This is a genomic window from Micromonospora sp. NPDC004551, assembly GCF_040609975.1.
Lineage (GTDB): Bacteria > Actinomycetota > Actinomycetes > Mycobacteriales > Micromonosporaceae > Micromonospora.
This window is the reverse complement of the sequence record NZ_JBEXLM010000009.1, coordinates 1-55508: the sequence shown is the minus strand read 5'-3', so window position 1 is coordinate 55508 and position 55508 is coordinate 1. Positions and strand designations below refer to the sequence as shown.

Genomic DNA, 55508 nt, shown 5'->3' with positions numbered 1-55508 from the left:
CTCCAGCAGTTCGTCTCCGGGCTCTCCGCCGACCGCACCGCCATCGGCGAGGCGCTGGTCAGCCTCGGCGAGCTGACCGACACCACCGCCGGGCTGCTGCGCGAGACCCGGCCGCCGCTCGCCGCCGACGTCCGCGCCCTCGACGACCTGGCCGGCACGCTGAACCGCAACTCCGCCGTCATCGACGCCACCCTGGGCCGGCTGCCGCAACGCTACGAGTCGCTGACCCGGGTCGCCTCGTACGGCTCCTGGTTCAACTTCTACCTCTGCGACTTCGACGGCCGGCTCGCCGTCGACGGCCACGCGCCGCTCACCGTGCCCGGCGTCGACGCCACGGCCGCCCGCTGCGCCACCGGAGGTGCCCGGTGAGACCGTTCCGCGAACGCAATCCCGTGGTCGTCGGCGCGGTCGGGCTGACCGTGCTCGTGGCCGCCCTGCTCGGCGCGTTCCAGCTCGACCGGATCGCCGCGCTGACCGGCCGCTCGTACGCCGCCGCGTTCCACGACGCCAGCGGCCTGGCCACCGGCAACGAGGTGCGGGTGGCCGGGGTGCGGGTCGGAGTGGTCACCGCCGTGGAACTGGCCCGCGAGCCCCGGCCGTACGTGCGGGTGCGGTTCCGGGTCGACGACGACGGCGTACGCCTCGGCCGGGACACCGGCGCCACCATCCGGATCAAGACGGTGCTCGGGCAGAAGTATCTGGCGCTCGCCCCGGCCGGCCCGGGGAAGCTGCCCGAGCGCGGGCAGATCCCGCTGGACCGCACGGCCGCACCGTTCGACGTGGTGCAGGCCGTCACCGGCCTCGCCGACACCCTCGACAAGGTGGACACCGACCAGCTCGCCCGGGCGTTCACCACCCTGTCGGAGACGTTCGCCGACACCCCGCCCAGCGTGAACACCTCACTCACCGGGCTGTCCCGGCTGTCCCGCACCGTCTCCTCCCGGGACGCCGAGCTGCGCACCCTGCTGTCCCGGGCCCGGGGCGTCACGGGCGTGCTCGCCGAACGGGACGAGGAGTTCCGCAAGCTGGTCACCGACGGGGAGAAGCTCCTCGCCGAGGTCAGCCGGCGGCGGGACGCCATCCACCAGCTCCTGGTCGGCACCGACCAGCTCGCCACCCAGCTCTCCGGGCTGGTCGCCGACAACCGCACCCGGCTCGAACCGGCGCTGCGCAAGCTGCGCGACGTCGTCGCCGTGCTGCAACGCAACCGCGACGACCTGGAGCAGACCATCCGCAGGATGGGCCCGTTCGTCACCACGTTCGCCAACGTCGTCGGCAACGGGCGCTGGTTCGACTCGTACGTGGACGGACTGCTCCAGCCGTACCTGCCCGCCGCCACCGGAGGTCGCTGATGCCCGGTCGGATCCAGCGCTGGCGGCGGCCGCTCGCCGCGGCCACCGTGCTGCTCACCGCCGTCGCCGTCGGGGCGGCCGTGTGGCGCCACCAACCCCCGGACCGGCGGGTCGTCGCCTACTTCACCCGCGCGGTCGGCGTCTACGCCGGCTCCGACGTCCGCATCCTGGGCGTCCGCGTCGGCGAGGTCGAGAAGGTGGTCCCGCAGGGGCGGGTGGTCCGCGTCGAGATGCGCTACGACCCGGACCTGCGGCTGCCGGCCGGCGCGCAGGCGCTGATCGTCCCGCCCAGCGTGGTCAGCGACCGGTACGTGCAGCTCACCCCGGCGTACACCGGCGGCGCCGAGCTCGGCGACGGCGCGCGGATCCCGGTCGACCGGACCGCCGCGCCCATGGAGATCGACGACATCTACGCGGCGCTCGACGAGTTCAACCGGACCCTCGGCCCGGAGGGCGCCAACGCCGACGGGGCCCTGTCCGGCCTGGTCGCGACCGGCCGGGCGAACCTCGAGGGCAACGGCGCCGAGCTGCACGACACCCTCGACGGGGTGTCCCGCGCGCTGACCACCCTGTCCAGCGGGCGCGGCGACCTGTTCGGCACGGTGGCCAACCTGCAACGCTTCACCACCACGCTGGCCCGCAGCGACCAGCAGGTACGCCGCTTCCAGCAGCAGCTCGCCGACGTCGCCGAGCAGCTCGCCGGGGAGAAGGAGGAGCTGGCCCGGGCGATGCGCAACCTGGCCGGCGCGCTCGGCGACGTGACGACCTTCGTGCGGCAGAACCGGACCGCGCTGACCTCGAACGTCACCGCGCTGGCCGACATCACCCGGGTGCTGGTCCGCCAGCAGCAGGCGGTCATCCAGATCCTCGACGTGGCGCCGCTCGCGATCGGCAACCTCAACCTCGCCTACAACCCCCGCTCCGGCACCCTGGACACCCGCGACAACCCGCTCGGGCCGTACGACCCGGCCACCTTCGCCTGCTCGCTCATGGCCGACCAGCTTCCCGTCGCCCAGGTGCCGGCGATCTGCACCAAACTCGCGCAGACCCTGCGCCAGCGCGGGCTGCCCCTCACCGACCAGCTGCGCAAGCTGCTCAAGCTGCCGCCCGGCGCCCCGGCGGGAGGCGGGTCCTCACCGGGATCCATCAGCTCCCCCGGTGCGCCGACCGCCGACGAGGCGCCGGGCGGCTCCTCCATCCCGAGCGATCCCACGCTCGGCGGCATCCTGCGGGGCCCGGCGTGAGCGCCCGGCCGGCCCGGTGGACCGGCGTGCGGCTGCTGGCCGGCGCGCTGGCCGTGGCCCTGCTGCCGGCCGGCTGCGGCCTGCCCGAGGTGGCCGACCTGCCACTGCCCGGCGGCCGGCCCGCCGGACCCGGCTACACGGTCACCGCCGAGTTCACCGACGTGCTGGACCTGGTCCCCCGGGCCGCCGTCAAGGTCGACGACGTCACCGTCGGCAGCGTCGAGAAGATCTCGCTGGACGGCTGGCACGCCCGGGTCCGGCTGCGCATCGACCGGGCGGTGCGGCTGCCGGCGAACGCCACCGCCGCCGTCCGCCAGAGCAGCCTGCTCGGCGAGAAGTACGTGGCGGTGGCCCCGCCGCCGGCCGAGCCGGCCCGCGGCGACCTGGCCGACGGCGACCTCATTCCGCTGTCCCGCACCACCCGTGGCGCCGAGGTGGAGGAGGTCCTGGCGGCCCTGGGCCTGCTGCTCAACGGCGGTGGGCTGGCCCAGCTCCGCACCATCAACGCCGAGCTGAACCGGGCCCTGGCCGGCCGCGAACCGGCGCTGCGGGACACCCTCACCCAGCTCGACACGTTCCTCGGCGGGCTCGACCGGCAGAAGGCCGACATCGTCCGGGCCATCGACGCGCTCGACCGGCTCAGCGGCCGGCTGGCCCGGCAGCGCCAGGTCGTCGGCGACGCGCTGGACGCCCTCGCCCCGGGCCTCACCGTGCTGGCCCGGCAACGCGCCCAGCTCACCAAGGCCCTGACCGCGCTGGGCCGGCTCGGCACCGTGGGCACCCGGGTGGTGGAGCGCAGCCGGGCCGACACGGTGGCCTCCGTGACCGCCCTGCAACCGATCCTGGAACAGCTCGCCCGCGCCGGCGACGACCTGCCGAAGTCGCTGGACTTCATGCTCACGTTCCCGTTCCCGCCGAACGTCACCGGCGCGATCGTCGGCGACTTCGTGAACCTGTCCATCACGGCCGACCTGGACGCCGCCAGCATCCTGGCCAACCTGGTGGCCGCCGCGCCCGGCCCGGCGCCGCGGACGTCCCGGCCGGCCACCTCGACGGGACCCCGGCCGCCCGCCACCGGCAGCCCGGCGCGCCCCGGCGCCAAGCCCGGCGGCGTCCTGCCCGGCCTGCCCGGCCTGCCGGACCTGCCGCTGCTCAAGTGCCTGCCGGACCTGAAGGACTTCCCGGCCGTCTTCACCCCGCCGAAGGAGTGCGGCCTGCCGGCCGGCTGCAAGCTGCTCAAGCCCGGCTCCACCGTGCCGCTGGGCGGGCTGCTGCTGCCCAAGGGACTCGTGCCGCAGGGCACGGCGCTCCCCGCGGGCACCGAACTGCCCGACGGCACCGTGCTCACCGCCGAGTGCGTGCTGCCGGTGACCGGCGCCGTCCTCGGCCAGGTCGGCGGCCTGACCGACGTGCTCGGGGGAGGGCTGATCCCGTGATCGGACGCACCGTGAAGCTCCAGGTGCTCGCCTTCGTGCTGGTGAGCATCCTGGGCGTCGGCTACGTCGGTGTCCGCTACGTCGGCCTCGGCGACCGGTTGTTCCACACCGGTTACGTCGTCCACGTCGACCTGGCCCGCGCCGGAGGGCTGTTCGCCAACGCCCCGGTCACCTACCGCGGCGTGCCCGTCGGCCGGGTCACCGCGGTCACCCTGCGCGGTGAGGCGGTCCGCGCCGACCTGCGCCTCGACCGGGGCGTCCGGGTCCCCGACGCGCTGCGCGCCGTGGTCGCCCAGCGCTCCGCCGTCGGCGAGCAGTACCTCGACCTGCGCCCCGAGCGCGACGGCGGACCGTACCTGGCCGACGGGTCGGTGATCCCGGCCGACCGGACGGGCCTCCCCCTGGCCCCCGAGACCCTGCTGTCCAACCTGGACGCGCTGGTCCGCTCGGTCGACCCGGACGACCTGGCCGTCCTCGTCACCGAGCTGGGCACCGCGTTCGAGGGCAACGAGCAGGCCCTCGCCCGGCTCCTCGACGCCGGGGACGCCCTGCTCGCCGAGGCGGACCGGCGGCTGCCCGAGACGCTCGCGCTGATCCGCGACGCGCGGACGGTGCTGACCACCCAGGCCGAGTCCTCCGAGGCGCTGCGCCGCTGGTCGGCCGGGCTCGCGCAGCTCGCCGCGACGCTCCGCTCCGCCGACCCCGACCTGCGCCGGCTGCTGGCCGGCGGACCGCCGGCCGGTGCCGAGCTGCGGGCGCTGCTGCGCGGCCTGGAACCCGACGTCGGCGTGCTGCTCGGCAACCTGGTCACCGTCAACGGCATCGCCGCGCGGCGGCTGCCCGGCATCGAGCAGCTCCTGGTGGTCTACCCGATCGCGGTGGCCGGCGGGTACACCGTCACCCCCGGCGACGGCACCGCCCACCTCGGCCTGGTGGTCAACCTGGGCAACCCGCCGTCCTGTGTCTACTCCGGCGGCGCCACCCGGTGCGACGCGGCCGAGCGGGCCGGCGGGGCGAGCGTGCGCGGCGCCGGGAACGCGCCCCGGCCCTCCGGCGCCGACCCCGCGCCCCCGCCCGCGGCCGACCGGGGCGGTGATCCCGGGTACGACCCGGCCACCGGCCTGGTGCTCGGCGCCGACGGCCGCCCGTTGCAGTTCGGCGGCACCGGCGGCCAGTACCGCACCGCCGGGGCCCAGTCCTGGAAACAGCTGTTGCTCGCCGGGGTGACCCCGTGACCGGCGTACCCGAGGAGGTGGCGGTGCCCAGCCGCAGGAACACCACGTTGAAGGTCATCAAGGGCGCGAAGGCCGGCCCGGCCACACCGCGCCGCCGCCTGGTCAACCGCGCGGTCCCGGCATCCGCCGAGCCGATCGAACGGGTGCTGGAACGGCTCGACCGGGAACCGGTCGAGGATCCGATCGAGGCCGGGGACCTCACCGTCGTCGGCGACCCGGCCGCGGTCGAGGACCTGCCCGAGCCGGAACCCGAGCCGCAGCCCGCCGACCCGGACGCCGCCGCCGGCCCGGCCGGCACCGCCCCGACCCGGCGCGGCCGGGTGCTCGTGGCGCTGCTCGTGGTGCTGCTCGCCGCGGCCCTGGCCGGCGCCGGCGTGCAGGGCCACCGCTGGTACGTCGACCGGGCCACCGACCAGGCCCGCCGGGAGGCCGTGGCCGCCGCCCGGCAGGCCGCCGTCAACTTCGTCTCGGTCAGCGCGGCCAGCGTCGACCGGGACCTGAGCCGGATCACCGCCGGCGCCACCGGGGACTTCAAGGACGAGTTCACCCGCGGGCAGGCCCAGGTCCGCTCCGCGGTGGTGGAGAACAAGGTCCAGTCACAGGGGACCGTGCTGCGGGCCGGTCTCGTCTCCGGCGACCGGCGGCGCGCCGTGGTGCTGGTGGCGGTCGACGCCACCGTCCGCAACGTGAAGGCCCCCGACGGGCGGCCGTCGCACTACCGGATCCAGCTCGACCTGATCCGGGACCGGGACTCGGGGGACTGGCTCGTGACCAGGCTCCAGTTCGTCGGATGACCGACAGGAGGAGACCGATGCGCCTACCGACCGTCCTGCGCCGACCCCGGCCGCGGCCCGTGCCGCTGCTGGTCGTCGCGCTGCTGCTGGCCGCCGCCGTGACGGTGGCCGGCTGGATCGCCGACCACCGCGCCGGCCAGCGCGACCAGGCCGTCCGCCAGGCCCTGGCCACCGCGCCGGCCGCCGCCAAGGCCCTCTTCTCGTACGACTACCGCACCTTCGACGACAGCGTCGCCAACGGCCGCACGTTCGCCACCGGCGCGTTCGCCGACGAGTACGCGCAGACCACCTCGGCGCTCAAGGCGACCGCCACGAAACAGCAGGCCGTGGTGCTCGCCGAAGTGTCCGCCACGGGCGTGGTCGACGCCGAGCCGGACCGGGTGGAGCTGCTGCTCTACCTCAACCAGTACCGGCGCAACGTGACCACGGCGGGGGAGAAGGTGGACCAGAACCGGGTGGTGCTGACCCTGGTCCCGGTGCACGGCGAGTGGAAGGTCGTTCAGGCCACCGCCATCTGACCCGCGGGCTTGCCGGGGTCTGCTAGCAGTGGCGGTGTGTCCGTTCCCGACCATCCGCCCGCACAGGCGGAAGCATCCGTTGCGCCGATGGACGCCGCCGTCGGCGCGACCAGAATGACCAGCGAGGCGGAGGCCGACACCCGCCCCTGGAACGGTGTGGAGGCCGTCGCATGAGCGGCTGGCAGCTGTCCGGCTACACGCCGGTCCGTCGGCTCGGCGCCGGTGCGTCGGGCAGCGTCGTGCTCGCCACCCACGACGCCACCGGCACCCCGGTCGCCATCAAGTACCTGGTCCGCGACATCGGCGCCGACTCGTCCTTCCGGACGGCCTTCCGCGAGGAGGCCCGGCTGCTCGGCGAGATCGACGACCGGCACGTCAGCCGCCTCTACGAGTACGTCGAGTCGCCGCACGGCGCGGCCATCGTCATGGAGCTGGTCAACGGGGTCTCGCTGCGCCAGATGCTGCGCGCGCACGGCCCCACCACCCCCGAGGCGGCGCTCTGCGTGCTGAAGGGCTCGCTCGCCGGCCTCGCCGCCGCGCACGCCCGTGGCGTGGTGCACCGCGACTACAAGCCGGAGAACGTGCTGGTCACCGGCGAGGGGCTGAGCAAGCTCGCGGACTTCGGCATCGCCGTGCCGGTCGGCCAGGGCTCCGACACCACCGTGTCCGGCACCCCCCGCTACATGGCGCCGGAGCAGTGGACCGGCGCCCCGGCCAGCCCGGCCTGCGACATCTACGCGGCCACCGCCACCTTCTTCGAGTGCCTCACCGGCCGGCCCCCGTACGAGGGGCGGGACCTGCTCACCCTGCGCGAGCAGCACGCGTCCGCGCCCATCCCGACCGACCCGGCGCCCGCGCCGGTGCACGAGCTGCTCCGCCACGGCATGGCCAAGAGCCCCGGCGAGCGGCCCCAGCCCGCCCAGGTGTTCCTGGAACTCCTCGACCGGGTGGCCGGCGCCGGCTACGGCGGCCAGTGGGAGGAGCGCGGGGTGCGCGAGCTGGCCCGCCGCGCCGCCCTGCTCGCCGCGCTGTGGCCGTTCCCCGACGGCGCGGGCGGCGCCACGAGCCTGGCGAGCACCACGCTCGGCGCGACGACGGGCCGCGGCCGGTTCCGCCGGGGCCGCGCGCGGGCCGCGCTGACCGGCGGCGCCCTGGTGGCCGCCCTGCTGGCCGGCGGCGCCGGCTACAGCTACGCCGCCAACGAGGAGCCCGCCGCCGAGGGCCCGACCGGCCCGGCCGTCGCCGGCACCACCACCGGACCGGGCGGCGCCACCCCGACCGGCACCCCGGCGCCGACCGCGACCGCCACCCCGTCGGCGACGCCGAGCGCCGCCCCCAGCGCCACGCCGAGCGGCTCCCGGTCCGCGACGCCCAGCCCCTCGCCGGTACGCACCAGCGCGCCCGCACCGACCCCGCCGGCCAGCACCGCGCCACCACCCCCGCCCGACGTCACCGCCCCCACCGTCGGTGGCGTCGCCGCCGACCCGGGCCAGCTCGAACCGCAGGGCTGCCCGTACGGCGACAAGACCAGCACGGTCACCGCCACGGTCACCGACGACCGCAGCGGCCCGGCGGCCCTGACGGTCACCTTCCGCTACACCCTCGGCGGCGCCACCGGCACGGGTTCGATGGCCTCCGCCGGGCGCGGCGTGTTCCGGGGCACGCTCGGCCCGCTGCCGGCGCCGAGGCGGAGCACCCGCATCCCGATCGAGGTCACCGCCGTCGACGCCGCCGGCAACGCGACCACCTCGGCGTCCCCGGTGTACGTGACGCTCTACAACTACTGCACCCCCGGCTAGGAGTGGAGACCGTGCCCGCTGCCCACACCCCCACCGCGACCCGGGGACGGCCGGCGTGACCCGGCCGGAGGAGCCGACCGAGGCGCTGCCCACCCGGGCGCTGCCCGCCGACCCCAGCGCGACCGTCGACCTCGGCCACGACGGCCGTCCGGACGTCTCCCGGTCCGGTGCGACCGTCCACCTCGGCCCGGACGCGACCGTGCACCTCGGCGCACCCGACCGGACCGCTTCGGCCCTCGGCCCCGACACGACCGTGCACTTCACCGCGCCGACCGGCGGGGCCGAGCCGACCGTGCACTTCGGCGCCGTGCCCCGGCCGACCGTGCATCTCGCCGACGCGTCGGAGCCGACCACGCCGCTTGGCGCCCCGGCGGGCCACGCACCGCGGCCCGCCCAGCCGACCTTCACCGCGTCGCCCCGGCAGCACCCGGCCGCCGTGGCCGGGGACGCGCCGACCGCCGGGGCGTACCGGGAGGCGACGGTGGGTGCGCGGGCGGTGACCGGTGCCGCGGCGCCGGCGCCCGGCGGGGAACTGCGCTTCGGGCCGGGCGTGCCGGCCACGCCGCCGCCCGCTCCGGCCTGGCCGTCGCTGCCTCCGGCGCGGCCGTCCCGCCCGGTCTGGCGCCGGGTCGTCTCGGTGCTGTCCACCGTGCTCACGGCGGCGCTGCTGGTGGTGGTCGGCCTCTACCTGTGGCAGCGGCTGCAACCGCTGGAGGTCGAGGGGGTCACCGTGGCGGTGCCCCGGCCGCCCGGGGTCGCCTGCGACGTCACGGTCGACGTGGTGGCCACGGTGCGCACCAACGGGCGCGGCGGAGTGATCCGCTACCAGTGGTTCCGCTCGGACGCCCCGCCCGGCGGCCTGCTCACCGAGCGGGTCGCGCGCGGCCAGCGGACCGCCACCCTCACCCTCAAGTGGACGTTCAGCGGGATCGGCGCGACCACCGAGAGCGCCACCGTCAACATCATCGAACCGTCGCCGGTGCAGGCCGGCACGCAGGTCCGCTACCGCTGCCCCGGCGGCTGACCGCGTTTCTCCGGCGGCCGCACAGGGTAGCTCCAAGCGAACCGACCCTGACCCTGTGCGTGGAGGCCCTTCGATGAGAGACAACTTCGGGGACGCGGTGGGTGACGCGTTCCGTTCGGTGATGCTGTTCCTGCCCAAGGCGGTCGCATTCGTCGCCATCCTGATCGTGGGCTGGCTGGTCGCCAAGGCCGTGCTGAAGATCGTGGACAAGGTCCTGGAGCGGGTCCACTTCGACCGGGCCGTCGAGCGCGGCGGGATCAAGACCGCCCTGGCGCGTTCGAAGTACGACGCCAGCGACATCGTCGCCAAGCTCGCCTACTACGCGGTGCTGCTGGTCACCCTCCAGCTCGCCTTCGGCATCTGGGGCCCGAACCCGATCTCGGACCTGATCCACGGTGTCGTCGCCTGGCTGCCCCGGGCGTTCGTCGCCATCGTCATCGTGGTGGTGGCCGCGGCCATCGCCAAGGCGGTCAAGGACATCATCGCCAGCGCCCTCGGCGGCCTGTCCTACGGCCGGGTCCTGGCGAACATCGCCTCGGTGTTCATCCTCGGCCTCGGCGTCATCGCCGCGCTCAACCAGATCGGCGTCGCCACCACGGTGACCACGCCGGTGCTGATCGCCGTGCTCGCCACCATCGGCGGCATCCTGGTCGTCGGCGTCGGCGGCGGCCTGGTCCGCCCGATGCAGAGCCGCTGGGAGAACTGGCTGGCCCGCGCCGAGGAGGAGTCGCGGACGATCGCCACGCACGCCCGGGCGTACCAGGCCGGGCGCCGCGACGTCGAGGCGCGGTTCGGCACGGCCGGCCCCTACGCCGAGGCCGAGCTGACCCGGCCGGTGGCCGGCGAGGCCGAATCGGACCGGACCCAGCCGGTCGCCCCGTACGGCGCGGCGGAGCCGACCCAGCCGGTGCCGGCGTACGGCGACCCGGACCGGACCCAGCCGACCACCCCGCGGCAGCCGACGGCCACGCAGGCCGCCGACAGCGAGGCCACCATGGTCATCCCGCAGGCGGACGTGGACCGCTCCCGCCGCTGACCGAGCGCACGCCGACCGGGGTGGGGCCCTTCGGGGTCCCACCCCGGTTCGTCTGCGCGGGGCGGCGTGGGGACCGGGCGCCCGGCTAGGATCGGCGCATGCACTGGCGACATTGATGCCCTGCCGAGGGTCGAGCCCGCGGGCCACCGCGGACACCGCACGTCCGGTGTCCGTCACGTCCCCGTGGGAAGGCCCTCATGCTCATCGTCTCCGCGCGCGTGCCCGCCGAGCGCCGGCTCGCCGCCACGCTCTACGCCTACGCGTTCCTCACCGACCTGGTCCTGCTCTACCCGGTCTACACGCTGCTCTTCGCCGACACCGGGCTGTCGGTCGGGCAGATCTCCTCGCTCTTCGTGCTCTGGTCGGCCGCCGGCATCCTGCTGGAGGTGCCCTCGGGCGCCTGGGCCGACGCGGTCTCCCGGCGGCTGCTGCTCTGCCTCGCCCCGCTGTTGACGGCCGCCGGTTTCGCCCTCTGGGTGCTCGTACCGTCCTACCCGGCGTTCGCCGTCGGCTTCCTGCTCTGGGGCGCGGGCGGCGCGCTGCGCTCCGGCGCCCTGGAGGCGCTGGTCTGGACCGAACTCGACCGGCTGGGCGCCGCCAGCCGGTACGCCCGCGTGGCCGGCCGCGCGCGGACCGCCGAGCTGCTCGGGGTGGTCGGCGCCATGGGGCTGGCCGCTCCGGTGCTGGCCCTCGGCGGCTACCCGGCGGTCGGCGCGGCGAGCGTGGCGGCGTGCCTGGCCGCCGCGGCGGTCGCCACCCGGTTCCCCGAACACCGGGCGGCGGCACCGGCACACCACGTCCCGGCCGGTGCGACCCCGGCCGGCACGGCCGGCGCCACCCGGCCCGATCCGACCCGGCCCGATCCGACCCGGCCCGATCCGACCCGGCCCGATCCGACCGGGCTCGACCCGCACGAGCTCGACCCGGCCGAGCCGGGCTGGTGGAGCAGCATGCGTGGCGGGCTGGCCGAGGCCCGTGCCGACCGGTCGGTGCGGGCCGCGCTGCTGCTGGTGCCGGCGGTCGCCGCGGTGTGGGGCGCCCTGGACGAGTACACGCCGCTGCTGGCCCGGGACACCGGGATCCCGGCGGCCACCGTGCCGCTGCTGCTCGTGCTGGTCTGGGCCGGCACCACCGTGGGCGGTCTGCTGGCCCCGGTGGGGGAGCGGCTGGGCGACCGGGGCTTCGCCGCCCTGCTGGCCAGCGCGGCGCTGGCCCTTGCTGCGGGCGCCCTGGTCCGCCACCCGGCCGGGTTCGTGCTGGTGGGCGTCGCGTTCGCGGCGTTCCAGCTCGCCACCGTGCTGGCCGACGTCCGGCTCCAGGCCCGGATCAGCGGGCCGGACCGGGCGACGGTCACCTCGGTGGCGGGGATGGCCACCGACCTGGCGATCATCGGGGTCTACGCGGGGTACGGCGTCGTCGCGGGCGCCGCCGGTCACGCGGTCGCGTTCGCGGTGGCCGTGCTGCCGTACCTGCTCCTGGCCGGTCGTCTGGGCACCCGCCGTCCCGGCCGCCGGGTTCCGTCGAATAGGTCGTTACCCGAAAATTCGGCTGTTTCATGATTACCGTATGGGCGGAAGTGGCCGGCGCGGTGGCCCGACCCGGACGGAGGCGACGCGGCGTGACGATGGAAGCAGAGCGCACCCTGCGCGACGAGGAACTGGACGGACTGGCGGACCTCGCGGCCCAGCTCCGCGTGGACTCGATCCGGTGCAGCACCCGGGCCGGCTCCGGCCACCCGACGTCGAGCCTGTCCGCCGCCGACCTGCTCGCCGTGTTGGTCGCCCGCCACCTGCGCTACGACTGGTCCTACCCGGGCAACCGCGCCAACGACCACCTGATCTTCTCCAAGGGCCACGCCTCGCCACTGCTGTACGCGGTCTTCCGGGCGACCGGCGCGATCAGCGAGCAGGAGCTGCTGGAGTGCTACCGCCAGTCGGGCTCCCGCCTCCAGGGCCACCCCACCCCGGTGCTGCCCTGGGTGGACGTCGCGACCGGCTCGCTCGGCCAGGGGCTGCCGGTCGGCGTCGGCGTCGCCCTGGCCGGGCAGTACCTGGACCGGGTGCCGTTCCACGTCTGGGTGCTCTGCGGCGACAGCGAGACCGCCGAGGGCTCCATCTGGGAGGCCCTGGACAAGGCGGGCCACTTCGGGCTGCGCAACCTCACCGCGATCGTGGACGTGAACCGGTTCGGGCAGCGGGGGCCGACCGAGCTGGAGTGGGACCTGGACACCTACCGCCGGCGGGTCGAGGCGTTCGGGTGCCACCCGCTCGTCGTCGACGGTCACGACCTCGCCGCGATCGACGAGGCGTTCGGACAGGCCCGGCAGGCGACCGGTCCGACGGTCGTGCTCGCCCGGACGGTCAAGGGCAAGGGCGTGCCGGAGATCGAGAACCGGCCGGACTGGCACGGCAAGGCGCTCGAACCGGAGCAGGCCGAGCGGGCCGTCCAGGGCCTGGGCGGTGTGCGGTCGATCCGGGTCACCGGGCCGCGGCCCGCCGCCGCGCCGCCCGCACCCGCCCCCGCCGGTCAGGCGCCCGAGCTGCCCCGGTACGAGAAGGGGGCGAAGGTGGCCACCCGCAACGCGTACGGGGAGGCGCTGCGCGCGCTGGGCGTCCGGCCAGACGTGGTGGTGCTCGACGGCGAGGTCAGCGACTCCACCCGGTCGGACAAGTTCGGCGAGGCGTACCCGGACCGGTTCTTCGAGATGTTCATCGCCGAGCAGCAGCTCGTCGCCGCGGCGGTGGGGCTGCGGGTCCGGGGCTACCGGCCCTTCGCGGCCACCTTCGCCGCGTTCCTGTCCCGCGCCTACGACTTCATCCGGATGGCCGGCATCTCCCGGGCTGACATCGCCCTCGCCGGCTCGCACGCCGGCGTCGAGATCGGCCCGGACGGTCCCTCCCAGATGGGCCTGGAGGACCTCGCCGCCCTGCGCGCCGTGCACGGGTCGACAGTGCTCTACCCCAGCGACGCGGTCTCCTGCGCGGCCCTGGTGGCCGCCATGGCCGACTGCCAGGGCGTCAGCTACCTGCGCACCACCCGCGGCAAGTACCCGGTGCTCTACGACAACGGCGACGCCTTCCCGATCGGGGGCAGCAAGGTGCTCCGCGAGGGGACCGACGTGGCGCTCATCGGCGCCGGGGTGACCGTGCACAACTGCCTGACCGCCGCCGACGACCTGGCCCGGGAGGGCATCGACGCGCGGGTCATCGACCTCTACTCCGTCAAGCCGGTCGACCGGCAGCGGCTGCTCGACGCCGTGCGGGACACCGGCGGCCGGTTGGTGGTGGTCGAGGACCACTACCCGCAGGGCGGGCTGGGGTCCGCCGTGCTGGAGGAGCTGGCCGACCTGGCCGAGCCCGTGCGGATCCGCCACCTGGCGGTCCGCGGGCTGCCCGGCTCCGGTACCCCGGCGCAGCAGATGGACCGGGCGGGCATCGGCGCCTTCGCGATCGTCAGCGCGGCGCGCGCCCTGGCCTGACGGCCGCCCGGCGCAGTCCGCGTCGTCCCGGGAATCCGGTGCCCGGGCTCGTGGCGCCGGAGCGGGGTCAGCGCCGCAGCCGGATCTCCGCCGGGTCCCGGTCGCTGCGCAGTCCCTTCCAGGACGGGTGGCGCAACCGGCGGTCGGGCGTCCACGACCGGAAGGTGACGTCACCGACCAGCACCGGGTCGACCCAGACGGCCTGGCGGGCGTGCTCGCGCGGCACCGCGGCGAACGGCGGGTCCGGCCGGGTCAGCGGCTCCAGGCGGCCGGCCAGGTCACGCAGCACGGCCTGGGTGAAGCCCGTGCCCACCTGCCCGATGTAGTGCAGCCGGTCGTGCTCGTCGTACATGCCGAGCAGCAGCGACCCGATGGCGCCGGACCGCCGGCCGGAACCCGGCTTCCACCCGCCCACGATCACCTCGACCGTGTCGTTGAGCGGCACCTTGACCCAGGTCGCGCCCCGGCGCCCGGGCTCGTAGGGCGACCGGAGCTGCTTGGCGACCACCCCCTCCAGGCCCAGGTCCGCCGCCGCCGTGGCCAGGTCCCGGCCGGCCTCGCCGGTCCAGTAGGGCGGCGTCTCGACGGTCTCGCCGCTGAGCCCCAGCTCCTCCAGGGCCGCCCGCCGTTCCGTGTACGGCCGGGTGGTGAGGTCCCGCCCGTCGAGGTGCAGCAGGTCGAACAGGTAGTACCGGACCGGGGTCGAGGCGACCAGCGTGGCGGAAGGCGCCCGCACGTGCATCCGCCGCTGGAGCGCCGAGAAGCTGGGTCGGCCCCCGGCGTCGAGCGCCACGATCTCGCCGTCGAGCACCGCCCGTCGCCCGGCCAGGAGGTCCGTGAGCTCGCCCAGCTCCGGGTACGCCCCGGTGACGTCCCGGTCGTTGCGGCTGAGCAGCCGCAGCCCGCGGGCGACGTACGCGATCGCGCGCACGCCGTCCCACTTGAACTCGTAGCCCCAGCCGGGCCCGGTGGGCAGCGCGCCGAGGGCGGCGAGCATCGGCGGCACGAGCGTCGGCATCCTGGCGGCCACATCCCGATCATGGCCCCGGCCGGCGCAGGTTTCCGGTCTTTCGCCCGGACGGCGGTCGTTTGTGGTGGTCGTCGGCGGGTAGCCACCCGTCTCCGGGACGGAAGGACCGACGATGGCGGAGCTGGAGTTCGTGGCGAAGGTGGCCGAACGGGCGGGCGTGCCGGCGGACACCGCGCGATCCCTGACCGAGGCGACCTTGCGCACCCTCGCCGAGCGGATCAGCGGCGGCGAGGCGGCGGACCTGGCCGACCACGTGGCGCACGAGCTGCGCCCGCTGCTGGCCCGGGCCCGCCCAGAGGAACCGCAGGCGTTCGGGTACGACGAGTTCCTGCGCCGGGTGGCCGAGCGCGCCGGGACGGCGCCGGACCTGGCCGAGCGCGGCGCGAGGGCCGTGTTGCAGACCCTGCACCGGGTGGTCGGGCACAACGAGTTCGAGCACGCCCTGGCCCAGCTGCCGCGGGAGATCGGCGCGCTGGCCCAGCCCGTGCCGCGCACGCCCTGACCCGGCCGCAGCAGGACGAAACGCCCACCGGTGGCTCCCGCCGGGGCGGCCGGCCCGGGGCTAGGTTGGGCGGATGGCCGCCCTGAGCTTCGACCGCCACCGCGCCGAGATCGTCGCCCAGAGCGACCTGCTCCGCACCCACCTCGACGGCGCCGACCTGACCACGCCCGTCCCGTCCTGCCCAGGGTGGAACGTGGGCCAGCTGGCCCGGCACCTCGGCGGCGGCCAGCGTTGGGCGGCCGACGTGGTCCGCACCCGCGCCGAACGGCCGCCGTCCGACACCCATTTCCGCGACCTGTCCCCGTACGCCGACGAGGAGCCGGCGGTGGTCGGTCCCTGGCTGGTGGAGAGCGGCGCCGCGCTGGCCGACGCGCTCGGCGAGGCGGGCCCGGACGTGACCACCTGGACGCCGATGCCGGTGCCGGCCGCCGGGGTGTTCTGGGCGCGCCGGTTCGCCAACGAGACGCTGCTGCACCGCGCCGACGCCGCCCTCGCACTGGGCGTGGACTTCGCCGTCGACCCGGCGGTGGCGGTCGACGCGCTGGACGAGTGGCTGGAGCTGGGCTCCCTGCCGCAGATGCTGGACATCTTCCCGCACCGGCGTGACCTGCTCGGGCCCGGCCGCACCCTGCATCTCCACGCCACCGACGTGCCCGCCGAGTTGGACGCGGAGTGGCTCGTGGACCTCACGGGCGACACCCTCGCCTGGCGGCGGGCGCACGAGAAGGCTGCCGTGGCGGTCCGCGGCCCGGTGACCGAGCTGCTGCTCATGGTCTACCGGCGCCGCCCGGTCGACACCGCGGTCGTCGAGGTGCTCGGCGACGCGAAGCTGCTGGACCGCTGGCTGGCGGCGGTCGCGTTCGGCTGACGGTGGGGCCGGCGGCCGGGTGGCCGCCGGCCCCACCACCGACTCAGCCGGGCAGGTGCAGGAACGACCACTGGTGGCCGTCGAGGTCCCGGAACCCGCGCATGTACAGGTAACCGAGGTCCTGACCGGGGCCGAGCGAGGTGCCACCCGCGCGGACCGCCGCGTCGACCAGCGCGTCCACCCGCTCCCGCCGGTCGACGCCGAGGCCGACGATCACCTCCCGGCTGGTGGCGGTGTCGCACACCTCGGCCCCGGCGAACGCGGCGAAGGCCGCGGGGTCGTGCAGGATCAGGTGGGTGGTGTCGCCGAGGGTGAGCTGGGCGCTGTCGCCGCCGGGGTGCCGCGGACGGGCCGTGAAGCCCAGGGCCGTGAAGAACTCGACCGCCCGGTCGAGATCGGCCACCGGGAGGTTGACGAACGTCCCGGCGCTCACCGGGTCGCCTCCGGCTGCTCCAGCAGCTGCTTCAGGGCGGCGAGGCGGTCCCGCCAGTACGCCCTGAGCCGGTCGGCCTCCTCCGCGCCGGTGAGCTTCTCGTGCTGCACGGCCACCCGGGCCTTGTTCGGGCTCACCGGGGAGAAGCCGACGACGATCCGGCTGGGCCCGCCGGCCCAGTCCGCGCGGAAGCTCTTCGGTGCGGTGGCCGTGCGGACCCGGACGGCCACGTCGGGGAGCCACCGCCGGCGTACCGCCTCGTCGGCGAACGCCTCGAACAGCACCGTCACCGGCACCGCCACCGTGCGGCTTCCGGTGGCCTCGAAGCCGCCGCCGCGGCGCTGGCCCGGTGCCCGGAGGCCGCGCGCCTGCTCGTAGCCGACGGTCACGGTCTGCGCCCACCAGCCCGGCACCTCGTTGTCGGTGACCAGCCAGCGGGCGATCTCGGTGTGGCTCCGACCGGTGGCGCCCCACGCGTCGAGGCGGGCGAACCACTCGTCCCAGTCGCGGCCGGTCCGTTCGCGCAGCAGCGCCGCGGAGATCCGGTCCTGCTGGCCGCGGCCGGCGTCCACGGTGGGCGCCGGGGCGGGGTCGGCCGTGGCCCGGGCGAGCAACTGCCGGCGGGCCGTCGTGTAGCTCTCGCCGGTGCGGGCCATCCGGGCGCGTACCCGGGACTTGAACGACCTCTGAGTCGTCATCGCATGCTCCCTGTCGACGGCGCGGTCGCAGGGACTCACGCTCCCGGTCGACCTCGCCGTGGGCAGGTGGCGCATGTCGGGTGGGCCGGACGGCACCGCGTCCCGAGGGCTCGGGGCCCCCTTTGCCTCCGCGGAGCCGGTGGCGTGAGCACCGGGCTGGAGGTGGGGCGCAGGACTGCGCCGAGCCCAGCGTACGCCGCGGACCGCCGGTGGGGGAGAGGGTCAGCCCACCGGGTTCGGTTCGGTGGTCTGCTCCCACATCGACTTCATCTCGTCGAACGCCTGCTCCATGATCTGCACCATGGCCCGGCGGGCCGCCTCGCCGTCGCGGCGCTGCAACGCGGAGGCCACGTCGGCGTGCAGCTGCAACGCCTGCTGATCGGGGTGGTGCGGCATCAGGTGGTAGTGGTGCCGGCCGGTGAGCACCTCGGCGACCAGTTCCCGGAGCTTGCCGAACATCTCGTTGCCGGAGGCGGCGAGGACCCGCCGGTGGAACTCGATGTCCAGGCGCAGGAAGCGGTCCTCGTCCCCGGCCTGCCCGGCGGCCCACATCTTCGCCGCGATGCCGACCAGGTCGCTGGCGTCGTCGGGGGAGATCCGGCGGGCGGCCAGCCACGCGGCGTGCGGCTCGACCGCGGTCCGCAGCTCGGTGATCGAGCGGAGCTGGGCCATCCGGCCGGCGGAGGCGAGCCGCCACCGGATCACCTGCGGGTCGAAGACGTTCCACGCCTCGGCGGGGCGGATCAGGACGCCGACCCGGCGCCGCGTCTCGATGAGGCCCATCGACGCGAGCACCCGGAGGACCTCGCGGATCACCGATCGGGAGACCGCATGCCGGTCGACCAGCTCGTCGATGTTGAGCACCGAGCCGGCGGGCAGTTCGCCGCCGCAGACGGCCGTGCCGAGTTCGTCGAGTACGCGGGCGTGCAGCCCGGTCTCGCCCCCGGAGGAGGAGTGATCCACGGGTCGGAGCATATCAGTTGGCAATCACCCCTTGAATAAATCAGCTTTTTCGGCCTAGCATCCCGTCGTTAAGCGGACGTTACAGCGTTGTGGCGCTCTTCCCCCGGGGCGGCGACCACGAGAAAAGGAGAGATGACGTGCGACGTCGATCGATATTCGGTACGTCTCTGGCCGTGGTCGCCGCCATGGGCCTGGCCGCCTGCGGCGGCGGTGGCGACGACAGCGGCGCGTCCAAGACGGTGCGCGTGACCCTGGCGAACCACGTGTGGACGGAGAACATCAAGGCGGCTCTGCCCGAGTTCGAGAAGCAGACCGGGCTCAAGGTCGAGATCACCCAGCTCGGCGAGGACCAGCTCTCCGACCAGTACAACGTCAAGCTCAACGCCGGCTCGTCCGACCTCGACGTGATGATGTACCGGCCCCTCCAGGAGGGGAAGCTCTTCGCCAAGAACAAGTACCTGGCCGACCTGTCCGACCAGGTCAAGTCCAACAAGGACTGGGACTACTCCGACTTCCAGCCCAGCCCGGTCCAGGCCACCACCTACGAGGGCAAGCCGGTGGGCGTGCCGATCATCACCGAGCAGGAGGTCCTGTACTACCGCAAGGACCTGCTCGCCAAGGCCGGCCTGAGCGCCCCGCCGAAGACCCTCGACGAGCTGAAGGCCGCGGCCGCGAAGATCAAGGCCGGCGTCCCGGGCACCGCGGGCTTCGTGGCCCGCACCGGCAAGTCGCCGGCGGTCACCCAGTTCTCCAGCTTCCTCTACAGCTTCGGCGGTGACTTCGTCGACGGCAGCGGCAAGGCGACCGTCAACAGCGACGCCGCCAAGCAGGCGTACGCCTTCTACGGCAGCCTCATCAAGGACTCCGGCCCGGCCAACGTCAGCACCGACATGAGCTGGCCCGAGGCGATGGCCATCTTCACCCAGGGCAAGGCCGCCTTCTACACCGAGGCCAACTCGCTCTACAAGAACGCCACCGACCCGGCCAAGTCCAAGGTGTCCGACACCGTCGGGTTCGCGCCGTTCCCGGCCGGCCCGGCCGGTTCCAAGCCGTACAACATCCCCTCCTGGGCGCTGGGCGTCAACGACGCCTCGAAGAACAAGAGCAACGCCTGGAAGTTCATCGAGTGGGCCACCGGCAAGGAGCAGACCCTGGCCCAGCAGAAGGCCGGCGTGCCGAGCGCCCGTGCCTCGGTCTGGGCCAACCCGGAGGGCACCGCGAACTACCCGAAGGACCTGGTCGAGGCCATCACGGCGAGCACCAAGGACGGCGTCGCCCACGACCGGCCCGTGGTCGTGAAGGTGGGCCAGGCCCGCGAGCTCGTCGGCCAGCCGATCGTCGACGCGATCACCGGCAAGGACGCGGCGGCCGCGGCCGACACCGCCAACGAGGCCTTCCAGAAGTTCCTGGACGACGAGGCCAAGTAACACGCGCGCGGGTGGTGGGGCGGCTCGCCCCGCCACCCGCGTACCCCTGCCGGCCTGCCCACCCCGGAGATCCCATGGCAACCGTCACCACACCCAGCCGCGCCCCCGGCGGCGCCGGCGTCATGCCCGACACGCCCGGCTGGGCGCGCTGGGCCAACGACCACCGCAAGTGGCTGTTCGCCGCGCCCGCGATGGCCTTCGTCGCCGCCCTGATCGTGATCCCGCTGGGCTGGACCGCCTGGCTCAGCCTCACCGACGCCGAGGGCTCCGTCCGCGCCGAGAGCGAGTTCGTGGGCTTCCAGAACTACCTCGACGTGCTGTCGGACACCGACCGGTTCTGGCCGGCCGTCGGCCGGACCGCCGCCTTCACCGTGGTCGCGCTGCTGTTCGAGGTGGTCCTCGGCATGGCCGTCGCGCTGCTGCTGTGGCGGCCGTTCAAGGGCCAGAAGTGGGTCCGGGTCGCCATCCTCATGCCGCTGGTCGCCACCCCGGTCGCGGTCGGCATGATGTGGCGGCTCATCTTCGACCCGAACATCGGCCTGGCCAACCAGGTGCTCGGCTGGGTCGGCATCGGCCCGCAGCCGTGGCTCGCCGGCCAGCACTCCGCGCTGCCCACCACGATCTTCATCGACGTCTGGCAGTGGACCCCCATGGTGGTGCTGATCCTGCTCGCCGGGCTGACCTCGCTGGCCGAGGAACCCCAGGAGGCGGCGCGGATCGACGGCGCCAGCTCCTGGCAACGCTTCCGGCACGTCACCCTGCCGCTCCTGATGCCCACGGTGATCGTCGCGATCCTGCTGCGCGGCATCGACGCGCTGAAGACCTTCGACATCCTCTACGCCACCAAGGGCAAGGGCGGCGGCTCCTTCCACGAGGTGGAGACCCTGAACGTGTACGCCTACGGGCTGAGCTTCGACTACAACGAGTACGGCGTCTCCTCCACCGTCCTCATCCTCTTCTTCCTGATCATCATCGGGTCGATGTGGGCCCTGACCGCGCGGCGCAAGGAGGCCAAGCGATGAAGGCCAGTCCCGCGTACCGGGTGTTCCGGGTGGTGGCGCTCGTCGTCGTGGTGCTGTCGCTGATCGCGCCGCTGCTGTGGATGATCGCCGCGTCCTTCAAGACCAACGTCGACATCTACGACACCGGCAAGGCGCTGGTCTTCTCGCCCACCCTGGACAACTACACCAAGGTCCTCCAGCAGTCGCACTACGTCTCGTTCATCGGCAACAGCCTCTGGGTGGCGTTCGCCGCCACCGTGCTGTCGCTGATCCTCGGCGTGCCGGCCGCGTACTCGATGAGCCGGTTCAACATGAAGAAGTCGGCCCTCGTGGTGCTGATGGCCCGGGTCATCCCCGGCGTCTCGCTGCTGGTGCCCTGGTACTACGTCTTCTCGAACCTGCAGCTGGTCGGCGGCTTCACCGTGCTGATCCTCAGCCACATGTTCGTCTCACTGCCGTTGATCGTCTACATCATGATGGGCTTCTTCGACGGCCTGCCGGACGAGCTGGAGGAGGCGGCGCTGGTCGACGGGCTCACCCACATCGGCGCGTTCCGGCGGATCACCCTGCCGCTGTCCGTGCCGGGCATCGCCACGGCCGGCATCCTGTCCTTCATCTTCTCCTGGAACAACTTCATGTTCGCCCTGGTGCTCTCCGGCGCGGACACCAAGACGCTCCCGGTGGCGATCTTCGACTTCGTCGGGTACGCCAGCATCGACTGGGGCGGCCTCATGGCGGCGGCCACTGTGGTCACGCTGCCGATCATGGTGATCGCCCTGTTCGTGCAGAAGTACGTGGTCTCCGGCCTGACCGCCGGCGCGACGAAGGGCTGAGCACCGTGACCACCATCGCGCGCATCGAGACCTTCCTGGTCGCGCCCCGCTGGCTGTTCGTCCGGGTGGAGACCGAATCCGGCGTCGTCGGCTGGGGCGAGGCCACCTGCGAGGGGCGCTCCGAGACCGTCCGCGCCGCCGTCGACCAGCTCGCCGAACTGCTGATCGGCCGCGACGCGCTGCGCATCGAGGACCACTGGCAGGTGCTCACCAAGGGCTCCTTCTACCGGGGCGGGCCGATCCTGGCCAGCGCCGTGGCCGGCCTCGACCAGGCGCTCTGGGACATCGCCGGCAAGCACTGGGGCGCGCCCGTGCACCAGCTGCTCGGCGGCCCGGTCCGGGACCGGATCCGGGTCTACGGCTGGGTCGGCGGCGACGAGCCCGGCGAGGTCCGTGACCAGATCAGCGCCGCCGTCGAGACCGGCCTGACCGCGGTCAAGATGAACGCCTCCGGCCGGATGAGCGCGGTGGCCTCGGTGGCCGAGCTCGACGGCGTGGTCCAGCGGGTGGCCGCCGCCCGCGAGGTGCTCGGTGACCACCGGGACGTCGCGGTCGACTTCCACGGCCGGTTCAGCCTGGCCAGCGCCCGCCGGGTCGCCCCGCTGCTGGAGCCCTACCGGCCGTTCTTCCTGGAGGAGCCGGTGGTGCCGGAGAACTCGCACCTGATCGGCGAGTTCGTCCGCTCCACCACGACGCCGGTGTCCACGGGGGAGCGGCTCTACAGCCGGCAGGAGTTCCTGCCCGTCCTCCAGGCCGGCATCGCGGTCGCCCAGCCGGACCTCTCGCACGCCGGCGGCATCACCGAGGTCCGCAAGATCGCCGCGCTGGCCGAGGTGTACGACGTCCAGCTCGCCCCGCACTGCCCGCTCGGCCCGATCGCCCTGGCGGCCTGCCTCCAGGTCGGCTTCGCCACGCCGAACTACCTGATCCAGGAGCAGAGCATCGGCATCCACTACAACCTCGGGGCCGAGGTGCTCGACTACTGCCTCGACAAGACGCCGCTGACCTTCGTGGACGGCTACGTCGAGCGGCTCACCGCGCCCGGCCTGGGCATCGAGATCGACGAGGCGGCGGTACGCGCCGCCGACCGGCGCGGCCACGCCTGGCGCAGCCCCATGTGGCGGCACCGGGACGGCTCCTACGCGGAATGGTGACCATGACCCTCGACCTCACCGCCGAACTCGCCGCCACCCGCCTGCTGGCGGTCATCCGCGGCACCGACCCGGCCGCCGCCATCGCCACCGGCACCGCCCTGCTCGCCGAGGGCGTCCGCGTGGTCGAGGTGGCCCTGACCACGCCCGGCGCGCTCGACGCCATCGCCGCGATCCGGGCCGCCGCCCCGCCCGGCTCGCTGGTCGGCGCGGGCACCGTGCTCACCCCGGCCGCCGTCGCCGACGTGGCCGCGGCCGGCGCCCAGTTCGTCGTCACCCCGGCCGTCGTCGACTCGATCGGCGATGCGGCCCGCCGCGGTCTGCCGGTGGCCGCCGGGGCGCTCACCCCCACCGAGGCGTACGCGGCCGTGCGGGCGGGCGCCTCCGCCGTGAAGCTCTTCCCGGCCTCGCTGGGCGGGCCGGCGTACCTGAAGGCGCTGCGCGACCCGTTCCCGGACATCCCGTTCGTCGCGGTCGGCGGGGTGGGGCTGGCCGAGCTGCCCGGCTACCTCGCCGCCGGGGCGATCGCCGTGGGCGTCGGCGGTCCGTTGGTCGGCGACGCGGCCTCCGGCGGTGACCTCGACGCCCTGCGCGAGAGGGCCCGCTCCTACCTGGCCGCCGTGGCATGACCGGTGCCGAACCCCGCACCCTGGCGGGCCACGCATGACCGGCCCCGACCTGCTCACCTTCGGCGAGGCGCTGGTGTCGCTGCGCTCGACCGGGCCGCTCACCGCCGGCGGCGCGCTCACCCCGCACCTGGCCGGGGCGGAGGCGAACGTGGCGATCGGGCTGGCCCGGCTCGGCCACCGGGCGGCCTTCGCCGGCCGGGTCAGCGACGACGAGCTGGGCACCTTCCTGCTGCGCCAGCTCCGCGCCGAGGACGTCGACGTGACGCACGTGGTCCGCGACCCCGAGCGCCCCGCCGGGCTCATGTTCCTGGAGCGGCGCACCGCCGACCTGACCCGGGTGCTCTACCGGCGGGCCGGCTCGGCCGGGTCGGCGCTGGGCGTGGACGACCTGCGGCCCGCCCTGGCCGCCGGCGCCCGGGTGCTGCACCTGACCGGCATCACCCCGGCGCTCTCCGCGGGCGCCCGGGAGGCCGCCGGCTGGGCGGCGGAGACCGCGGCCCGGGCCGGGACGCTGGTCTGCCTGGACGTCAACCACCGGGCGAAGCTGTGGTCCCGGGACGTCGCGCGTGCCGTGCTCACCCCACTCGCCGGGCACGCCGCGATCGTGGTCGCCTCGGCCGACGAACTGGACCTGGTCGGCGAGCCCGGCGCGGACGAGGAGACCGTGGTGGCCGGGCTGCTGGCCCGGGGCGTCTCGACCGTGCTGGTGAAGCTCGGTGGCGACGGCGCCCGGGCGTACACCGCCGACGGCCGCCGGGACGCGGCGGCGCTGCCCGTGACGGCGGTCGACACCGTCGGCGCGGGGGACGCGTTCACGGCCGGCTACCTCTCCGGCCACCTGGACGGGCTCGACCTGGCCGGGCGGCTGCGCCGCGCGGTCACCCTCGGCGCCTTCGCCGTCGCCGGAACCGGCGACTGGGAGGCCCTGCCACGCCGGGACGAGCTGTCCCTCCTGGACTCCCGGCAACCCGGCGACACCCTTCGCTGACCCACCCCGAGAAAGGCATCCGCGTTGAAGATCGTCGCAGCGGACGTGATCGTCTCCAGCCCCGACCGCAACTTCGTCACCCTCAGGATCACCACCGACGAGGGGCTCACCGGCCTGGGCGACGGCACCCTCAACGGCCGTGAGCTGTCCGTGGCGTCCTACCTGGCCGACCACGTCGTCCCGCTGCTGATCGGGCGGGACCCGCACCGCATCGAGGACACCTGGCAGTTCCTGTACCGGTCGGCGTACTGGCGGCGCGGGCCGGTGACCATGGCCGCCATCGCGGCCGTCGACGTGGCGCTCTGGGACATCAAGGCCAAGGCCGCCGGAATGCCGCTCTACCAGCTCCTCGGCGGCGCGTCCCGGACCGGGATCATGGCGTACGGGCACGCCTCCGGCCGGGACCTGCCCGAGCTGTTCGACTCGATCCGGGCGCACCTGGAGCTGGGCTACCGGTCGATCCGCGTGCAGACCGCGGTGCCCGGCATCAACGCCGTGTACGGCGTCGCCGCCCAGCCCAGCGCCGACGGCAAGCGGTACGACTACGAGCCCGCCCAGCGCATCCCGCTGCCCGCCGAGGAGGACTGGGACACCCGCGCGTACCTCCGTCACCTGCCGGCCGTGTTCGAGGGGGTCCGCAACGAGTTCGGTCCCGAGCTGCCGCTGCTGCACGACGGCCACCACCGGATGACCCCCATCCAGGCCGCGAAGCTCGGCAAGGCGCTCGAACCGTACGACCTGTTCTGGCTGGAGGACTGCACGCCGGCGGAGAACCAGGAGGCGCTGCGGCTGGTCCGCCAGCACACCACCACCCCGCTGGCCATCGGCGAGGTCTTCAACACGGTGTGGGACTACCAGACGCTGATCCGGGAGCAGCTGATCGACTACGTCCGGTCCGCCGTCACCCACACCGGGGGCATCACCGCGATGCGGAAGCTGCTCGACTACGCCGCCCATTACCAGATCAAGTCCGGCATCCACGGCCCGACCGACATCTCGCCGGTCGGCATGGCCGCCGCGCTCCACCTGGACCTGGCCATCCACAACTTCGGCATCCAGGAGTACATGCAGCACGGCCCGCTCACCAACGAGGTGTTCCGGCAGTCGTTCACCTTCGCCGACGGGTACCTGCACCCGGGCGAGCAGCCCGGCCTCGGCGTGGAGCTGGACGACGAGGCGGCCGCCCGGTTCCCGTACCAGCCGGCGTACCTGCCGTTCAACCGGCTCAAGGACGGCACCGTCCATGACTGGTGAGCGGCCGCCCACCCGGCACGTCGTGGTGATGGGCGTGTCCGGGGCGGGCAAGACGACGGTGGCCCGGGGGATCAGCGAGCTGACCGGCCTGCGGTTCGCCGAGGCCGACGAGTTCCACACCGAGGCCCACGTGGCCCAGATGCGGGCCGGCATCCCGTTGACCGATACGGACCGCTGGCCCTGGCTGCGCGCCCTGGCCGCGTGGATGGCCGAACGGCACGCCGAGGGCGTGTCCACCGTGCTGACCTGCTCGGCGCTGAAGCGGGCGTACCGGGACGTGCTGCGGCAGGGGCCGGCCCCCGTGGAGTTCCTGCACCTGGACGGGGCCGCCGAGCTGATCCGGGACCGGTTGGACCGGCGGGTCGGGCACTACATGCCGGCCAGCCTGTTCGACTCGCAGCGGGCCATCCTCGAACACCTGGGGCCGGACGAGTCCGGCGTCGTGCTGGAGGTGGCGGCGTCGCCGGACGAGCTGGTCCGGGCGGCGGTCCACCGGCTCGGCCTGCCGGTACGCGCGACGGTCACCGGCACCTGACCGGCGTGCGCCCCGACGGCGGTCAGCCGGGTAACGCGTCCAGGTAGACCCAGCGGCCGTCCTCCCGGACGAACCGGCTGTGCTCGGCCATCGTGCCGGGCCGGCCGGCCTCCCGGTAGTGCGCGCGGAACCGGACGGTGCCCTCGGTGTCGAACAGGCCGCCCCGGTCGGTGTCGAGCACCTCCAGCCGGGTCCACCGGGTGCCCGGGTCCAGCCGCAGGCGGGGTGGCCGGGTGGTGGAGTGCCAGGTGCGCAGCAGGTGGTCGGCGTCGCCCACCGCGAAGGCGCTGTAGCGGGAGCGCATCAGCGCCTCGGCGGTCGCCGCCGCCGAGACGCCCCGGTGGACCGGGCCGCAGCAGTCCGCGTACGGCAGGCCGGAGCCGCAGGGACAGGGCCCGCTGGTCGGGTCGGCCGCGCTCCGGCGGGCACCGCGTTTCGCCACCCGGTCATTCTCGCCGACGGCTCAGCGGCCACTCGTCCGGGCCGTCCGCCGGTTGCCGAACGACTCCATGGTGGTCGCCTTCTTCGCCGGCGTGCGCGTCGCGGCGACCCGCTGGGCCTTGGCGCCGGCCGCGGCCTTCTTGGCGGTGACCGCGCGGGCCGTGCCCTTGGCGGCCGGCGCCTTCTTCGCCGTGGTCCGCGTGGCCGGCGCCTTCTTCACCGTCCTCCTGGTGCCGGGTGCCTTCTTGGCCACGGCCTTCTTGGCGGGCGCCTTCTTGGCCGCGGCCTTCGTGGCGGGGGCCTTCTTCGCCGCGGGGGCCTTCTTCGCCGTGGTGGTCTTCTTCGCGGCGACGGCCTTGGCGGTCGGCCGGCGGGTGGGCGTGGCGGTGGTGGCCGAGGTGGCCTTCTTCCGCGCCGCCCGGGCGGTGGTCGGGGTCGGCTTCCCGCCCGGGGTCTTGGCGGCGGTCGCGCCGGTCGCCCGCTTGCTGGCGGTCGCGACCTTCTTCGCCGCGGCCTTGTTCGGCATCGGCGCCTTGCGGGCCCCGGTGGCTTTCCTGGCGCTGCTCGGTCTGGTGGCCGCCTGGGCCATCGTTCCTCCTCGCGGTCCGCCGCGGCCCGGACGGGTCCCGTCCGGCGACGTCGGGCCGGCCGGCCCGCGCGGCGCGCGTGTCTTCCCGCCGCGTCGGTGGTCAAACACCGCGATGGATTGGCCCAGGAGAACGCACACGGATCGGCACTGCCGATGGGCCGATCACGCGCCTAGCGTGGGGATCGGCAACGGAGAACGAGAGGACCTGGACGACCATGACGACCGCCGACATGTGGTTCGACCCGCGCTGCCCGTGGGCCTGGAACGCCTCCCGCTGGCTGCTGGAGGTGGAGCGGGTCCGCGACGTCCGGCTCCGCTTCCACGTGATGAGCCTGTCCCTGCTCAACGAGGGGCGCGAGGGGCTGGAGGAGTGGTACCGGGAGTGGCTGAAGCCGGGCCTCGGCCCGGTCCGGGTCTGCGTGGCCGCCGCACAGAAGTGCGGCCCGGAGGTGCTGCGCGACCTCTACACGGCGCTGGGCGAGCGGATCCACCACGAGCGCGCCCCGATCGGCCGCGAGTTGTACGTCGCGGCGCTGACCCAGGTCGGCCTGCCCGTCGACCTGGCCGACGCGGCCGACGTCACCGACCACGACGCGGCCCTGCGGGCCAGCCACCAGGCCGGGCTGACCCCGGTCGGTGAGGACCTCGGCACGCCGACGATCCACGTCACGGGCGCCGACGGGCGGATGAATGCCTTCTTCGGGCCGGTGGTGGCACCGATCCCCCGGGGCGAGGACGCCGGCCGGCTCTGGGACGGGGTGCTGCTCGTCTCCGGCACCGACGGGTTCTTCGAGCTGAAGCGGGCGCGCACCCGCCGGCCGATCGAGCGCTGACCGGTGTCCGGCCGCCTGCTCCCCGCGCCCGGTCCCGCCCGGACGCTCGCCCTGGCCCAGCTCGCCAACTCGGTCGGGGACGGCGCGTTCCTCGTCACCTCGGCGCTCTACTTCACGCAGGTGGTGGGCCTGTCACCCGGCCAGGTCGGGCTCGGCCTGTCCGCCGGCTGGGCGGTGGGCCTGCTGGCCGGAGTGCCGGCCGGTCACGCCGCCGACCGGCGGGACGCCCGCCGGGTCGCCGTCGGCCTCGCCGCCGCCACGGCGCTGGCCGTCGCCGCCTTCCTGCTGGTCCGCCGGCCCGCCGAGTTCGTCGTGGTGGCCTGCCTCTACGCCGGCTGCCAGACCGCGCTCGCGGCCGTGCGGCAGGCGCTGCTGGCCGGGCTGGTCGAGCCGGACCGGCGGACCGGGGTGCGGGCCCGGTTGCAGTCGGTGGCCAACGCCGGGCTCGGGCTGGGCGCGGCACTCGGCGGCCTGGCGCTCTGGGCGCACACCGGCGAGGCGTACCGCGCGGTGCTCCTGCTGGACGCGGCGGCCTTCCTGACCACCGCCGTGCTCCTGCGGCGGCTCCCCGCCCGGCGTGGCCCGGCGGCCCGGCCCGCGGCGGGCGGCGGGCGCCTCGCGGTGCTCCGGGACCGGCGGTACACGCTGCTCACCGCCCTGAACGCGGTCCTCATGCTGTACCTGCCGCTGCTCAGCCTGGTGCTGCCGCTCTGGGTGGCCCGGCGCACCGCGGCGCCGGCCTGGCTGGCGGCGGCCCTGCTGGTGGTCAACACCGCCGCCGTGATGCTCGCCCAGGTGCGGGTCGCGCGGCGGGTGACCGACCCGGCCGGCGCGGTGCGCGCGCTGCGCCGGGCCGGCGCGGCCATGGTCGTGGCCTGCGCGCTGTTCGCGTTGTCGGCCACCGCCGGCGGCCCCTGGCCGGCGGCGGCGCTCCTGCTGCTCGGCGCCGGCGCCCAGGTGTACGCCGAGATGGCGCACGGCGCGGGCGCCTGGCAGCTCAGCTTCGACCTGGCCCCGGCCGACCGGCACGGCCTCTACCAGGGCTTCTTCGGCGTCGGCGTGCCCTTCGCCCGGATGCTCGGTCCGGTGCTGCTGACCTGGTTGATCGTCGACGGCGGCGGACCGGGCTGGCTGGCCTTCGCCGCCCTCTACGCCGCCGCGGCCGCCGGCATCGGCCCGGCGGTGCGGGGTGGGGGACGCCCGTCCGCGGTGCCGGTGACCGGCTGACCGGGCGCTCAGGCCGCCGGCAGCTCCACCGGCAGCGGCACCGGCCGTTTCGCCACCCGGTCGTCGCCGGACGAGCGCCCGCGCAGGTGCCGGCCCAGCCAGGGCAGCAGGTGCCGCCGGGTCCAGGCCAGCTCGGCGCGGACCGCCTCGCGCCGGGGGCGGCGGGCGGCCACCGGCAGCGGGCGCGACCACGAGTCGTCGTACCCGGGCAGGCCGGCGGTGTGCGCGAGCGCCGCGGCGATCCGCTCGTGGCCGGCGGTGTTGGCGTGCAGCCGGTCGTCGCTCCACAGCCGGGGATCCGAGGCCACCGCGTGCGCGCCGAGGTCGAGCAGGGTGGCCCCGGTCTCCGCGGTGGCTGCCCGGACCGCCTCGTTGAGCGCCAGCACCCGGCCGCGCAGCGGGCGGGCCAGCGGCATCACCGGCACCGGGTCGGGCAGGGTGAAGGTGAGCACGGTGGCGCCCTGGCCGACCAGCGCGTGCTGCATCGCGCGCACGTCCTCGACCACCCGGTCGGCGTCGAACGACGGTCGCAGCACGTCGTTCATGCCGGCCACCACAGTCGCCAGGTCGGGCGCCAGCTCCAGCGCCACGGGCAGCTGCTCGCTCCGGATCCGGGCGGTGGTGCGGCCGCGGATGGCGAGGTTGGCATACTCCAGGCCGCCCTGGGCCCGGGCCACCGCGAGGGCGAAGCGGTCGGCCCAGCCCCGGTAGCCGCCCGCCTCGTCCGGGTCGTCCAGGCCCTCGGTGGTGCTGTCGCCGATCGCCACGTACCGCCGCCACATCATGCGCGTCAGCCTACGGAATTCCGCCCGGCGGTTTCCGGGACAGCGCCCGCGCGGCCCAGCCGCTAGCGTGGTGCGGGACATGAGCCCGACCCAACGCCACCTCGACCCGGATCAGGTCCGGCGCTACGTGGCCGCGTCGCTCGGCCCCGCGCCCGGCGTGACCGACTGCGGGCCGCTCAGCGGCGGCGGGTTCGCCGCCGTCTGGTGGGTGACCCTCGACGACGGGCGGGCCGTGGCGCTCAAGGTCGGCCCGCCGCCGCACGTGCCGCTGCTGCGCTACGAGCGGGACATGATCGGCGCGGAGGCGCGCTACCTGCGGCTGGTCGCCGCGCGGGCGCCCGCCGTGCCGGTGCCGCCGCTGCTGCACCACGGGCGCGACCCGGTGCTCGGCGACTGGCTGCTCACCGGCCTGCTGCCCGGCCGCACCCTGTGGGACCTGACCCAGGCCGGCGCCGAGGTGGGCCCGGTCCGGGCCGAGTTCGGCCGTGCGCTGGCCGCGCTGCACGGCGTCACCGGCGACCGCTTCGGCTACGACGGCGGCCGGGCGGGCGCGCCCACCTGGCGCGGCGCGTACACGGCCATGCTGGACGACCTGCTCGCCGACGCGGCGGACTGGGCGGTGCCGCTGCCCGTGCCGGCGGCCCGCATCCGCGAGCTGGTCGACCGGCACGCCGGCGTCCTCGACGCGGTCCGCCGCCCGGCGCTGCTGCACTTCGACGGCTGGGCCGGCAACGTCCTGGCGCTCGACGATCCCGACGGGACGCCCCGGCTCACCGGGCTGGTCGACGGCGAGCGCCACCTCTGGGGCGACCCGCTGCTGGATCTGGTGTCGCCGCTGCTGTTCCGGCGCGCCGAGGACGAACCGGACGACCCCCTCGTGCGGGCCTACCGCGCGGCCGCGCCGTTCCCGCTGGACGCCGGCGCCCGCCGCCGGCTCGGGCTCTACCGGCTGCACCTCTACCTGCTGATGACCGTGGAGATGCCCAGCCGGGACATCACCGCCGAATCCGACCCGGGCCGGGTGGCGACCCTCGCCGGGCTGCTCGACGCCGAACTGTCCGACCTGGACCGGCCGTGACCGCTCAGAGCCAGCCGGAGCGGCGGAACAACCGGTGCAGGGTGACCGCGGCCGTCGCCATGAGCAGCAGCGCCCCCGCGTAGCCGTAGCGCCAGCCCAGCTCCGGCATGTGCGCGAAGTTCATCCCGTAGACGCCGGCCACGGCGGTCTGCGTCGCGGCGATCGCCGCCCACGCCGCGATCTTGCGCATGTCGTTGTTCTGCTCGACGGCGAGCTGCGCCAGGCGGGACTGGAGGATCGAGTTGAGCAGGTCGTCGTACGAGCCGATCCGGTCCACGGCCCGGGTGAGCCGGCTCTCCACGTCGGCGAACCAGCGGTGCAGGCCCGGCGGCGGGCCCTCGCCCCGCTGCTCCAGCAGCGCCCGCAGCGGCGCCTGCAACGGCAGCACCGCCCGCTTGAACTCCACCACCTCGCGCTTGAGCTGGTAGATGTGCTGGATGTCGGCGTCCCGGTCGCGGGCGAAGACGCTCTCCTCGACGCGCTCCAGGTCCCGCTCCAGATGCCCCGCCACCTCCAGGTAGAGGTCGACCATCCGGGCGCAGACCGCGTACGCCACCGCCCACGGCCCCTCGGCCAGCACGCCCGGCCGGCGCTGCACGTCCTCCCGTACCGGGGTGAGCGCGCCGGTCGCGCCGTGCCGGACGGTGAGCGCGAACCGGTCGCCGAGGAACACCATCACGTCCCCGGTGTCGATCACCTCGGAGGTCGCGGTCAGCTCGGTGTGCTCCACGTAGCCGGCCGTGCGCAGCACCAGCAGCGTCACGTCGCCGTGCCGCTGCACGGTGGGGCGGTGCCCGTCGGCGAGGGCCTGCGCCACGGCCAGCTCGTCCAGACCGAAGGTCCGCCCGACCGCGGCCATCACCGCCGCGCCGGGCTCGTGCAGCCCCAGCCAGACGAACGCCCGCCGGGTGCGGCGGGCCCGGTCGTAGGCGTCGGCGTAGTGCGGCCGGCCCGGTTCCCGCCGGCCGGCCACGTAGACCGCGCAGTCCACCACGGCGTCCGGATTGGCCCGACGCGGCGCGGGGCCGGCCGCCTCGTCGGTGCGCCCGAGCAGCCGGGTCAGGAGGCCGGGCAGCAGTCGCCCGCCCCGCCGGGTCCGTACCGCCGACCGGCCCACCGCGCACCTCCACCGCCGAGGAACTGACGGCCTACCGTACGGCCTGCCCCGCCCGGGCGGTGTCCGGCCGGCGTCAGCGGGCCGCGGTGGCGAAGACCACGATGTTGTCCGGGTAGTTGCCGGTGCGCGGGTTGAACCGGCCGCCGCAGGTGATCAGCCGGAGCCGGGCCTCGGGCCCGCCCCCGTACACCCGCTCGGTGGGGAAGTGCTCCTTCGGATAGGCCCCGACACCGTCCACGGTGAACACCGCGACCAGGCCGTCGGCCCGCGTGACCTCGACGGTGTCGCCGGGGCGCAGGCGGCCGAGGTCGAAGAAGACCGCCGGGCCGCGCAGCGTGTCGACGTGTCCCACCAGGACGGCGTTGCCGGCCTCACCCGGGGTGGGGCCACGGCGGTACCAGCCGGCGATCTCCGGGTGGTCCAGGGGCGGCACCTCCAGGGCGCCGCTGTCGTCGGTGGCGACCGGCACGATCTCGGCGTCGACGCCGATCCGCGGGATGGTGACCCGGACCGGCTTCGCGCGGGGGAGCACCGGGCCGGCGGCGCCGGAGGGCTCGACGGTCGGCGCGACCGAGACGCCCGGCTGGGGTGGTGGGGTCGAGGTGGTGCCGAGGCCGGCGGCGACCAGTCCGGCGCCGGTGGCGCCCGTCAGGATGATCGCCGCGACGATGACGGCGGTGCGGGCTCTCGACGGCCGGCCCGCCCGGTGGCGCTGCGACGACAGGGTCCCACCTCCGTCCGTCGTGGACGCGGTGCCCGCGCCGGTCGGACCGGCGCGGGCACCCGCCCTGGGATGGTGTGGCGGGCCGTCAGGCGCCGGCGGTCGCGCGCCGGCGTCGGCGCACCAGCACGTACGTCCCGCCGGCCACCGCCGCGGCGGCCAGGGCGCCGCCCGCGACCAGCACGCCGGTGTCGCCGTCCCGCCCGCCGGCGCCGGCCTGCGCACCGCCGATCGGGGTGACCGTGAAGCTCGCCGTGCCGCCGTTGCTGCCGTCACCGCAGGTGGTGGTGACCGTGTACGTGCCGAGGGTGAACCCGGCCGTGAACAGTTCGGCGCTCAGCCCACCGCCCGCCGCGGCCGTGGTGGATCTGACGTTCTGGTCCCGGTTCGGGCCGGTGACGTGGAAGAGCGCGTCACCCGCCTTCGGGTTGCAGGACGTCGTGGTGAGTACGACGGTCCCGCCGACCGGGGTGGTGGCCGGTGAGACGGTGGTGTCCGCGAGGGCGGCGGCCGGGAGCAGCAGTGTGCCGAGGCCCACGCCGACCGCCGCCGATCCGAGAACTGTCTTTGCCTTCATCCGCGTCTTCCCTCACTTTTCGTCCGCTGTCTGCGTGGGACGTCGTTCGGGTGGCCAACTCCGTGACTAGCACCGGTGTGGCCAACACTAGGAGGGTTGGGGCGGTCACCCGACGTAATTGAGAAATCTTCGCTGCCGTCCCGGGTTCCCGGTCGCTCCCGGGTGCGGCGGACATGCCCGCACAGCACGGGCAACCGACCGGGACGCGTCGTCCTGGCCTGCGTGGAACGTCCCGTCCCGACGGCGCCGACGCGTCTGTCCGATTCGTTCCGGTTGGACCTGCCTGACCGATCCGCGGCGGCGGTCCGGAGGAGGGGTCCAACGGCCCTGCCGGCCGCCTCGTCCGCGCGGCACCGTTGGGGAGTGACCACCGCGACGCGACGGTCCCGACCGGAGGCCGGCTGCCCGCTCCGCCCCGGCGAACCGTGCACCCTGTGCCAGGTCGACGTCACCGGCCCGCAGGACTGCGGCCTGGTCTGGCTCGTGATGGGCGACGACGAGCTGCGTGAGGGTGTGCACCGGACCCGGGTCGGCCGGTCCGGAGCGGCTCAGCGGACCGGCGGCTCGGGGCGGACGAGTCCCACGTCGTAGGCGAAGACCACCGCCTGGATCCGGTCGCGCAGGCCGAGCTTGGTGAGGACGGCGGACACGTGCGTCTTCACCGTGGCGGTGCTCAGGAACAACCGCTCGGCGATCTCCGCATTGGACAGTGCCCGCGCGGCGAGCGTCAGCACCTCCACCTCGCGGGCGGTGAGCGCGGCGAGCCGACCCCGGTCGGCGGGCACGCCGGGCAGCCGGTCGGCGAACCGGTCCAGCAGCCGGCGGGTCACCGTCGGCGCCAGCAGCGCCTCGCCCCGGGCCACCACGCGCACCGCCTCGGCCAGGTCGGCCGGGCGGGTGTCCTTGAGCAGGAAGGCGCTGGCACCGGCGCGCAGCGCCGCGTACACGTGCTCGTCGAGGTCGAAGGTGGTGAGCATGACCACCCGCGCCGGGTTGCCGCCGGACACCAGCTCCCGGGTGGCGGCGATGCCGTCCTGACGCGGCATCCGCACGTCCATGAGCACCACGTCGGGGCGGGTCCGGTTCGCCACCGCCACCGCCTCGACCCCGTCGGCCGCCTCGCCGACCACGGTCAGGTCGGGCCGGGCGTCGATGACCATCGCTAGGCCGGCGCGGATCAGTTCCTGGTCGTCGGCGATCACCACGCGGACGCTCACCGCGCCACCTCGCTCGCCGCGCCCGCCGCCACGGGCAGCCGGGCCGCGACGCGGAAGCCGCCGGCGGCCAGCGGCCCGGCCTCCAGCGTGCCGCCCAGCAGCCGGGCCCGCTCGCGCATCCCCACGATGCCCCGGCCCGCACCCGCGCCGACCCGGCGCGGCGGCCCCGTGCCGTCGTCGACCACCGCCAGGCTCAGCACGCCGTCACCGTAGCGGACGCTGACGTCGGCCCGGGTGGCGTGGCTGTGCCGCAGCGCGTTGGTCAGCGACTCCTGGACGATCCGGTACGCCGACAGCTGCACCCCGCCGGGCAGGTCCTCGGCGCCGGCGTCCCGGTCCATTGTGACCTCCAGGCCCACCGCCCGGACGGCGTCGGCGAGGGCGTCGAGCTGCGCCAGCCCGGGCTGCGGCCCGTCCGGATCCGTGCCGTCGTCGGTGGCCAGCGCGTGCAGCATGGCCCGCAGCTCGGTGAGCGCCGACCGGGCCGCCGTGTGGATCGCGTCGAGCGCGGGGCGGGCCCGCTCCGGGTGCGCGTCGAAGACGTCCTCGGCCGCGGCGGCCTGCACGGCGATGACCGCCACGTGGTGGGCCACCACGTCGTGCAGCTCGCGGGAGATCCGCTCCCGCTCCCGGGCGAGCACCTGCCGCTGCCGGTCGCGGCGGCGCTGGAAGTGCCCCCGCTGCAGCTCGCCGAGGGCCCAGCCCAGACCCAGCGCGGTCACCGCGAACAGCAGGTCCCGCCAGCCCCCGGTGACCAGCTCCCACGGCGTCGGGAGGAGCAACAGTCCCAGCGCGACCAGGGAGAACCGGGGCGGGCGGAGCCGGGCGACGTAGGCCAGCGGCACGGTGACCAGGCCGAGCCAGCCGAGCGGCGGGCAGAGCACCTCCAACCCGATGCCGGCCAGGGCGGCCACCGCGAGCGCGTACCCCGGTCGCCGGCGGATCCACAGCAGACAGCTGGCCTGCGCGGCGGCGAGGCCGGCCGCGGCGGCGGTCCCGCCCGCCGAGGCCGGGGGAGTGCCCGGGGCGAAGACCACGGTCAGGGCGACCGCGAGCATCACGGTGGCGATGCCGCCGTCGAGCAGCGGCAGGAAACGGGAGCGGGGCGGGCAGTTCACGTCCCGGATGCTAGGCGGCGCACCGGCTCGGGCTCATCGGTCGCCAGACGGAGATCCGGGCCGGATGCGGTTCCCGGGACGGAGCGGCGAACCGGTCCGCGGCGCGATCCGCCGGGCCCCGTCACGGACCTAGCGTTCCTGGTCACCGATCCCGCTCATGGAGGTACGCACCGATGGACACCACGACCGCCCCCGCCGTCACCGCCGGCCGTCCGGGCCGCCGCCGAGAGCGCGCGCTGGCGGTGCTCGCCGCCGCGGCCGCCACTCTGACCGTGTGGGTCGCCGCCGTCCCCGTGGCCGGGGTCGACCTGGTGGCGCGCAACGGCGGGACCGAACAGTCCGTGACCGCGGTCGCGGTCGGGGTCAGCACCGTGCTCGCCGGCCTGGCGGGGTGGGCGCTGCTGGCCCTGCTGGAACGCTTCACCACCCGGGCGCGGGCCGTCTGGACCGCCGCGGCCGGGCTGGTGCTGCTGCTGTCGCTGCTCGGCCCGCTGGGCGGGGGAGTGGGCGGCGCCGCGACCCTGACCCTGGTCGCCCTGCACCTGACGGCCGCCGCCGTGCTCGTGCCGCTGCTGCGGCGCACCGCCGCTCGCTGAGCCGCCGGGCCGGGGCTGCCGCCACGGGGGAGGGCAGCCCCGATTCCGGCCGGCCGGCGGCCGCCGCCGTGCTCAGTCGGCGGCCACCGGCTCCGGCAGCGGCGCGCCGGTCTCCAGCAGGCTCTTGAGGCTGGCCAGCAGCTCCGGCCAGCCGCCGCTGCCCGGCAACTGCCCGCTGATCGCCCGGTGCATCTCGCTGTCCGGGGAGAAGTCGTCGTGGGTCACCGTCAGGCGCACGGTCTCGCCGTGCGGGGTGAGGTCGAAGGTGACCTTCGAGCGGCGCTCGCCGAGCCGGGCGGCCAGTTCCTCGTCGGACCAGCCGAAGTGCGCGGCGTGCTCGGGCTGGAAGCCGTGCCAGGTGTAGGCGAGGCGCCGGTGGGGCTCGGCCTCCAGCACCCGCTGCCCGAGGTCCTTCGGTTCGGCGTCGGGGGAGTCCTGCCAGAGCAGGGTCGAGCCGGGCCGCCAGTCGGAGACCAGGGTGACGCCGCCCCAGTAGCGGCGGGTGAACTCGGGCGCGGTGAGCGCGGTCCAGAGCCGCTCCGGGGTGGTGCGGATGTAGGTGGTGTAGACGAACGTCGGGCTCGTCATGGGCTGCCCCTCCAATGCTGTCTGCAGGTCGGCGAGGGCCTGTGCCCGGGCCCGGTCGTACCGGCCGATCCACCGGTCGGCGACGGCGTTGATCGGGGCGGCGTTGAGGTGGTGCAGCTTCTCCCGCCCGCGCCGTGTGGTGGTGACGAGGCCGGCCGCCTCCAGCACCGCGAGGTGCTTGCTCACCGACTGTCGGGTCATGTCGAGCCCGGCGCACAGCTCGCGCAGGCTCTGGCCGTTACGGAGGTTGAGGCGGTCGAGCAGCCGGCGGCGGCTGGCGTCGGCCAGCGCCCGGAACACCTCGTCCACCCGTCCTCCCTCTCCGCACACGCAACCTGTTGGCTGCCTGACACGATGATATGCAGCCACCAGGTTGCGTGTCTACCCGGCCCCCCTTCAGCCGGGAAGCTAGCCTCCTAGGATGCCTTAGGGAATGTGGCGCGCCGGCACTTCCCGACATGGAGGTCGGCCAGGCCGGACGGTACCGCCGATCGGTCTATCGACCGACGCGAATCAGGACCCTATAGTCGGCTTGCTCAATGCTGTGACCTCGTGACACGGGGTGAATCGACGGGTCGGAAGCAGCGGGGGAGAGACCTATGACAAGCAGAATTCGCATCGCGCGCCGCGCCACCTGCACGGCTGTCGCCGCCGTCCTGGCCACCGGCCTGCCACTCGTGGTCGAGGCGTCCGCAGCCCAGGCCTCGGCCGGCGCCGCGTCCGCCGAGTCCGTTCTCACCTGGGACCTGCACGCCGAGACGGCGATCTGGGACGTGGCGCGCCAGGCACCGCAGGTCCAGTCCCGGGGCGCCGCGATGGTGCACGGCGCGATCTACGACGCGGTCAACGCCATCGCCGGCACGCCCTACGAGCCGTACCTGACCGCGCCGCCCGCTGACGGGTCCGAGTCCGTCGACGCCGCCGTGGCCACGGCCGCGTACCGGGTGCTCGACGCGATCTTTCCGGAGCAGCACGACGCCCTCACCGCCCGGTACGCCGAGTCGCTCGCCGCGATCCCCGACGGCCGCGCCGAGCGGCGCGGGATCGAGGTCGGCAGGCGGGCCGCCGCCGCGATGATCGCCGCCCGCCGCGCCGACGGCGCGTTCGGACCGCAGACCTTCCCCGTGGGGACCGAACCCGGCCAGTGGCGCCCCACGCCGCCGTCCTACGCCAACGACGGCGGCTGGGTCGGTCACATGAAGCCGTTCGTGCTACCCGGCACGTCGATCTTCCGCACCTCCGGTCCGCCTGCGCTCACCAGCGCGCAGTACGCCCGGGACTACGACGAGATCAAGGCGGTGGGCTCGGCCGGGAGCGCGGCCCGCACCGCCGACCAGACCGAGGCGGCGATCTGGTGGCACGACCGCCGGCTCGGCGAGTGGGAGATCAAACGCCAGCTCGTGACGACCCAGCGACTCACCGCCCTGCAGGCCGCCCGGATGTTCGCCTTGGTGGACGTCGCCGAGGCGGACGCGGTCATCGCCTGCTTCAACGAGAAGGAAGCCTGGAACCGGTGGCGGCCGATCACCGCGATCCGGCTCGGCGACACCGACGGCAACCCCGCCACCGCCGCCGATCCCGACTGGACGCCCCTGCTGGTCACGCCGCCGCACCCCGACTACACGTCGGGTCACACCTGCAACACCGGCGCGACCATGTCGGCGTTGGCGTACTTCTTCGGCCGCGACGACATCCCGTTCGACGCCTACAGCGCCGACTCCGGCACCCGCCGGTACTTCAGCGGCTTCTCCCAGGCGCTGACCGAGGTGATCAACGCCCGGGTCTGGGGCGGCATCCACACCCGCACCGCCGACGTGCAGGGCGCGCGGATCGGCCTGGCGACCACGGCGTACGTGGTCCGGCACGAGTTCCGGCCCCGATCCTGAGGCCGACCCCGAGTCGGCTTGTCGGGGCCGGGGGCCGGTGCCGCGGCGGTCCGGACCGGCCGGTGACCGGATGGCCGTCACCGTCACCGGCGTCCACACGCTGATGGTCGGTCCGCCTAGCGGTGCCCGAAGCGCGCGGCCACCCGCTCGTGCAGCGCCGTCAGCGCCGGGCTGACCGTCACGGCCGGCGGTGCCGGATCGGTCAGCCGGGTGGCCGGCTCCGGCAGCCAGGCGAGATCGGCGTCGAAGCGGCCCCGGGCGGCGCGGACCACCTCGGCGGGGTCGGCGGGGTCGAGCCGGCGGCCACCGCGCATGACCTGGACGAGCAGCGGTTCCCGGCCCGCCGGCGGTGGCTCGTCGCGCAGGCCCACCACATCGCCCGCCGCGCCGGCCGGATCGCGGAAGACCTGCTTGGCGGCGGGCAGCGTGGCCTTGCCGGGGGACAGCTTCAGCACCGGCCGGTCGCCGTAGGCGACCAGCTTGTAGGCGCTGTCCAGCGACGGCGCGTCGTACGAGACGCCCATCTTGGTGCCCACGCCGTACCCGTCGATCGGTGCGCCCTGCGCCACGAGATCCGCGATGACGTTCTCGTCGAGGCTGCCGCTGGCGAAGATCGTGGCCTGCCGCAGGCCCGCGTCGTCCAGGATCGTCCGGGTCTGCCGGGCCAGGGCACCGAGGTCGCCGGAGTCGAGCCGGACGCCGAGCGGGCCCGTCAACCCGAGTTCGGTGGCGACATCCACGGCGGCGCGGACGCCCGCGAGCGTGTCGTAGGTGTCGACCAGGAAGATCGGGTTCGTGGGGAAGTCGGCGGCGAACGCGCGGAACGCCGCCCGCTCGTCGGGAAACGCCTCCACGTACGAGTGGGCCATCGTCCCGGACGGGGCGAGCCCGTACCGCATGGCGGCCTCGACGTCGCTGGTCGCGGCGAAGCCGGCGATGGCCGACGCCCGTGCCACCCCGGCGCCGGCCTCGATGCCGTGGGTACGGCGGAACGCGAAGTCGACCAGCTGCGCGCCGGCGGCGGCGAGCCGGCAGCGGGCCGCCTTGGTGGCCACCGTGGTGTGGAACGTGATCAGGTTGAGCACACCCGTCTCCACCAGCTGCGCCTCGGCGATCGGCGCGGTGACCTCCAGCAGCGGCTCGTCGGCGAAGACCACGCGTCCCTCCGGTACGGCCCACACGTCCCCGGTGAACCGGATCCCGGCCAGCGCCGTCAGGGCGGGCTGGTCGAACCCCACGACGTCGCGCAGGTAGGCCAGCTCGGCGTCGCCGAAGGCGAAGCTCTCCAGGAACGCCAGTGCCTCGGCGAGCCCGGCGGCGACCAGGAAGCCGCGCCCGGGCGGCAGCCGGCGGACGAAGAGGCTGAACGTGGCGTGCTCCGTCATGTCCCGCCGCAGGTAGCTGGCCGCCATCCGCAGCTCGTACAGGTCGGTACGCAGTCCCGTCATGCCGTCACCTCCACCACGCCACCACTGTGATCCGTCCGGCTGCGAGGCGTAGGGGAAACGGGAGATCCGCCACGGGCGTGCCGCGCCGGCTCCAGCGGCTCAGCGGGGGCCGGCGGCCCGCCAGAACTGGCGCGGCGCGTACCCCTCGCGGCGCAGCCAGTGCTCGGTGTAGACGATCCGCTCCGCCGGCACCACGACCAGCGGCCCGGTCGGCGGCTCGTCCAGCGACCGGGACCGCTCCACGTGGTCGGACTGCCACCGGTACGCCGGCCAGTGGCGCGCGAACTCCGGATCGTCGGGGTGCAGCACCCGGGCCCGGCCGAAGACCTGGGCGCCGCGGCTGCTGGCCTGGCCGACCAGGGGCGCGAAGATCCCGACCGAGACGCGGGGGTCGGCGGCCAGGTTGCGCATCTTCGGCGAGTCGGCGACCGCCGTGAACATCAGGGTGAAGTCCAGGTGGAAGTAGCGCACCGGGGTGGCGAGCGGGCCGTCCGGGCCGGCGGTGGCCAGCACGCACATGTTCTGCGTGGAGAGCAGGTGGAGGATGCGCTCCTCAAGCCGGGTCCGGTCGAGGCGGGCGGTGGGTGCGGGACCGGCGAGCCAGGGGTTCGTGACGGGCATGGGTGATCTTCCCATGCCCGTCAGACCGCCGGCGGCTGGTAGGTTCGCTCGCCGTGACGGGGACCGCGGGGGATCGGCTCGACGGGCGGTTCGCCCGGCTCTGGACGGCCAGCACCATGTCGGCGCTGGGCAGCGGGATGGCCACGGTGGCCGCGCCGCTCTACGTGGCCTCGCAGACCGACGACCCGTTGACCGTCTCGGCCGGCGCCGCCGTGGCGTGGCTGCCCTGGCTGCTGTTCGCGCTGCCCGGCGGGGTGCTGGTGGACCGGGTGGACCGGCGCCGGCTCATGGTGGTCATCGACTGGGTACGGGTCGCCGCGCTGGCCGTCCTGGCCGCCGCGCTGGTCACCGGCCGGGCCGGGGTGCCGCTGCTCTACGCGGTGCTGTTCGTGGTCAACACCGGCGAGGTGGTGTTCCGCACCGCCGCCCAGGCGGTCGTGCCGGCGGTGGTGCCCCGGTCCCGTCTGGAGCGGGCCAACGGCTGGCTGAGCGGCGGCACGCAGATCATGCAGAACATGGTCGCCGGGCCGCTCGGCGGCTTCCTCTTCGTGGTGGCTGCGGCCATCCCGTTCGCCGTGAACGCCGGCACGTACGCGCTCAGCGCCGTCCTCGTCGGGCTGCTCGCCGGGTCGTACCGGGGCTCGCCGGGCGCGGGCGGGCGCCGCTCGGTGCGCGTGGAGGTCGCCGAGGGGTTCCGCTGGCTGCTGTCGCAGCGGCTGCTGCGCACCATGGCCGTGCTCATCGGTCTGCTCAACGTCACCCTGACCGCCGCTCTCGCGGTGCTGGTGCTGCTCGCCACCGACCGCCTCGGCCTCGGCTCGGTCGGCTACGGCGCGCTGTTCACCTGCATGGCCGTGGGCGGGTTGCTCGGGTCGGCGGTCGGCGACCGGCTGATCGCCGCCATCACCGCGACCTGGACCGTGCGGATCGGCCTGCTGATCGAGGCGGGACTGCACCTGGCGCTGGCCGCGTCGCGCAGCGCCGTGGTGGTCGGGGTGGCACTGTTCGCGTTCGGGGTGCACAGCGCGTTGTGGAACATCGTCGCCAACTCGCTGCGCCAGCGGCTCACCCCACCGGCGCTGATGGGCCGGGTGGGCAGCACCACCCTGTTCATCGCCGCGGGCGGCAACTGCGTCGGGGCACTGCTCGGCGGGGTGGTCGCCGACCGGTTCGGGATCACGGCGCCGTACTGGGTGGGACTCGCGGTGGCCGTGGCGGTGATCGCCGCGACCTGGCGGGTCTTCGACCGGGCCACGGTGGCCGCCGCCTACGCCGATCCGGCCCCGGACGGCCGGGACAGCCCGGCGTCCGTCGCCTGAGGCGGCCCGGCGTCAGGACGGCGGGGGCACCGGCAGGGTGACGCCCCGCGCCGCCGCCTCGTGCGCCAGTTCGATCAGCTCGACCACCCGGACCGAGTCCGCCGGGTCCACCGGCAGTGGCGCGCCGTCCCGCAGCGCCGCCGCCAGCTGCGCGTAGAAGTCCTGGTAGCGGCCCGCCTCGGTGGGCACCGCCCGCAGGTCACCGTCGGCGCCGAGCCGGCCGTACCGTTCGGGGTCGACCTCGCCCCAGCCGGGGGTGCCGGGCCGGCCGCCTTCGCGCAGCGCCGCCTCCTGCGGGTCCAGGCCGTAGCTGGTGTAGGCGGCGCGGTCGCCGAGCACCCGGAAGCGCGGGCCGAGCTGGGCGGTGACGGCGCTCATCCACAGGTGGGAGCGGACCCCGCCGGCGTGGGTGAGCGCGACGAACGCGTCGTCGTCCACCTCGGCGCCCGGCCGGCGCCGGTCCACCTCGGCGTAGACGTGCTGCACCGGGCCGAGCAGCCGCACCGCCTGGTCGACCAGGTGGGCGCCGAGGTCGAACAGGGCGCCGCCGGCCTCGCCGGGCGCGGCGCTCTCCCGCCAGCCCGGCTTGATCGCCGGCCGCCACCGCTCGAACCGGGACTCGAAGCGGGCCACCCGGCCCAGCTCGCCCGCCTCGACGAGGCGGCGCACGGTCAGGAAGTCCCCGTCCCAGCGGCGGTTCTGGAACACGGTCAGCGGCACCCCGGCGGCGGCCGCCTCCGCGACCAGCGCCCGGCCCTCGGCGGCGGTCGGCGCGAGCGGCTTGTCCACCACCACCGGCAGGCCGGCCGCCACGGCGGCCCGGGCCATCGGCACGTGCTGCCGGTTCGGGGTGGCCACCACGACCAGGTCGAGGTCGTCGGCGCCCTGCCAGAGCTGGTCGGCCTCGTCGAGGACCCGGGCGTCCGGGTGCTCGGCCTGCAGCTGCGCGCGGCGCTCCGGGTCCCGGGTGACGACCGCGTCCAGCCGAAGGCCGGGCGTGGCGGCGACCAGCGGGGCGTGGAACACCCGCCCGGCGATCCCGTACCCCAGCAACCCCACCCGCAGCGGCGCCTGCGCCATGCCGTCCCCCCGTTCTCGATGATCCCCTGCGAATCTACGCGCCGCGCCGGGCGCGGGACGGCGGGTCCCGGGCGGTGGCCGCGCCGGGGGTGTGGCAGCGTGGGCGGGTGCATCCAACCCCGGTCGAGGTCGACCTCGCGCTGGTCGGCGGTGGCGGCGCCGCCTCCCTGGTGCTGGCCGCCCTGGACCGGCACGACCTGACCGGCCTGCGGGTCGCCGTGGTCGACCCGGTGCGTAAGCGCGGGCAGGACCGCACCTGGGCGTTCTGGGGCACCCCGGGCGGCGATCTCGACCCGCTGCTGAGTGCGAGCTGGTCGCGGGTCGACGTGGTCACGCCCGCGGGCCGCCGCGTCCTGCCGCTCACCCCGCTGCGGTACGCCGTGCTCCGCTCCGCCCCGGTCTACGACCGGGCTGCCGCCGCCGAGCGGCGGCTGGGCGCCGTGCGGATCGGCGCGCCGGCCGGGGCGCTGGCCGATGACGGTGACCGGGTGACCGTCCACGACCCGGACGGGCGGCCGCTGGTGCGGGCCGGCTGGGTGCTCGACTCGCGGCCCCGCCCACCGGCCCGGCCCGGGCGGACCAGCTGGTTGCAGCACTTCCGTGGCTGGTGGCTGGCGGCCGACCGGCCCACCTTCGACCCGGGCCGGGCGGTGCTCATGGACTTCCGCACCCCGCAGCCCGCCCGGGGCGTCTCCTTCGGTTACGTGCTGCCGGTCGACGACCGGTTCGCCCTGGTCGAGTACACCGAGTTCGGCCCCGCCATGCTGACCGACGCGGGCTACGACGCGGCGCTGCGCGGCTACGCCGGCCTGCTCGGCCTGGATCTGACCGCGCTGCGGGTGCGGGAGGTGGAGAACGGGGTGATCCCGATGACCGACGGCCCGTTCGTCGCCCGCCCGTCGCCCCGGGTGGTCCGGCTCGGCACCGCGGGGGGCGCCACCCGCCCGTCGACCGGGTTCACGTTCTCGGCGATGCTCCGGCAGGCCGAACAGGTGGCCCGGGCGCTCTCGGCGGGCCGGCCGCCGGTGCCGGCGCCCGCGTACCCCGCGCGGCACCGGTGGATGGACGCGGTGGCGCTGCGCGCCCTGGACCGGGGACACGTCGGCGGGGTGGCGTTCTTCGAGCGGCTCTTCGACCGCAACCCGCCGGAGCGGGTGCTGCGTTTCCTCGACGGGTCCACCTCGCCGGCCGAGGACCTGGCGGTGATGCGGTCCAGCCCGCTGCTGCCGATGACCGGCGCGGTGCTCGGCGACGCCGCGGGCCGGCTGCGCGCCCGGTTGCGCCGCGGGCCGGCCTCCACCCCCGTGCCGGAGGCCGGGCCGCGCGCCGCCGGTCAGGCCGGCTCGTAGCGGGCGATCACCACGCCGGTGGTGGTGGTGACGCTGTCGGTCAGCCGCAGCATGCCCGGCTCGTCGCCCGGGTCGAACAGGCGCCGCCCGCCGCCGAGCACCAGCGGGTGGACCAGCAGCACGTACGCGTCGACCAGCCCGTGCCGGCGCAGCGACCGGACCAGCTCACCGCTGCCCAGCACCGCGATGTCCGGCCCGGGCTGTGCCTTCAGCTCCCGCACCGCCTCGATCACGTCGCCCTTCAGCAGGTGCGGGTTCACCCAGGGCAGCGGCTCGTCCAGGGTGGTCGACGCGACGTACTTGGGCAGCGCGTCGAGCACCGGGGTGAACGGGTTCCCGGTCTGCCGGGGCCAGTAGCCGGCGAAGTCGGTCCAGGTGCGGCGGCCGAGCAGCAGGGCGCCGGTCGAGGCCATGTCCTCGCCCATCTTGCGCCCCAGGACGGGGTCGTTGTAGGGGACCGCCCAGCCGCCCCGGGTGAAGCCGTCCCGGGTGTCCTCGTCGGCACGGCCGGGGGCCTGCATGACCCCGTCGAGGCTGACGTTCTCGGTGACGATGATCTTCCGCATGCCGCTCCCTCGGGGCGGGGCCGGCCCGCTGCCGGCCCTCCACCCCTCACACGAACGGCGACCGCCGGTTTCGACAGCGTCAGCGGCCGAGTTCCGCGGCCACCCGGTCGCGGACCAGCACCCGCAGGCCCTCCATCGGGTCGCCGTCGCCGGCGCCGAGCCGGTTGCGCACCGCCGCCACGGTCAACCCCAGTTCCGGGTACGCGAACGCCAGGCTGCCGCCGCTGCCGGCGGTGCCGAACGACCCGTCGGCGTCGACCGCGTAGCCGAGGCCGAAGGTCGCCTCCTGCCCGAACACCCACTCCTCGGCGCGCACCGCCGGCGCCGACACCTCGCGGAGCCGTTGCGGGGAGACGAGGCGGACGCCGTCGACCGGGCCGAGCAGCGCCGCGTACATCCGGGCGGCCGCGCGGGCGGACATCGTGCCGACCGCCGGCACGTCGGCGCGCAGCACGTCGGGGTGACTGCCGGTGGTGACGTCGGGGCGGACGTGCGGCGGGGCCACCGCGTCGAAGTTCGGCAGGTTCGCGCTCGCGTAGGTCATGAGGGCGGCCAGGCCGGCGTCCTCCAAACGGGCCAGCCGGGGCAGGTCGGCCTCCGGCACGCCGAGGAACAGCTCGCCGGTCACGCCGAGCGGCCCGGCCACCTCCTCGGCCAGCACCTGCGAGACCGGCTTGCCGGTGACCCGCCGGACCACCTCGCCGACCAGCCAGCCCCAGGTCCAGGCGTGGTACGCGAGCCGCTCGCCGGGCGCCCAGAGCGGCCGCGCGTCGGCGAGCAGCCCGCACATCCGGTCCCAGTCGGCGAAGTCCGCCGGGGTGATGTCGGCGGGCAGGGCCGGCAGCCCGGCGGTGTGGGTGAGGGCGTGCCGCAGCGTGATGCCGTCCTTGCCGTGCCGGGCGAACTCCGGCCACACCTCGGCCACGCGCAGGTCGTAGTCGAGCCGCCTCTGTTCGGCGAGCACGTGCACGACGGTGGCGGTGAGCCCCTTGCCGGTGGAGACGGCGTGCACCGGGGTGCCGGCGGTCAGCGGCCGGCCGGTGGTGGTGTCGGCGAGCCCGGCCTGCTCCTCGACGATCGGCGCGCCGGCCAGGTAGGCGGCCACCTGCACTCCGGCCTCCCGCCCGGAGGCCACGAGGTCGTCGATCGTGGCCCGTACCTCGGCCCGCAGGCCGTCCCAGTGTCCGTCCATGATCCGGCACCCTGCCAGACCTTCCGGTGGGTGTCGTGCGTATTTCGCCGGGCGGGGGCGGTGGGTCGGGTGGGCCCGCGCCGGGGCGTACCGGGTAGGTTGCCGGCATGGTGGAGGCGGCGACCGGCGGGGTCGTGGAGATCTGGACCGACGGCGCGTGCAGCGGCAACCCGGGCCCCGGCGGCTGGGGCGTGCTGCTGCGCTGGGGCGCGCACGAGCGGGAGCTGTGCGGTGGCGAGGCCACCCCGACCACCAACAACCGGATGGAGCTGACCGCCGCGATCCAGGCGCTGGAGAGCCTCACACGCCCGGTCACCGTGCGGCTGCACACCGACAGCACGTACGTGCGCAACGGCATCACCGGCTGGCTGGCCTCGTGGAAGCGCAACGGCTGGCTGACCGCGGCGAAGCAGCCGGTGAAGAACGCCGACCTGTGGCAGCGGCTGGAGGCGGCCTGCGCCCGGCACGACGTGACCTGGCTCTGGGTGAAGGGCCACAACGGGCATCCGGAGAACGAGCGCGCCGACGCGCTGGCCAACCGCGGCATGGCGGAGGCGCGGGCGGCGGTGGCCGCGCGCTGAGCCCGGCTGCGGGTTGTGTCGACTCCGATCGATGGGTAACGTAGCGGATCGATGCCGTCACGGACAGTCGCCCATCCGGAGGTGTCCGCGTGACCGTTGCCGCCCTCACCGACCTGCCGCTCTGGCCACCGACCAACCTCGACCGTGACCCGCTCATCCCGCTCGACGCGGGGGAGCGGCGGCGGTTCACCGGTCCGGTCACCCGGGTCCGGCTCCCCACCGACGCGACGGCCTGGCTGGTGACCCGGCACACCGACGTCAAGCAGATGCTGCGCCACCCCGGCTTCAGCGCCGACCTCAGCCGCCCGGGCTTCCCGCTGCTGCGCCGCATCCCGCCCGGCGCGTTCGGCGACCGCCGGGGCGGCTTCCTCCAGATGGACGGCGCCGAGCACGCCCGGCTGCGCCGGATGCTCACGGCCGAATTCATGATCCGGAACGTGCGGCGGATCGAGCCGCTGATCCGGCAGACCGTCGACCGGGCGCTGGACGACCTACGGGCCGCCGGCCCGCCCGCCGACCTGGTCGCGCACGTCGCCCTGCCCGTCCCGTCGATGGTGATCTGTCACCTCCTCGGCGTTCCCTACGCCGACCACGACTTCTTCCAGCAACGCAGCCGCACGCTCATCGACCGGGACGCCCCGCCGGAACGCGTCCAGCGACACGTGCGGGAGCTGCGCGACTACCTGCACCGGCTGGTCGAGGCGAAGGTGACCGCCGGGGAGCCCACCGACGACCTGCTCAGCCGGCTGGCCCGGGACCGGGTCGACACCGGGGAACTGGCCGTCGACGAACTGGTCGGCATGGCCGTGCTGCTGCTCATCGCCGGCCACGAGACGACCGCCAACATGATCGGCCTGAGCACCCTGCTGCTGCTGCGCCACCCCGCCCGGTACGCCGCCCTGCGTGACGACCCCGGGCACGCCGACGGCCTGGTCGACGAGCTGCTGCGCTACCTCACCATCGTGCGCGCCGGCCTGCCCCGCCTCGCCACCGAGGACGTCGAGATCGGTGGGCGGCTGATCCGGGCCGGGGAGGGAGCCATCGCGGTGCTGTCCCTGGCCAACCGGGACCGGACGGCCTTCGACCGGCCGGACGAGTTCGACCCCTACCGGGCGGCGCAGCAGCACGTCGCCTTCGGCTTCGGGGTGCACCAGTGCATCGGCCAGCCCCTCGCCCGCGCGGAGCTGCGGATCGCGCTGGTGGAACTGGCCCGGCGGTTCCCCCGGCTGCGCCCCGCCACCGCCGGGCGGCCGCCGACCCGGGACAGCTCGGTCGTCTACGGCCTCGACGCGCTGCCGGTGGTCTGGTGAGCGGGGGCGTGCGGGTCCGGGTGGACCGGGACCGCTGCTGCGGGGCCGGCAACTGCGTGGTGACCGCGCCGGAGGTGTTCGACCAGGACGACGCCGACGGCCTGGTGCTGCTGCGCCGGGCCGAACCGCCCCCCGAGGCGGTCGAGCGGGTGCGCCTCGCCGTGGAGCTCTGCCCGGCCGGGGCGATCAGCGTCGCATCCCGGCCGGTGCCGCAGCGCTCCCCGGCACCGTGACCGCGGGTCCGCTCACCGCTCCGGGCGGCCCTCCTCGATCTCCTCCGGCTCGTTCGCCGGGTCGGTGGTGCCGGATACCTCGGCCACGTCGTAGCCGGCCCGGCTGATCTCCCGGGCGGAGCGGCGATCCTCGGCCGGCAGGTCGGCGAAGTCGTCACCGCTGTCGTCGGTCGTGTGCAGGGACTCGCCCGGCGGGCGCAGCGACGCCTCGTACGCGGTCGCGCCGTCGGGCTCGTCGGTGGTGGCGCGGCCGAAGGACTCTTCACTCGTCATGTCGCACTCCTGCCCGCCCCGGGCGGGGGCAAACGCTCAGCGGGCCGCGTCCGGGTGGGTCGGCATCGAGGATCCGCCGGAGCTGCTGCCCGACGCGCCACCGGCCACGCCGGAACCGTCGTCCTCGGTCACTTCGTCCGGTTTCGGCGCACCCGGCTCGGGTGCCGGCACGTCCGTGTCCGCCTCCACCTGGACCAGCCGGGCCTGGCCGGCCTCGTCCTCGGCGTGCGCCGGGTCGACGGGCTGCTGGCCCTGCCGTGTCTCGTACTTCACCGGTCCGCCTCCGTCCGTCGCGCGGTCACGCCGCCTACCCGGCGCGGTCCCGGCGAAACCCGGCCCGCTCCGCGGCGGATCCCGGCGCAGCCCCGGCATCGCGCGGTCGGACGGCGCGACACGTCGCTGCATCGGCCGGCGGCGCGTGCCGCAGTCAGCGGCGGCGTCGGCCCGCGGCGCGGCCGCCCGTCGGGCGCCCACCTCCCGACCGCCCACCGGACGGCCGCGGGCCGCCGGGCGAACCGGCCGGGGTGACCGTCAGCGACCAGTGCGTCGGGCGGTGCAGGCCGGGCGGCAGGACGGTGCGGTGGTCGCCGCGGGCGGCGTCGAGCTGCGACTGGTGCACGAACAGGCAGTCGCCGAGGTCGGCGCCGCGCAGGTCCGCGCCGCGCAGGTCGGCGCCGGTCAGGTCGGCGGCGCCGAGGTCCACCCCCCGCAGGTCCGCGCCGATGAGGCAGGCCCCCCGCAGGTTCGCGCCGGCAAGCCCGGCGCGGCGCAGGTCCACGCCGATCAGCACGGCACCGCGCCGATCCGGGCCGGCCCGGCCGGCCCGGGCCTGCTCGCCGGCCCGGGACAGCAGCCGGTTGACCCGGTCCCGCTGCGTGTCGACGTCGACGGCGAGCAGGTCCTCCGGGGCGCCGTCGGTGAGCCGTCCGGTCTCGGTGAGGGCGGCGGCCAGGTCGTCCCGCAGCGGGCCGGCCGGGGTCAGCGCCAGGGCCTCGGTCAGATACCAGAGCAGCTCGTGCAGGGGCCGCATCACCGCGAACGTGTCGAACATCCGCCGCGCGGTCGCCGGATCGTCCCGCCAGTCCCGCCCGCCGAAGGTGCCCTGGGCGACGTGCTGTCCGGCTCCGAAGCAGTCGAAGACGGTGCAGCCGGGGAAGCCGCGCTGCCGCAGGTCCCGGTGGATGCCGCAGCGGGAGTCGGCGCCCAGGTTCGGGCACGGCTGCCCGGCGGGCTTGTCGATCGCGAAGTCGGCGGAGGCGGCGAACGCCGGGGCGACGCAGCAGATACCGAAGCAGCGCGCGCAGTCGGCGCGCAGCTCCCGGGCGCCGCCCGTCACCTGCTGGTCCACCGCCTCGGACACGCCCTGGCCTCCCGCCCGTCGCCACCGGCCGCGACCCTCGCGCCCGCCACCATTGTCCGCCGGGCCCGCCCGGACCGGCCGCCGGGGGCGCGGAGTGTGACGGGGACGCCCGGGTTCCCGCCCGGCGGCGCGGTGACTCTCCGTATGGTGGCGGTGACCGGTACCGGAGGGTGGGATGGATGACGACGCGCGGGAGCAGGCACTGCTCACCGCCCTCACCACGGAGCACTTCGTGCTCCAGACCGGCCGCAGCGCCACCGTCGCCGAGTCGGTGGGCCGGACGACGGTCTTCCTGTCACTGCTCTCCGCCGCGCTGATCGGTCTGGGCTTCGTCTCGGGCAACGGCCCGCTGCTCAGGCCGTACCTGGGCGCGGTGCTGCCCACCCTGGTGGTCACCGGGCTGCTCACCTTCGGCCGGCTGGTGCAGAACATGGTGGAGAACTCCCTGGACCTGCAACGCATGCAGCGGATCCGGGCCTGGTACCACGGGCGGTTCGCCGGCGACGAGGAATTCTTCGCCGACGCGGCGACGCCCGCGGGCGAGGTGCGGTCGGCCTGGACGGCGGTGGGCGCCCGGCCCGGCCGGTGGCAGCTGCTGCTGACCGCCGCCGCGCTGGTCGGCGCGGTCAACGCGCTGCTGCTCGGGCTCGGCGCCGCGCTGCTGGCGGGACTGGCCGGCCTGTCGACCGGCCCGGCCGTGCTGGTCGGTGTGCCGGTCGCGCTGGTGGCCTTCGGGGCGCAGCTCGCGTACATCGGCCGGTCCTCGATCTCGCTGAACCGCTGAGCCGGCCGCGGCGCCCGCCCGCGACGCGCGCCGCGGCCCGCCGGTCAGAAGTCGAACAGCACGTCGGTGCCGAAGCCTCAATCGGTCGCCGAGAATGCCCGAACGGCTGACAACCGTATTCGATGCCCGCGGAAACCGCATCGTGGAAATGCCGCGTGAATGGCCGAACGGATGACAACCGAAGTCGGCCGTTATTGCGGCGACGCTTTCCGTAAACCGTTTCGTTGTCGATTCATGACAACCGATCAGGCCGTTACCGTAACGATTCCCTTCACTGATCCGCAGCGGTTTACCGTCGGGTGGCAGGACGTTTTCACCCCCCGTCGGGAGGACTCCATGAGCGACCTGTCCCACCCACCGTCGTTGACCGCGCCGGGTGACCCGGCGGCACCGGACCCGGCCGTCGACGCCGCCGACCGGCCCGCCGCCGACCGCCGGGAGATCCTCGGCCGGTCGCCCAACCAGCTCGCCTGGCTGCGGCTCAAGCGGGACCGGACGGCCCGGGTCAGCGCCCTGACGCTGGCCGTCGCCGCCCTCGTCGCGCTCGGCGCGCCGCTGCTCGGCCGGCTCACCGGAATCGACCCCACCGACAAGTTCGTCGGCCGGCTCAACGATTTCGGAATGCCGATCGGCTATGCCGGCGGTATCAGTGCCGACCACTGGCTCGGGCTCGAACCCGGCAGCGGCCGGGACATCCTGCTCCAGTTGGTGTACGGCCTGCGCACGTCATTGTTCATCGCCTTCGTCTCGGCCCTGCTGGCGTCGTTCATCGGCGTCGCGGTCGGCGTGCTGGCGGGCTGGGCGCGGGGCTGGCTGGACAGCGCGGTCAACTGGTTGATCGACCTCACCCTGGCGTTTCCGTTCCTCATTTTCGCCCTCGCCGTGATCCCGATCCTCCAGGACCGCTTCTACACCGAACGGGAGGCGCCGCCGCCGGCCTTCCGGGTCGCCCTGATCATCGCCACCTTCGGCCTGTTCAGCTGGACCTACACCGCGCGGCTGGTGCGCGGCCAGGTGATCTCGCTGCGCGAGCGCGAGTTCGTCGAGGCCGCCCGCGCCGCCGGCGCCGGCACCGGGCACCTGCTGTTCCGGCAGCTGCTGCCGAACATCTGGGCGCCGATCCTGGTCACCGTCTCGCTCAACGTGCCGCAGTTCATCGCCATCGAGGCGGCGCTGGCCTTCGTCAACATCGGCGTCACCGAACCCACGCCCGATCTCGGCCGCATGATCTACAACAGCATCGGCTACGTCGCGAGCGACCCCTGGTACACCCTGTTCCCCGGGTTGACGATCTTCCTGCTGGTCCTGGCGTTCAACCTCCTCGGTGACGCGCTGCGCGACTCGCTGGATCCCCGGTCCACCCGGTAACCCCACGGCCATCGACACGCCCGGCCGGCGGGGGCCGCCGGGCGGGAAGGGAGCACACCCGTGCGCGCACGAACCCGGACACTCACCGGTGTCCTCGCCGCGGCGGCGCTGGCCGCCGCCGGCTGCAGCCCCACCACGGACAGCGGAGGCGGCGGCGACGACAAGGCGAAGACCCAGACCGGCTCGATCTCGTACGAGGCGGCCGACAACCAGGGACCGGCGAAGGCGGTCGACGGCGCCAAGGCCGGCGGCACGCTCACCGTGATGCAGAACTCCGACTTCGAGCACCTCGACCCGGCCCGCAACTACGTCAACGTGCAGCAGGTCACCGGCGGGCTGCTCTACCGGGCGCTCAACGGCTACAAGGAGGACGGCAGCGGCAAGCTGCTGCTCGTCGGCGACCTGGCCACCAACCCCGGCAAGGACGTCAACAACGACTGCAAGGTCTGGGAGTTCACCCTGCGCGACGGGGTGAAGTACGAAGACGGCTCGGCGGTGACCAGCAAGGACGTCGCGTACGGCGTGGCCCGCTCGTTCGCCCCGAACCTCAACGAGGGGCCGCACTACATCCAGCAGTGGCTCTACCCGGACGGCGCGTACAACGCCGGCTACCAGGGGCCGTACGACGGTGGCAAGGCGACACCCGACGGCGTCGAGACGCCCGACGACAAGACCATCCGGTTCACCTTCCGGCAGCCGCACTGCGACCTGCCCTACGCGGCCGCGCTGCCCACCACCGCTCCGGTGCCCGCCGGCAAGGACACCCGCGCCAACTACGACCTGCGGCCGTTCTCGTCCGGCCCGTACAAGGTGAAGTCGTACGAGCGGGACGTGGCGCTGGAACTGGAGCGCAACCCGAACTGGGACCCGAAGACGGACCCGATCCGCAACGCGTACCCGGACGCGATCCGGGTCACCTTCGGCCTGGAGCAGGCGCAGATCGCCGAGCGGCTGGTCGCCGACGCCTCGGCCGACCAGGCCGCGCTGAGCTGGACCGACGTGCCGCCGGCGGTGCTGCCCAGGACCACCGCCGCGGGTGTGGTCGAACGGGTGGTCAAGGGCCCGACGCAGTACACCTGGGTGCTGAGCATCAACACCCAGCGGGTCACCGACCTGACCGTCCGCCGGGCGTTGAACTACGCCGTGGACAAGGACGCTGCGCTCAAGGCTCTCGGCGGGCAGGCCGCGGGCAACCCGGCCACCACGCTGATGTCGCCGACCACCGCCGGCTGGCAGAAGTACGACGTGTTCAACGCCCCGGTCACCGGCGACAAGGCGAAGGTCACCGAGCTGCTGGCCGGTAAGAAGCCGAAGCTGGTGCTCGCCCACTCCAACACCGAGCTGCGGACCCAGCAGGCCGAGGCGATCCGGAAGAACCTCACCGACATGGGCTTCGACATCGTCATGAAGCCCATCGAGAACAGCAGCTACTACGACGAGATCGGCCGCAAGAACAACCCGTACGACCTCTACCTCAGCGGCTGGGGCTCGGACTGGCCGACCGGCTCCACCATCATCCCGCCGGTCTACGACGGCCGGGAGATCGTGGCGGAGGGCAACAACAACGTCTCGTACCTCAACGAGCCGTCGGTCAGTGCGGAGATCGACCGGGTGCGCAACCTTCCCGCCGCCCAGCAGGACGCCGCCTGGATGGCCCTCGACGAGAAGATCATGCGGGAGTACGCCCCGGTCGTGCCCTGCTACTACGACGCCACCTACGAACTGCACGGCTCGAAGGTCGGCAACGCGTTCCTCAGCGACGCCTTCGGCATCATCTCGCTGAACGGCATCTACGTGAAGCAGTGACCGTCCCGTGGGGGCGGTCCACGCCGGACCGCCCCCACCGTCCACCGGGGGAGGTGCTCCCGTGCTCCGATTCGTCGTCCGGCGGCTGCTCGTCGCCGCGGTGACCCTCGCCGTGATCAGTCTGGTCACCTTCGGCCTGTTCTTCGCGGTGCCGAGCAGCCCGGCCAAGGTGATGTGCGGCAAGAACTGCACCGCCGAGGACATCGCGCAGGTCGAGCGGCGGCTCGGCATCGACCAGCCGCTGCCGCGCCAGTACGCGCAATTCGTCAAGGGCGTCTTCGTCGGCCGCAGCTACGGCGAAGGGGACTTCCGGCAGGACTGCCCGGCGCCCTGCCTGGGCTACTCGTTCCGCAACAACCAGCCGGTCACCCGGATCATCGCCCAGCGCGCCCCGGTGACCTTCAGCATCGTCCTCGGCGGCGCGGTGCTCTGGCTGGCGCTCGGTGTCTCGCTGGGCATGCTGTCGGCGCTGCGCCGGGGCACGGCCCTCGATCGGGCCGCCATCGGGATCACCCTGGCGGGCGCGTCCATGCAGGTCTACTTCTTCGGGCTGATCCTGCTCTACCTGCTGGTCTACGCCACCGGCCTGCTGCCGTTCCCCAGCTACACCCCGTTGACCGAGAACCCGCTCCGCTGGGCGGTGGGGCTGCTGCTGCCCTGGATGACGCTGGGCTTCCTCAACTCGGCGCTCTACGCCCGGCTGGCCCGGGCGCAGATGCTGGAGACCCTGTCAGAGGACTTCGTCCGGACCGCCCGGGCGAAAGGGCTCTCCACCCGGCAGGTGCACACCCGGCACGCGCTGCGCGCCGCGGTCACGCCGATCGTCACCATCGCCGGCCTGGACATCGGCACCAGCCTGGGCGGCACGTTCATCACCGAGACCATCTTCGGCCTCCAGGGGCTGGGCAAGGCGACGGTGGAGGCGGTGCAGTTCCTCAACCTGCCGGTGGTCATGGCGACCGTGCTGCTGGCGGCGGTGTTCATCGTGGTCGCCAACATCGTGGTCGACGTGCTCTACGCGGTCATCGACCCGCGGGTCCGGCTGAACTGACGGGAGGTATCGACATGGTGGAGCTACCGGCGCCGCGCTCGGGGGAGGGCCCCTATCTCCAGGTCCGGGATCTGCGGGTGCGGTTCGACACCGAGGACGGCGTGGTGAAGGCCGTCGACGGGGTCTCGTTCGCCGTCGAGCGCGGCCGGACGTTGGGCATCGTGGG

General features: G+C 74.7%; 57 protein-coding genes and 2 pseudogenes (1 of these 59 running past the window's edge). 38 read left to right on the top strand and 21 right to left on the bottom strand.

Going from position 1 to position 55508, the window contains the following annotated elements; genetic code table 11:
- From ABZW14_RS13465 to ABZW14_RS13410, 12 genes and pseudogenes are all read left to right on the top strand, one after another.
- Positions 1-369: the 3' end of an MCE family protein gene (locus tag ABZW14_RS13465; protein WP_355344702.1), read on the top strand. The gene continues 666 nt to the left of window position 1, outside the view; only the last 369 of its 1035 coding nucleotides appear in the window; its start codon lies off the left edge, out of view; it ends in the stop codon at positions 367-369.
- Entirely contained in the window at positions 366-1352 is a 987-nt protein-coding gene (locus ABZW14_RS13460; protein WP_355344700.1) for an MCE family protein, read from the top strand. Before ABZW14_RS13465 ends, ABZW14_RS13460 begins: the two co-directional genes overlap by 4 nt.
- On the top strand, positions 1352-2596 hold the full coding sequence (locus tag ABZW14_RS13455) for an MCE family protein (protein ID WP_355344697.1): 1245 nt from the start codon (positions 1352-1354) through the stop codon (positions 2594-2596). Before ABZW14_RS13460 ends, ABZW14_RS13455 begins: the two co-directional genes overlap by 1 nt.
- On the top strand, positions 2593-4032 hold the full coding sequence (locus tag ABZW14_RS13450) for an MCE family protein (protein ID WP_355344694.1): 1440 nt from the start codon (positions 2593-2595) through the stop codon (positions 4030-4032). The genes ABZW14_RS13455 and ABZW14_RS13450 overlap by 4 nt, the downstream gene beginning before the upstream one ends.
- The gene (locus ABZW14_RS13445) at positions 4029-5267 is read left to right on the top strand and encodes an MlaD family protein (protein WP_355344691.1); all 1239 of its coding nucleotides are present in this window, start codon (positions 4029-4031) and stop codon (positions 5265-5267) included. The genes ABZW14_RS13450 and ABZW14_RS13445 overlap by 4 nt, the downstream gene beginning before the upstream one ends.
- A complete protein-coding gene (locus ABZW14_RS13440) occupies positions 5264-6061 on the top strand; it encodes a hypothetical protein (RefSeq protein ID WP_355344688.1) in 798 nt (265 codons plus the stop codon). Before ABZW14_RS13445 ends, ABZW14_RS13440 begins: the two co-directional genes overlap by 4 nt.
- A gap of 17 nt (positions 6062-6078) precedes the next feature.
- Entirely contained in the window at positions 6079-6579 is a 501-nt protein-coding gene (locus ABZW14_RS13435) for a hypothetical protein (protein ID WP_355344685.1), read from the top strand.
- A 170-nt stretch (positions 6580-6749) separates the two neighbouring features.
- Complete coding sequence (locus tag ABZW14_RS13430) at positions 6750-8378, top strand: serine/threonine-protein kinase (RefSeq protein WP_355344682.1); 1629 nt, start codon at positions 6750-6752, stop codon at positions 8376-8378.
- Between the two features lie 55 nt (positions 8379-8433).
- Entirely contained in the window at positions 8434-9402 is a 969-nt protein-coding gene (locus ABZW14_RS13425) for a hypothetical protein (RefSeq protein WP_355344679.1), read from the top strand.
- Positions 9403-9475: 73 nt separating this feature from the next.
- Positions 9476-10438, top strand: a complete 963-nt coding sequence (locus ABZW14_RS13420; RefSeq protein ID WP_355344676.1) for a hypothetical protein — start codon at positions 9476-9478, stop codon at positions 10436-10438.
- Positions 10439-10553: 115 nt separating this feature from the next.
- A pseudogene (locus ABZW14_RS13415) lies at positions 10554-11997 on the top strand (MFS transporter).
- Between the two features lie 65 nt (positions 11998-12062).
- Positions 12063-13916 carry a transketolase gene (locus tag ABZW14_RS13410; RefSeq protein WP_355345149.1) on the top strand — a complete coding sequence of 618 codons (1854 nt, stop codon included), beginning with the start codon at positions 12063-12065 and terminating at the stop codon, positions 13914-13916.
- Positions 13917-13983: 67 nt separating this feature from the next.
- Here the strand turns inward: ABZW14_RS13410 and ligD are convergent, their stop codons facing one another.
- Positions 13984-14946: a non-homologous end-joining DNA ligase gene (gene ligD / locus ABZW14_RS13405; RefSeq protein ID WP_355344673.1), complete on the bottom strand. Its 963-nt coding sequence runs from the start codon at positions 14944-14946 to the stop codon at positions 13984-13986.
- 112 nt (positions 14947-15058) lie between these two features.
- Between ligD and ABZW14_RS13400 the strand changes: the two genes are divergently transcribed.
- Both ABZW14_RS13400 and ABZW14_RS13395 read left to right on the top strand, forming a co-directional pair.
- Complete coding sequence (locus ABZW14_RS13400) at positions 15059-15448, top strand: DUF2267 domain-containing protein (protein WP_355344670.1); 390 nt, start codon at positions 15059-15061, stop codon at positions 15446-15448.
- Positions 15449-15521: 73 nt separating this feature from the next.
- Positions 15522-16316: a maleylpyruvate isomerase family mycothiol-dependent enzyme gene (locus ABZW14_RS13395; RefSeq protein ID WP_355344667.1), complete on the top strand. Its 795-nt coding sequence runs from the start codon at positions 15522-15524 to the stop codon at positions 16314-16316.
- A gap of 43 nt (positions 16317-16359) precedes the next feature.
- On the opposite strand, the gene ABZW14_RS13390 is transcribed toward ABZW14_RS13395, so the two are convergent.
- From ABZW14_RS13390 to ABZW14_RS13380, 3 genes are all read right to left on the bottom strand, one after another.
- The gene (locus tag ABZW14_RS13390) at positions 16360-16749 is read right to left on the bottom strand and encodes a VOC family protein (protein WP_355344664.1); all 390 of its coding nucleotides are present in this window, start codon (positions 16747-16749) and stop codon (positions 16360-16362) included.
- Positions 16746-17447 (bottom strand): hypothetical protein, encoded by a 702-nt coding sequence (locus ABZW14_RS13385; RefSeq protein ID WP_355344661.1) that lies wholly within the window; start codon positions 17445-17447, stop codon positions 16746-16748. Before ABZW14_RS13385 ends, ABZW14_RS13390 begins: the two co-directional genes overlap by 4 nt.
- A 222-nt stretch (positions 17448-17669) precedes the next feature.
- Positions 17670-18410 carry a FadR/GntR family transcriptional regulator gene (locus ABZW14_RS13380; RefSeq protein ID WP_355344658.1) on the bottom strand — a complete coding sequence of 247 codons (741 nt, stop codon included), beginning with the start codon at positions 18408-18410 and terminating at the stop codon, positions 17670-17672.
- Positions 18411-18547: 137 nt separating this feature from the next.
- On the opposite strand from ABZW14_RS13380, the gene ABZW14_RS13375 reads away from it, so the two are divergent.
- The 8 genes from ABZW14_RS13375 (at position 18548) to ABZW14_RS13340 (ending at position 26228) form a co-directional block, all read left to right on the top strand.
- Entirely contained in the window at positions 18548-19837 is a 1290-nt protein-coding gene (locus tag ABZW14_RS13375; RefSeq protein WP_355344655.1) for a sugar ABC transporter substrate-binding protein, read from the top strand.
- A 74-nt stretch (positions 19838-19911) separates the two neighbouring features.
- Complete coding sequence (locus ABZW14_RS13370) at positions 19912-20859, top strand: sugar ABC transporter permease (protein ID WP_355344652.1); 948 nt, start codon at positions 19912-19914, stop codon at positions 20857-20859.
- A complete protein-coding gene (locus ABZW14_RS13365) occupies positions 20856-21671 on the top strand; it encodes a carbohydrate ABC transporter permease (protein WP_355344649.1) in 816 nt (271 codons plus the stop codon). The genes ABZW14_RS13370 and ABZW14_RS13365 overlap by 4 nt, the downstream gene beginning before the upstream one ends.
- A 5-nt stretch (positions 21672-21676) precedes the next feature.
- A complete protein-coding gene (dgoD, locus tag ABZW14_RS13360) occupies positions 21677-22825 on the top strand; it encodes a galactonate dehydratase (RefSeq protein WP_355344646.1) in 1149 nt (382 codons plus the stop codon).
- 2 nt (positions 22826-22827) lie between these two features.
- Complete coding sequence (locus ABZW14_RS13355) at positions 22828-23451, top strand: bifunctional 4-hydroxy-2-oxoglutarate aldolase/2-dehydro-3-deoxy-phosphogluconate aldolase (RefSeq protein ID WP_355344643.1); 624 nt, start codon at positions 22828-22830, stop codon at positions 23449-23451.
- Positions 23452-23485: 34 nt separating this feature from the next.
- The gene (locus ABZW14_RS13350; RefSeq protein ID WP_355344640.1) at positions 23486-24439 is read left to right on the top strand and encodes a sugar kinase; all 954 of its coding nucleotides are present in this window, start codon (positions 23486-23488) and stop codon (positions 24437-24439) included.
- Between the two features lie 24 nt (positions 24440-24463).
- Complete coding sequence (gene manD / locus ABZW14_RS13345) at positions 24464-25693, top strand: D-mannonate dehydratase ManD (RefSeq protein ID WP_355344637.1); 1230 nt, start codon at positions 24464-24466, stop codon at positions 25691-25693.
- Positions 25683-26228 (top strand): gluconokinase, encoded by a 546-nt coding sequence (locus ABZW14_RS13340; RefSeq protein ID WP_355344634.1) that lies wholly within the window; start codon positions 25683-25685, stop codon positions 26226-26228. Before manD ends, ABZW14_RS13340 begins: the two co-directional genes overlap by 11 nt.
- Before the next feature lie 22 nt (positions 26229-26250).
- On the opposite strand, the gene ABZW14_RS13335 is transcribed toward ABZW14_RS13340, so the two are convergent.
- Positions 26251-26670, bottom strand: coding sequence for a YchJ family protein (locus ABZW14_RS13335; RefSeq protein ID WP_355344631.1), 420 nt, complete (start codon positions 26668-26670; stop codon positions 26251-26253).
- Positions 26671-26691: 21 nt separating this feature from the next.
- The gene (locus tag ABZW14_RS13330) at positions 26692-27258 is read right to left on the bottom strand and encodes a hypothetical protein (RefSeq protein ID WP_355344628.1); all 567 of its coding nucleotides are present in this window, start codon (positions 27256-27258) and stop codon (positions 26692-26694) included.
- A gap of 215 nt (positions 27259-27473) precedes the next feature.
- On the opposite strand from ABZW14_RS13330, the gene ABZW14_RS13325 reads away from it, so the two are divergent.
- Both ABZW14_RS13325 and ABZW14_RS13320 read left to right on the top strand, forming a co-directional pair.
- Complete coding sequence (locus tag ABZW14_RS13325) at positions 27474-28091, top strand: DsbA family protein (protein ID WP_355344625.1); 618 nt, start codon at positions 27474-27476, stop codon at positions 28089-28091.
- Between the two features lie 3 nt (positions 28092-28094).
- Positions 28095-29318: an MFS transporter gene (locus ABZW14_RS13320; protein ID WP_355344622.1), complete on the top strand. Its 1224-nt coding sequence runs from the start codon at positions 28095-28097 to the stop codon at positions 29316-29318.
- A gap of 8 nt (positions 29319-29326) precedes the next feature.
- On the opposite strand, the gene ABZW14_RS13315 is transcribed toward ABZW14_RS13320, so the two are convergent.
- Entirely contained in the window at positions 29327-30103 is a 777-nt protein-coding gene (locus ABZW14_RS13315; RefSeq protein WP_355344619.1) for an SGNH/GDSL hydrolase family protein, read from the bottom strand.
- Between the two features lie 79 nt (positions 30104-30182).
- On the opposite strand from ABZW14_RS13315, the gene ABZW14_RS13310 reads away from it, so the two are divergent.
- Positions 30183-31181, top strand: coding sequence for an aminoglycoside phosphotransferase family protein (locus ABZW14_RS13310; RefSeq protein WP_355344616.1), 999 nt, complete (start codon positions 30183-30185; stop codon positions 31179-31181).
- Between the two features lie 4 nt (positions 31182-31185).
- Here the strand turns inward: ABZW14_RS13310 and ABZW14_RS13305 are convergent, their stop codons facing one another.
- From ABZW14_RS13305 to ABZW14_RS13295, 3 genes are all read right to left on the bottom strand, one after another.
- Positions 31186-32298, bottom strand: a complete 1113-nt coding sequence (locus ABZW14_RS13305; RefSeq protein ID WP_355344613.1) for a magnesium and cobalt transport protein CorA — start codon at positions 32296-32298, stop codon at positions 31186-31188.
- A 73-nt stretch (positions 32299-32371) separates the two neighbouring features.
- Complete coding sequence (locus ABZW14_RS13300) at positions 32372-33022, bottom strand: class F sortase (RefSeq protein WP_355345146.1); 651 nt, start codon at positions 33020-33022, stop codon at positions 32372-32374.
- 85 nt (positions 33023-33107) lie between these two features.
- Positions 33108-33596 carry a hypothetical protein gene (locus ABZW14_RS13295; protein ID WP_355344610.1) on the bottom strand — a complete coding sequence of 163 codons (489 nt, stop codon included), beginning with the start codon at positions 33594-33596 and terminating at the stop codon, positions 33108-33110.
- 75 nt (positions 33597-33671) lie between these two features.
- Here ABZW14_RS13295 and ABZW14_RS13290 point away from each other — a divergent pair, with 75 nt between their 5' ends.
- On the top strand, positions 33672-34187 hold the full coding sequence (locus tag ABZW14_RS13290) for a DUF6767 domain-containing protein (RefSeq protein WP_355344607.1): 516 nt from the start codon (positions 33672-33674) through the stop codon (positions 34185-34187).
- Here the strand turns inward: ABZW14_RS13290 and ABZW14_RS13285 are convergent.
- Together ABZW14_RS13285 and ABZW14_RS13280 are read right to left on the bottom strand one after the other, a co-directional pair.
- On the bottom strand, positions 34145-34813 hold the full coding sequence (locus ABZW14_RS13285; RefSeq protein ID WP_355344604.1) for a response regulator transcription factor: 669 nt from the start codon (positions 34811-34813) through the stop codon (positions 34145-34147). The genes ABZW14_RS13290 and ABZW14_RS13285 overlap by 43 nt on opposite strands.
- The gene (locus ABZW14_RS13280; protein ID WP_355344601.1) at positions 34810-35931 is read right to left on the bottom strand and encodes a histidine kinase; all 1122 of its coding nucleotides are present in this window, start codon (positions 35929-35931) and stop codon (positions 34810-34812) included. The genes ABZW14_RS13285 and ABZW14_RS13280 overlap by 4 nt, the downstream gene beginning before the upstream one ends.
- A gap of 173 nt (positions 35932-36104) precedes the next feature.
- On the opposite strand from ABZW14_RS13280, the gene ABZW14_RS13275 reads away from it, so the two are divergent.
- A complete protein-coding gene (locus ABZW14_RS13275) occupies positions 36105-36527 on the top strand; it encodes a DUF6069 family protein (RefSeq protein ID WP_355344598.1) in 423 nt (140 codons plus the stop codon).
- Between the two features lie 72 nt (positions 36528-36599).
- On the opposite strand, the gene ABZW14_RS13270 is transcribed toward ABZW14_RS13275, so the two are convergent.
- Positions 36600-37424 (bottom strand): metalloregulator ArsR/SmtB family transcription factor, encoded by an 825-nt coding sequence (locus ABZW14_RS13270; protein ID WP_355344595.1) that lies wholly within the window; start codon positions 37422-37424, stop codon positions 36600-36602.
- A 290-nt stretch (positions 37425-37714) separates the two neighbouring features.
- On the opposite strand from ABZW14_RS13270, the gene ABZW14_RS13265 reads away from it, so the two are divergent.
- Positions 37715-39001: a phosphatase PAP2 family protein gene (locus tag ABZW14_RS13265; protein ID WP_355344592.1), complete on the top strand. Its 1287-nt coding sequence runs from the start codon at positions 37715-37717 to the stop codon at positions 38999-39001.
- Positions 39002-39117: 116 nt separating this feature from the next.
- Here the strand turns inward: ABZW14_RS13265 and ABZW14_RS13260 are convergent, their stop codons facing one another.
- On the bottom strand, positions 39118-40449 hold the full coding sequence (locus ABZW14_RS13260; protein WP_355344589.1) for a nicotinate phosphoribosyltransferase: 1332 nt from the start codon (positions 40447-40449) through the stop codon (positions 39118-39120).
- Between the two features lie 99 nt (positions 40450-40548).
- Positions 40549-41070, bottom strand: coding sequence for a pyridoxamine 5'-phosphate oxidase family protein (locus tag ABZW14_RS13255; protein ID WP_355344586.1), 522 nt, complete (start codon positions 41068-41070; stop codon positions 40549-40551).
- 53 nt (positions 41071-41123) lie between these two features.
- On the opposite strand from ABZW14_RS13255, the gene ABZW14_RS13250 reads away from it, so the two are divergent.
- Positions 41124-42389 carry an MFS transporter gene (locus tag ABZW14_RS13250; protein WP_355344583.1) on the top strand — a complete coding sequence of 422 codons (1266 nt, stop codon included), beginning with the start codon at positions 41124-41126 and terminating at the stop codon, positions 42387-42389.
- 12 nt (positions 42390-42401) lie between these two features.
- On the opposite strand, the gene ABZW14_RS13245 is transcribed toward ABZW14_RS13250, so the two are convergent.
- Positions 42402-43469: a Gfo/Idh/MocA family oxidoreductase gene (locus ABZW14_RS13245; protein WP_355344580.1), complete on the bottom strand. Its 1068-nt coding sequence runs from the start codon at positions 43467-43469 to the stop codon at positions 42402-42404.
- Between the two features lie 89 nt (positions 43470-43558).
- On the opposite strand from ABZW14_RS13245, the gene ABZW14_RS13240 reads away from it, so the two are divergent.
- A complete protein-coding gene (locus ABZW14_RS13240; RefSeq protein WP_355345143.1) occupies positions 43559-44818 on the top strand; it encodes a lycopene cyclase family protein in 1260 nt (419 codons plus the stop codon).
- Here the strand turns inward: ABZW14_RS13240 and ABZW14_RS13235 are convergent.
- Entirely contained in the window at positions 44803-45384 is a 582-nt protein-coding gene (locus tag ABZW14_RS13235; RefSeq protein ID WP_355344577.1) for a dihydrofolate reductase family protein, read from the bottom strand. The genes ABZW14_RS13240 and ABZW14_RS13235 overlap by 16 nt on opposite strands.
- Positions 45385-45463: 79 nt before the next feature.
- The gene (locus ABZW14_RS13230; RefSeq protein ID WP_355344574.1) at positions 45464-46576 is read right to left on the bottom strand and encodes a serine hydrolase domain-containing protein; all 1113 of its coding nucleotides are present in this window, start codon (positions 46574-46576) and stop codon (positions 45464-45466) included.
- A 107-nt stretch (positions 46577-46683) separates the two neighbouring features.
- Between ABZW14_RS13230 and rnhA the strand changes: the two genes are divergently transcribed.
- The 3 genes from rnhA (at position 46684) to ABZW14_RS13215 (ending at position 48700) form a co-directional block, all read left to right on the top strand.
- Positions 46684-47157, top strand: coding sequence for a ribonuclease HI (gene rnhA, locus ABZW14_RS13225; protein WP_355344571.1), 474 nt, complete (start codon positions 46684-46686; stop codon positions 47155-47157).
- Between the two features lie 89 nt (positions 47158-47246).
- A complete protein-coding gene (locus ABZW14_RS13220; RefSeq protein ID WP_355344568.1) occupies positions 47247-48467 on the top strand; it encodes a cytochrome P450 in 1221 nt (406 codons plus the stop codon).
- 8 nt (positions 48468-48475) lie between these two features.
- Complete coding sequence (locus ABZW14_RS13215; protein WP_355345140.1) at positions 48476-48700, top strand: ferredoxin; 225 nt, start codon at positions 48476-48478, stop codon at positions 48698-48700.
- 12 nt (positions 48701-48712) lie between these two features.
- On the opposite strand, the gene ABZW14_RS13210 is transcribed toward ABZW14_RS13215, so the two are convergent.
- The 3 genes from ABZW14_RS13210 to ABZW14_RS13200 form a co-directional block, all read right to left on the bottom strand.
- Positions 48713-48973, bottom strand: coding sequence for a hypothetical protein (locus ABZW14_RS13210; RefSeq protein ID WP_355344565.1), 261 nt, complete (start codon positions 48971-48973; stop codon positions 48713-48715).
- 36 nt (positions 48974-49009) lie between these two features.
- Positions 49010-49246 carry a preprotein translocase YidC gene (locus ABZW14_RS13205; RefSeq protein WP_355344562.1) on the bottom strand — a complete coding sequence of 79 codons (237 nt, stop codon included), beginning with the start codon at positions 49244-49246 and terminating at the stop codon, positions 49010-49012.
- Positions 49247-49400: 154 nt separating this feature from the next.
- Entirely contained in the window at positions 49401-50309 is a 909-nt protein-coding gene (locus ABZW14_RS13200) for a pentapeptide repeat-containing protein (RefSeq protein ID WP_355345137.1), read from the bottom strand.
- Positions 50310-50508: 199 nt separating this feature from the next.
- Here ABZW14_RS13200 and ABZW14_RS13195 point away from each other — a divergent pair, with 199 nt between their 5' ends.
- The 5 genes and pseudogenes from ABZW14_RS13195 to ABZW14_RS13175 form a co-directional block, all read left to right on the top strand.
- Positions 50509-51117: a hypothetical protein gene (locus ABZW14_RS13195; RefSeq protein WP_355344559.1), complete on the top strand. Its 609-nt coding sequence runs from the start codon at positions 50509-50511 to the stop codon at positions 51115-51117.
- A 336-nt stretch (positions 51118-51453) separates the two neighbouring features.
- Positions 51454-52485: an ABC transporter permease gene (locus ABZW14_RS13190; protein WP_355344556.1), complete on the top strand. Its 1032-nt coding sequence runs from the start codon at positions 51454-51456 to the stop codon at positions 52483-52485.
- Between the two features lie 60 nt (positions 52486-52545).
- Positions 52546-54291 (top strand): ABC transporter substrate-binding protein, encoded by a 1746-nt coding sequence (locus ABZW14_RS13185; RefSeq protein WP_355344553.1) that lies wholly within the window; start codon positions 52546-52548, stop codon positions 54289-54291.
- A 61-nt stretch (positions 54292-54352) separates the two neighbouring features.
- A complete protein-coding gene (locus ABZW14_RS13180) occupies positions 54353-55342 on the top strand; it encodes an ABC transporter permease (protein ID WP_355344551.1) in 990 nt (329 codons plus the stop codon).
- 14 nt (positions 55343-55356) lie between these two features.
- A pseudogene (locus tag ABZW14_RS13175) lies at positions 55357-55508 on the top strand (ABC transporter ATP-binding protein); the annotation flags it as partial.

What these genes read in the sequence shown, in the direction of transcription:
- ABZW14_RS13310 (WP_355344616.1), top strand. Translation starts at nt 30,183, where the DNA reads ATGAGCCCGACCCAACGCCACCTCGACCCGGATCAGGTCCGGCGCTAC.
- rnhA (WP_355344571.1), top strand. Translation starts at nt 46,684, where the DNA reads ATGGTGGAGGCGGCGACCGGCGGGGTCGTGGAGATCTGGACCGACGGC.
- ABZW14_RS13265 (WP_355344592.1), top strand. Translation starts at nt 37,715, where the DNA reads ATGACAAGCAGAATTCGCATCGCGCGCCGCGCCACCTGCACGGCTGTC.
- ABZW14_RS13235 (WP_355344577.1), bottom strand. Translation starts at nt 45,384, where the DNA reads ATGCGGAAGATCATCGTCACCGAGAACGTCAGCCTCGACGGGGTCATG.
- ABZW14_RS13275 (WP_355344598.1), top strand. Translation starts at nt 36,105, where the DNA reads ATGGACACCACGACCGCCCCCGCCGTCACCGCCGGCCGTCCGGGCCGC.
- ABZW14_RS13210 (WP_355344565.1), bottom strand. Translation starts at nt 48,973, where the DNA reads ATGACGAGTGAAGAGTCCTTCGGCCGCGCCACCACCGACGAGCCCGAC.
- ABZW14_RS13420 (WP_355344676.1), top strand. Translation starts at nt 9,476, where the DNA reads ATGAGAGACAACTTCGGGGACGCGGTGGGTGACGCGTTCCGTTCGGTG.
- ABZW14_RS13395 (WP_355344667.1), top strand. Translation starts at nt 15,522, where the DNA reads ATGGCCGCCCTGAGCTTCGACCGCCACCGCGCCGAGATCGTCGCCCAG.
- ABZW14_RS13370 (WP_355344652.1), top strand. Translation starts at nt 19,912, where the DNA reads ATGGCAACCGTCACCACACCCAGCCGCGCCCCCGGCGGCGCCGGCGTC.
- ABZW14_RS13245 (WP_355344580.1), bottom strand. Translation starts at nt 43,469, where the DNA reads ATGGCGCAGGCGCCGCTGCGGGTGGGGTTGCTGGGGTACGGGATCGCC.
- ABZW14_RS13455 (WP_355344697.1), top strand. Translation starts at nt 1,352, where the DNA reads ATGCCCGGTCGGATCCAGCGCTGGCGGCGGCCGCTCGCCGCGGCCACC.
- ABZW14_RS13330 (WP_355344628.1), bottom strand. Translation starts at nt 27,258, where the DNA reads ATGGCCCAGGCGGCCACCAGACCGAGCAGCGCCAGGAAAGCCACCGGG.
- ABZW14_RS13295 (WP_355344610.1), bottom strand. Translation starts at nt 33,596, where the DNA reads ATGAAGGCAAAGACAGTTCTCGGATCGGCGGCGGTCGGCGTGGGCCTC.
- ABZW14_RS13350 (WP_355344640.1), top strand. Translation starts at nt 23,486, where the DNA reads ATGACCGGCCCCGACCTGCTCACCTTCGGCGAGGCGCTGGTGTCGCTG.
- ABZW14_RS13325 (WP_355344625.1), top strand. Translation starts at nt 27,474, where the DNA reads ATGACGACCGCCGACATGTGGTTCGACCCGCGCTGCCCGTGGGCCTGG.
- ABZW14_RS13400 (WP_355344670.1), top strand. Translation starts at nt 15,059, where the DNA reads ATGGCGGAGCTGGAGTTCGTGGCGAAGGTGGCCGAACGGGCGGGCGTG.
- ABZW14_RS13190 (WP_355344556.1), top strand. Translation starts at nt 51,454, where the DNA reads ATGAGCGACCTGTCCCACCCACCGTCGTTGACCGCGCCGGGTGACCCG.
- ABZW14_RS13260 (WP_355344589.1), bottom strand. Translation starts at nt 40,449, where the DNA reads ATGACGGGACTGCGTACCGACCTGTACGAGCTGCGGATGGCGGCCAGC.
- ABZW14_RS13315 (WP_355344619.1), bottom strand. Translation starts at nt 30,103, where the DNA reads ATGATGTGGCGGCGGTACGTGGCGATCGGCGACAGCACCACCGAGGGC.
- ABZW14_RS13385 (WP_355344661.1), bottom strand. Translation starts at nt 17,447, where the DNA reads ATGACGACTCAGAGGTCGTTCAAGTCCCGGGTACGCGCCCGGATGGCC.
- ABZW14_RS13410 (WP_355345149.1), top strand. Translation starts at nt 12,063, where the DNA reads ATGGAAGCAGAGCGCACCCTGCGCGACGAGGAACTGGACGGACTGGCG.
- ABZW14_RS13355 (WP_355344643.1), top strand. Translation starts at nt 22,828, where the DNA reads ATGACCCTCGACCTCACCGCCGAACTCGCCGCCACCCGCCTGCTGGCG.
- ABZW14_RS13340 (WP_355344634.1), top strand. Translation starts at nt 25,683, where the DNA reads ATGACTGGTGAGCGGCCGCCCACCCGGCACGTCGTGGTGATGGGCGTG.
- ABZW14_RS13365 (WP_355344649.1), top strand. Translation starts at nt 20,856, where the DNA reads ATGAAGGCCAGTCCCGCGTACCGGGTGTTCCGGGTGGTGGCGCTCGTC.
- ABZW14_RS13430 (WP_355344682.1), top strand. Translation starts at nt 6,750, where the DNA reads ATGAGCGGCTGGCAGCTGTCCGGCTACACGCCGGTCCGTCGGCTCGGC.
- ABZW14_RS13435 (WP_355344685.1), top strand. Translation starts at nt 6,079, where the DNA reads ATGCGCCTACCGACCGTCCTGCGCCGACCCCGGCCGCGGCCCGTGCCG.
- ABZW14_RS13230 (WP_355344574.1), bottom strand. Translation starts at nt 46,576, where the DNA reads ATGGACGGACACTGGGACGGCCTGCGGGCCGAGGTACGGGCCACGATC.
- ABZW14_RS13255 (WP_355344586.1), bottom strand. Translation starts at nt 41,070, where the DNA reads ATGCCCGTCACGAACCCCTGGCTCGCCGGTCCCGCACCCACCGCCCGC.
- ABZW14_RS13195 (WP_355344559.1), top strand. Translation starts at nt 50,509, where the DNA reads ATGGATGACGACGCGCGGGAGCAGGCACTGCTCACCGCCCTCACCACG.